The organism is Pseudomonas sp. UBA6562 (genome assembly GCF_002434265.1).
In the GTDB taxonomy this organism is placed as follows: Bacteria; Pseudomonadota; Gammaproteobacteria; order Pseudomonadales; family Pseudomonadaceae; genus Aquipseudomonas.
The window spans coordinates 55082-111317 of sequence record NZ_DJJS01000004.1; the positions used below are offsets into that span (position 1 = coordinate 55082).

The window sequence follows — 56236 nt, forward strand, 5'->3', positions numbered from 1 at the left end:
AGACCATGGTCAGCAAGCGCTACCGGCGCATCATCGCCACCCGCAGCGTGCAGGGCCTGGACCAGGAGATCGGCTTCCTGCCCGGCACCGAGGCCGAGAAGATGGAGCCCTGGCTGGGCGCCATCACCGACAACCTCGAAGCCCTGCACATGGACGACGAAAGCACCCATGGCAGCGTGGAGTACATCCTCGAACGGGTGCCGTTGCAGTTCAAATCCCTCAACTACATCCGCGGCCGCAGCTTCCAGCAGAGCCTGATCCTGATCGACGAATGCCAGAACCTCACCCCGCACCAGATGAAAACCATCATCACCCGGGCGGGCGCCGGTTCCAAAGTGGTCTGCCTGGGCAACCTGGCGCAGATCGACACTCCCTACCTGTCCGCCACCAGCTCGGGCCTGACCTACCTCACCGAGCGCTTCAAGGATTTCCCCCACGGTGTGCACATCACCCTGCAAGGGGTGCCGCGTTCGGTGCTGGCCGAATACGCCGAGTCGCATATGTAAGGTGAGGCATCGGGCGGTTCGCCGCCCGATTTTTCCCTGCGCAAGCGCGGTCCTGGGTTTACACTCGCAGCTCCCTTCACAGGAGCAGAGCAGTGCTGACACACCTTGATTCCCAGGGGCGGGCCAACATGGTCGACGTCACCGAGAAAGCCGTCACCGCCCGCGAGGCGGTGGCCGAGGCCCGCGTGCGCATGCTGCCGCAGACCCTGCGCATGATCGTCGACGGCGAGCACCCCAAGGGCGACGTGTTCGCCGTGGCGCGTATCGCCGGCATCCAGGCGGCGAAGAAGACCAGCGACCTGATTCCCCTCTGCCATCCACTGATGCTCACCAGCGTCAAGGTCGAGCTGCGCGCCGAAGGCGACGCCTGTGTGCTGATCCAGGCCCGTTGCAAGCTGGCCGGGCAGACCGGCGTGGAGATGGAGGCGCTGACAGCGGCCAGCGTGGCCGCGCTGACGATCTACGACATGTGCAAGGCGGTGGACAAAGGCATGGTCATCGAGCAGGTGCGCTTGCTGGAAAAGCGCGGCGGCAAGAGCGGCGACTTCATGGCGGGCGCCTCATGAACGTGCAGGTGGTGTATTTCGCCCGTTATCGAGAGCAGTTGGGCCTGGACGGCGAAGCCCTGGTGGGTGAGTTCGCGTGCGTCGACGATGTACGTCAAGCCCTGATCGCCCGCGGCGAGGCCTATGCCGTACTGGCCGAGCAGAACCTGATGTGCGCGCGCAACCAGGACCTGTGCCGGCTGGCCGAACCGCTCGAAGAAGGTGACGAAGTCGCATTCTTTCCGCCCGTGACAGGAGGGTGAACATGAGCGTACGCGTGCAGGAAGGCGCTTTCGATCCGGGCCAGGCGGTCAACGCCATGCAGGCGGCGAACGTCGGCGTGGGCGCGGTGGTGAGTTTCGTGGGCTACGTGCGCGACTTCAACGACGGTCGCGAGGTGGCGGGGATGTTCCTCGAACACTACCCCGGCATGACCGAAAAGGCCCTGGCCAAGATCGTGGCCGAAGCCGAACAGCGCTGGCCGCTGCTCAAGGTCGAGGTGTTGCACCGCATCGGCGCACTGGCGCCGGGCGAACCGATCGTCTTCGTCGGCGTGGCCAGCGCGCACCGCCAGGCGGCGTTCGCCGCCTGCGACTTCATCATGGATTACCTGAAGACCCGTGCTCCGTTCTGGAAGAAGGAAACCACGGGCGAGGGACCGCGTTGGGTCGAGGGCAGGCAGAGCGACCAGGACGCGGCGCAGCGCTGGTGACCTTGCGGGAGCGGGCAGCGCCCGCTCCGAAGGACTAGGCTTTGCGAGGTACAGGCTTGAGCAGCTCGTCAGGCGGCATTTCGCATTTGATCTTGCGCCCCAGCAGCTCTTCGATGCCCGGCAACTGGTACGAGTCGTCTTCCCCGGCAAAGCTGATCGACACGCCATTGGCCCCGGCACGTCCGGTACGGCCGATGCGGTGCACATAGTCGTCCGGGTCTTCGGGCAGGGTGAAGTTGATCACATGGCTGATGCCGTCGATGTGGATGCCACGGCCCGCCACATCGGTGGCCACCAGCACCGTCACGCGGCCTTCGCGGAAGTTTTCCAGGGTGCGGATGCGCTTGTGCTGCGGCACGTCGCCCGACAACTGCGCGGCGTTGATGCCGTCGCGCACCAGACGCTCTTCGATGCGCCGTACCTCGTCCTTGCGGTTGGCGAAGACCATGACCCGCGACCAGCCGTTCTGCGTCACCAGGTTGTACAGCAGCTTGTACTTGTCGCTGCTGGCTACGGCATAGACGTGCTGTTCGACGGTGTCGCTGGCCACGTTCTCCGGCTCGATCTCGACGATGGCCGGGTCGGTGGTCCACTGCTTGGCCAGGTTCATCACATCCTCGGTGAAGGTGGCCGAGAACAGCAGGGTCTGGCGTTCCACCTTGGGCGGGGTCTGGCGGATGATCTGCCGTACCTGGGGGATGAAGCCCATGTCGAGCATGCGGTCGGCTTCGTCCAGCACCATCACTTCGACCATGTCCAGGTGCACCTCACCGCGCTGATGGAAGTCCATCAAGCGACCCGGCGTCGCTACCAGGATGTCGCAGTGGCGGGCTTCGAGGGCCTTGAGCTGCTTATCGAAATCCATGCCGCCGACGAAGGTCATGACGTTCAGGCCGCTGTATTTGGTCAGCGCCGCCGCGTCCTTGGCGATCTGCACCACCAGCTCACGGGTGGGGGCGATGATCAGTGCGCGCGGCTCGCCCATGTAACGCTCCTTGGGCGGCGGCGTCTGTTGCAGCTGGGCGATGATCGAGATCAGGAAGGCCGCAGTCTTGCCGGTGCCGGTCTGCGCGCGGCCGATGGCGTCCTGACCGCGCAGGGTGTGCCCCAGCACTTGGGCCTGGATCGGCGTGCAGTAGGGGAAGCCCAGGTCGTGGATGGCGTGCATCAGTTCGGGCGACAGCTTGAAGTCGTGAAAGCGTGTCTTGCCCTCGGCCGGTTCGACGACGAAATCGTCCAGCTTCCACAACGAGGCCTGCGGCTTGGGCTTGCGCTCGCGACGGGGTTTGGCTTTGGCGGCGGGTTCGACAGGCTCGCTGGCAGCCGTAGGCATGGGCGGGGTGGCGTGGGTCGGCGCTGGAGATGGCGGGGAAGCCGGCGCAGTGGCGGCCGGCGGCGGTTGCATCGCGGGGGCAGCGGGCGCGGCGGCCTGGGGGGCGGCCTCGTCCTTGCCGAATAGTTTCTTGAGTGCCTTGAGCACGGTCGTCTCATCAACTGATTAAGGAATGTACGCCGGGCAGTGTAAAGCAACTTCCATGCGCGGCGTAGTACGGTTCGCAGGCAACTACAAGGTGGCGGCGCCGATCAGCGCAGGCGCGCGGCCAACCAGTCGAAGATGTCTTGAATCTCCGCCGGTAGCACCTGGTGCTCCATCGGGTATTCCTTCCACTCTGCCGCCACACCCCATTGCTTGAGGTATTCGAAGGCGGTGCGGCCCATCGAAGGGATCACCACTGGGTCGTGCACGCCATGCAGGCATAGCGCCGGCGTGCGCTGCTGGCAGGCGCTGAGCTGGTGTCCGTCACCGAAGGTCGGGGCGTAGGTCGACAATGCCAGCACGCCGCCCAAGGCTTCCTGCCAGGCGACATAGGCGGTGTGCAGCACCACTGCGCCACCTTGGGAGAAGCCGGCGAGGAAGATGCGCGACAGGTCGATGCCCTTGCTGCGCTCGGCCTCGATCAGTGCCACCACCTGCGCAGCCGATTCGTCCAGCTGCGCCTCGTCGATGGCCCGTGCCGGGCTCATCGCCTTGATGTCGTACCAGCTGGGCATGGCGTAGCCGCCGTTGATGGTCACCGCGCGGGTAGGCGCCTGGGGCATGATGAAGCGCGTGCTGAGCAGGCCTCCCTGCAACGCTTCGGCCACCGGCAGGAAGTCGTAGCGGTCGGCGCCCAGGCCGTGCAGCCAGATGACGCAGGCATCGGCGGTCTTTTGCGGTTCGAGAATCAACGGTTCGGTCATAGCGGCTCCATGAAGTGGGCGCTTTCCGGATCGAGTGCGGGAAACGCCAGCCAGTGGGTAGGTAGGGCCTGCATGAAAGCCTTGAAGGTTCGTCGGTGCTGCGTTGGAAACAGCTATGTCCGACCTTCACCCCAAGACTTTTCGCACAGGCCTCCAAGACGAAAGCATGGCGTCACCCTACAGGTTTTATCGCCGCCATGCGTGGCCACACCGGGCCGGTCGCCTCGACGGTCACTTCTCTTCCTGCTTGACCACCGGCGCCGGTGGCGGGCGCAGGCCGACCTCGGCGATCAGCTTGAGCTGCTTGCCGTTGCGCAGCACTTCGATGGCCACCTTGTTGTTGGGCTTGATCCGCGCCACCTGGTTCATCGACTTGCGGCCATCGCCGGCCGGCTCGCCATTGATGCTCAGGATCACGTCGCCGACCTGCAACCCGGCCCGCGCCGCCGGGCCTTCGCGGAAGATGCCAGCGACGACGATGCCCGGACGGCCTTTGAGGCCGAACGATTCGGCCAACTCCGGGCTCAGCGGTTGCACCTCGATGCCCAGCCAGCCACGAATCACCTGGCCATGCTCGATGATCGACTTCATCACCTCCAGCGCCAGCTTTACCGGAATGGCGAAGCCGATGCCCTGGGAGCCGCCGGACTTGGAGAAGATCGCGGTGTTGATGCCGGTGAGGTTGCCATTGGCGTCGACCAGCGCGCCACCGGAGTTGCCGGGGTTGATGGCCGCGTCGGTCTGGATGAAGTCTTCGTAGTTGTTCAGGCCCAACTGGTTGCGCCCGGTGGCGCTGATGATGCCCATGGTCACCGTCTGGCCGACGCCGAACGGGTTGCCGATGGCCAGCGACACGTCACCGATGCGCAGGGTGTCGGAGCGGCCGATGGTAATGGCCGGCAGGTCCTTGAGGTCTATCTTGAGCACCGCCAGGTCGGTTTCCGGGTCGCTGCCGATGACCCGCGCCAGGGTTTCGCGGCCGTCCTTGAGGGCCACCACGATCTGGTCGGCGCCGCTGGTGACGTGATTGTTGGTCAGCAGGTAGCCTTCGGGGCTCATGATCACCGCCGAGCCCAGGCTCGACTCCCAGCGCCGCTGCTTGGGCAGGTTGTCGCCGAAGAAACGGCGGAACTGCGGGTCTTCGAACAGGGGGTGGGCGGCGTTCTTGTTGACCACTTTGGTGGTGTACAGGTTGACCACCGCCGGCGCCGCGCGGGTGACCGCGTCGGCGTATGACACCGGCCCCTGGACCACTTGGCCGCTCTGCGGCGCCTGTTGCAGGTTGACGTCCTGGCTGGGCAGGCCCACCCATTGGGGAAAACGCTGGATCACCAACAGCGCGATCATGATCCCGGTCAGAAGGGGCCAGCCGACGTAACGCAAAGCCTTGAGCATCGAACGAATCCTGGGAGTGGGGCGGGGGCCGCAACGTCGGGGCACATGCCGATACGGCGCTGCGGCGAGCGGCGACCGCGCGCAGTGTTCGCGGGGCGGTCGGCGGCTCATAATGGCCGGCATTATACGGGCAGCGCGCCCGTCACCAAGGTCGATTTGAAGGAGTTTTTCCATGGCTGTCGCTCTCGATACGCTGGTCGCCGAAGCCGAACGCTACCTGGGTAGCAAAGGCTTTCAGGACTACTGCCCCAACGGCTTGCAGGTCGAAGGCCGGCCACAGGTGCGGCGCATCGTCAGCGGCGTCACTGCCAGCCAGGCATTGATCGACGCCGCGGTAGAGGCCGAGGCCGACCTGCTGCTGGTGCACCATGGCTATTTCTGGAAGGGCGAGAACCCCTGCATCACCGGCATGAAGCAGCGCCGGGTGAAGACCCTGCTGCAACACGACCTCAGCCTGCTGGCTTTCCACCTGCCGCTGGACGTGCACCCTGAGGTGGGCAACAACGTGCAGCTCGCCCGGCAATTGGGCATCACCGTCGAGGGCCCGCTGGACCCCGCCGACAAACGTGTGGTCGGCCTGCTCGGCGCGCTGCCCGAGCCGGTCTCGCCGCGCGACTTCGCCCGGCACGTGCAGGAGGTGCTGGGCCGCGAGCCGCTGCTGATCGACGGCGAGCAGATGATTCGCCGCGTGGGCTGGTGCACCGGCGGTGGCCAGGGCTACATCGACCAGGCCATCGCGGCGGGAGTCGACCTGTTCATCAGCGGCGAGGCCTCGGAGCAGACCTACCACAGCGCCCGCGAGCACGGCATCAGCTTCATCGCCGCCGGGCACCATGCCACCGAGCGTTATGGGGTGCAGGCCTTGGGCGATTACCTGGCGCGGCGCTTCGCCGTGGAGCATCTGTTCATCGATTGTCCGAATCCGATTTGAGGCAGGCCCCAGCCGAAAAAGCAACAACGGCTAGCCCAAACCCCCAGTCATATCGTTAGGCCTTTTCGATCTATCCGGCCTTCTAAATAGAAGCAACCCCTGTGATAAAGTGCCCTGCTCGAACACGGCCCGCAGGCCGTCCATAAGATCGTTTTACGTGAGTAGCCATGGTCGACAAACTGACGCACTTGAAACAGCTGGAGGCGGAAAGCATCCACATCATCCGCGAGGTGGCCGCCGAGTTCGACAACCCGGTCATGCTGTACTCGATCGGCAAGGATTCCGCCGTGATGCTGCACCTGGCGCGCAAGGCCTTCTTCCCAGGCAAGTTGCCCTTCCCGGTGATGCACGTCGACACCCAGTGGAAATTCCAGGAGATGTACCGCTTCCGCGACAAGATGGTCGAGGAAATGGGCCTGGAGCTGATCACCCACGTCAACCCCGAAGGCGTGGCCCAGGGCATCAACCCCTTCACCCACGGCAGCGCCAAGCACACCGACATCATGAAGACCCAGGGCCTCAAGCAGGCGCTGGACAAGCATGGTTTCGACGCGGCCTTCGGCGGTGCCCGTCGCGATGAAGAGAAGTCGCGCGCCAAAGAGCGCGTCTACTCGTTCCGCGACAGTAAGCACCGCTGGGACCCGAAGAACCAGCGCCCCGAGCTGTGGAACGTGTACAACGGCAAGGTCAACAAGGGCGAGTCGATCCGCGTCTTCCCGCTGTCGAACTGGACCGAGCTGGACATCTGGCAGTACATCTATCTCGAAGGCATCCCGATCGTGCCGCTGTACTTCGCCGCCGAGCGCGAAGTGATCGAGAAGAACGGCACCCTGATCATGATCGACGACGAGCGTATCCTCGAGCACCTGTCCGAGGAAGAGAAGGCCCGCATCGTCAAGAAGAAGGTGCGCTTCCGTACCCTGGGCTGCTACCCGTTGACGGGTGCCGTCGAGTCCGAGGCCGAATCGCTGACCGACATCATTCAGGAAATGCTGCTGACGCGGACGTCCGAGCGCCAGGGCAGGGTCATCGACCACGATGGCGCGGGCTCCATGGAAGACAAGAAACGCCAGGGCTACTTCTAATTTCAGGGTTACTCCATGTCGCACCAATCTGATCTGATCAGCGAGGACATCCTCGCCTACCTGGCCCAGCACGAGCGCAAGGAACTCCTGCGTTTCCTGACTTGCGGCAACGTCGACGACGGCAAGAGCACCCTGATCGGGCGCCTGCTGCACGATTCGAAGATGATCTACGAGGACCACCTCGAGGCCATCACCCGCGACTCGAAAAAATCCGGCACCACCGGTGAGGACATCGACCTGGCGCTGCTGGTCGACGGCCTGCAGGCCGAGCGCGAGCAGGGCATCACCATCGATGTCGCCTACCGCTACTTCTCCACCGCCAAGCGCAAGTTCATCATCGCCGACACCCCGGGCCACGAGCAGTACACCCGCAACATGGCCACCGGCGCCTCGACCTGCGACCTGGCGATCATCCTGGTCGACGCCCGCTACGGCGTGCAGACCCAGACCCGCCGCCACAGCTACATCGCCTCCCTGCTAGGCATCAAGCACATCGTGGTCGCGGTCAACAAGATGGACTTGAAGGGCTTCGACGAAGCCGTCTTCGAGTCAATCAAGAGCGACTACCTGGACTTCGCCGAGCGCATCGACCTGCAACCGTCGAGCCTGCACTTCGTACCCATGTCGGCGCTCAAGGGCGACAACGTGGTCAACCGCAGCGAGCGTTCGCCGTGGTACACCGGGCCTGCGCTGATGGAAATCCTGGAAACCGTGGAAGTGGCGGCCGACCGCAACTTCACCGACCTGCGTTTCCCAGTGCAGTACGTCAACCGGCCGAACCTGAACTTCCGTGGCTTCGCCGGCACCGTCGCCAGCGGCATCGTGCACAAGGGCGACGAAGTGGTGGTGCTGCCGTCGGGCAAGAGCAGCCGGGTCAAGTCCATCGTCACCTACGAAGGCGAACTGGAAAACGCAGGTCCCGGCCAGGCCATCACCCTGACCATGGAAGACGAGATCGACATCTCCCGTGGCGACCTGCTGGTGCATGCCGACAACGTTCCACCGGTAACCGACCAGTTCGACGCCATGCTGGTATGGATGGCCGAAGAGCCGATGCTGCCGGGCAAGAAATACGACATCAAGCGCGCCACCAGCTATGTGCCGGGCTCGATCGCCAGCATCACCCACAAGGTCGATGTGAACACCCTGGAGAAGGGCGCGGCCAGCGCGTTGCAGCTCAACGAGATCGGTCGGGTGAGCGTCAGCCTCGACTGGTCGGTGGCGCTGGACGGCTATGACAGCAACCGCACCACCGGCGCGTTCATCGTCATCGACCGCCTGACCAACGGCACCGTCGGCGCCGGCATGATCATCGCGCCGCCGGTTCTGCCCCATGGTGGCAACGGCCAGCATGGCAAAACCGCCCATGTCGCCACCGAAGAGCGTGCCCGGCGCTTCGGCCAGCAACCGGCCACCGTGCTGTTCAGCGGCCTGTCCGGCGCCGGCAAGAGCACCCTGGCCTATGCCGTGGAGCGCAAACTGTTCGACATGGGCCGAGCGGTCTACGTGCTCGACGGTCAGAACCTGCGCCACGACCTGAACAAAGGCTTGCCGCAGGACCGCGCCGGTCGTACCGAGAACTGGCGCCGTGCCGCCCACGTGGCACGCCAGTTCAACGAAGCCGGCCTGCTGACCTTGGCCGCTTTCGTCGCTCCGGACGCCGAAGGCCGCGAACAGGCCAAGGCGCTGATCGGCCAGGACCGCCTGCTGACCGTCTACGTCCAGGCCTCGCCCCTGGCCTGCCGCGCCCGCGATCCACAAGGGCTGTATGCGGCCGAAGGCGACAACATCCCGGGGGAAAGCTTCCCGTACGATGTGCCGCTGGACGCCGATGTGGTGATCGACACGCAGAACAGCAGCGTCGAGGAAGGCGTGAAGCAGGTGCTGGATGCGTTGCGTCGGCGTGGCGCGATCTAAGCGCTGAGGTTGTACGGAAAACCCCGCTTCGGCGGGGTTTTTTGTGGCTAACCAAAAGACCAAGCCTTGTTTAGAAACTTAAAACCGGAAGCGTCCTACACCATGCCCTGCGACAGAGTGAGGTAGAGTTGGTGCTGGATATTCATCCACTACACGCACAAGTATTGGCGTATACCATCCCAGCCCACGGAGAACGGAACGGATGAAACTTCGCACCGAGCTGATGCCCCCTGTCTTGGACAAAGCGCTGGTCAAGCGTCTGACTTATCTGGTGTCGACCATCGATGGCGGCGATCAGCATGCAGTGGCGCCGCTGCTGCAAGAGCTCAACCAGCTTGCTTCGGCCCAGTTCGATTTCTACGAGCTGCAAGGCATAGAGGGCGGCCAGGATCACATCACATGGGCGCGCACGGTATTGGCAACATCCTCGGTTCGCCTGCTGGCTGATGTCACACGGGAAGAGCTGGTCGAGCTGGTACGGCGCGTCATGGCAGCAGAAGGGCCTGAACATTCGCTCAATTTCTGGCTGGAGATGTTGGAAGCCAACCTTCCCAACTGTGCGATATCGGATTTGATCTTTTGGCCCAGTGTCTACTTCGAGGGTACAGCCGCCCCGCGCGATTTGTCTGCGGAGCGAGTGGTCGAGATCGCATTGGCTGACAGTGGGCGCAAGACCGCCGATGATCGAGTGGTATAGGGTCGGGCTCGTGCGCATCAACGCGTCGGAATCACGCGTTGGTGCTTCACGGCTTTGTAGGAAAAACTCGAATAGATTTCTTTGACGCCAGGCAGGCGCTGCAGTATTTCACGAGCGAACTCGCCAAACGACTCCAAGTCCCGCGCCAGCACTTCGAGCAAAAAATCGTAGCGCCCGGAAACATGATGACAGGCCACGATCTGCGGAATGTCCATCAGTCGCTGTTCGAACGCCTGCGCGGCGTCCTTGCCATGGGAGTCCATCATGATGCTGACGAACGCCGTGACGCCGAAGCCCAGCGCCTTGGGCGACAGCACGGCCTGGTAGCCAGTGATGTAGCCATGTTCCTCCAGCCGTTTGACGCGGCGCCAGCAGGGCGAGGTGGTGAGCGCGACCTGGTCGGCGAGCTCGGCGATGGTCAGGCGGGCGTTGCGCTGGAGCGCATCCAACAAAGCACGGTCGGTTCGGTCGAGGTCGATTGGCATGGGATGCCCTTGCATGTGCGGATTTATTGTTTTCGTTGCCGAGCATCGGTCCCGCATCGGGGCAAAACGGCAAAAAACCCGGCAGGTCCAGGCATAAGCTTAGAGCAACTCCCCGCAGGTGCCGGCCATGAACAACGCCAACAGAACGCCAGGCTTCTCCACCCGCGCCATCCACCATGGCTACGATCCGCTGTCCCATGGTGGCGCGCTGGTTCCCCCGATCTACCAGACGTCGACCTACGCTTTCGCCTCAGCCGAATACGGCGCCGCCTGTTTTGCCGGCGAGGCCGACGGGCACGTGTATAGCCGCATCTCCAACCCGACCCTGGCGCTGCTCGAGCAGCGCATGGCTTCGCTGGAAGGAGGGGAGGCCGGGCTGGCGCTGGCCTCGGGCATGGGCGCGATCACCGCTACACTGTGGACGTTGCTGCGGCCGGGCGATGAGCTGATCGTAGGTACCACCGTCTATGGTTGCACCTTCGCCTTCATGCACCACGGCATCGGTGAGTTCGGGGTCAAGGTGCGGCATGTCGACCTCGCTGACGTACACGCCTTGAAGGCAGCGATCACGCCGAACACGCGGATGATCTATTTCGAAACGCCGGCCAATCCGAACATGCGCTTGGTGGATATCGCTGCCGTGGCAGGGGTGGCGCGTGGGCATGATCTGGTCGTGGTGGTCGACAACACCTATTGCACGCCTTACTTGCAACAGCCTTTGGCGCTGGGTGCCGACCTAGTGGTGCATTCGGCGACCAAGTACTTGAGTGGCCATGGCGACCTCACTGCCGGGCTGGTGGTGGGGCGCAAGGCGCTGATCGAGCGGATTCGCCTGCAAGGGCTCAAGGACATGACGGGTGCGGTACTCTCGCCACACGATGCTACGTTGCTGATGCGTGGCATCAAGACCCTGTCGCTGCGCATGGAGCGCCATTGCAGCAACGCCCAGCAGGTCGCCGAACTGCTCGCAGGCCAGGCGAACGTGGCGTGGGTGCGCTATCCCGGTTTGCCGTCGTTCGATCAATACGCGCTGGCACAGCGGCAGATGCGCTTGCCGGGCGGCATGGTCGCTTTCGAACTCGGGGGCGGCGTCGAGGCGGGGCGGCGATTCATGAACGCGTTGCAGTTGTTCGCCCGCGCAGTGAGCCTGGGCGACGCCGAGTCACTGGCGCAGCATCCGGCGAGCATGACCCATTCCAGCTATACCGCGCAGGAGCGCGCGCACCATGGTATTTCCGATGGGCTGGTGCGCCTGTCGGTGGGGCTCGAAGACGTGGAGGATCTGCTGGCGGATGTGCGACAGGCACTCGAGGTCTGCGTTTGAAAGACGGTACACAGCGATATCCGTGCGAGCCAACACATCTTCAAACCGGCGTTCTTGTACGCGATATCAACACGTTTAGCCCTTTTGGGCAGGCTTTTCCGTTGCAGCCATCAAACCTGGCGGCGATGACCTGCGAATCGACCTGATCTCGCAGACTATCCGATTCCCTATCTGTAAGCGGCTGCCGTCAGCCCAGCACGGCCATCCCTGGATGGGCGAGAACAATAGCCGAAAAAGCCGTGAAGAACCTCTCATCAGCGAGTAGGCACGCAGCTAGCCGAAGCAAAGACGATCGTCCGCAAGGTTTCCATGGAAGGTAAAGATAGGTAAAAGCCGCAACGGCCAGGCCGGGCTTGATTCCATACTCGCGGCGGTGCCGATTCCGTGAGTGGACGAGGCACCTGTTTCCCAGGTTTCGGAGCGTCGTAATGAAATTGGAGCAAGTCTTGCGTGTGGTGGTAGCCGCGATGGTATCCAGTCTCTCGGGGTGCTGGTTGTTCATGCCGCCAGGCGGCGGCGGACATGGGGGTGGGGGCCCCGGCATGAGTGGTGGTCCGCGCTGAGCAGGCAGTGAAGGCGCCTGTCCATGCAGATTTGCAACGTTGCGCGGACTGGCTTGGGCAGTGTCCAGGTACGCAGCTAGTCGCCGGAAGGCTGAGTGACCGTGCCTTCGCTCGTGCGCCTTCCTTGTAAAACCCGCGCCCGAAAAAAAGGCCTCTTGCGAGGCCTTTCGTCATTCAGCGGTTCAGTGCTTCAAACCGTAGCTCTCATCGAGCATGCCCGGCGAGTTCGGCGCTTTCGGCGCGTAGTCGCGCGGGGCGTCGGCGCTGTCGCGTGGTGGGGTCAGGCGGTCGCGGTGGTGCTGCGGCGCTTCGGAGTGCAAGGCGGCGAGCAGACGCTGGCGGGTGAGGTCGTCGAGCGCCAGGCGGTCGGCGCCTTCGGCCAGGTGGTCCTGCACGTCCTGATAGCTCTGGGTCAGGCGCTTGACCAGGGTGGCGGTGCTGTTGAAGTGCGTCACCACTTCGTTCTGATAACTGTCGAAGCGTTGCTGGAGATCATCCAGCTGACGTTGCGAGCTATTGGGCGCGGCACGGGGCAGCAGACGGGCAGCGACAAAGCCGGCGACCACGCCGACCACCAATGCCAGGGTCGGCAACAACCAAACAAGGAGCGAGAGTTCCACGAGTCCTTCCTCTATAAACGGCTTTGCTTTACGTTAACGGCTCAGACCTGCGCTGTATACCGCGAGCGATCGCAACTATCTCAGAACAGAATTCAATCCGCTAGACGAATCGACCCCTCCCGAGGTCACGGAGTAGAGCCTTGCTTGTCCGCGAAACCCCTTGCGTCATCGACGGTCCGATCGGCCCCTTGGAAGGCCTGCACCTGGAAGTGGAGAACGCCCGTGGTGTGGTGCTGATCTGCCACCCCAACCCGGTGCAAGGCGGCACCATGCTCAACAAGGTGGTCTCGACCCTGCAACGCACCGCCCGCGACGCCGGCTACAGCACGCTGCGCTTCAACTACCGCGGTGTCGGCCAGAGCGCCGGCAGCTCCGACATGGGCGCGGGGGAGGTCGACGACGGCGAGGCCGCCGCCCAGTGGCTGCGCCAGCGTCATCCGCAGCTGCCGCTGGTGCTGATGGGGTTTTCTTTCGGTGGCTTTGTGGCCACGGCCTTGGCCGGGCGCCTCGAAAGCCAAGGCGTCGACATCGACCAGCTGTTCATGATCGCGCCGGCCGTGATGCGCCTGACCGAGCAGTTCGCGCTGCCGCAGCGTTGCCCCATCACCCTGATCCAGCCCGACGCCGACGAGGTCATCGATCCGCGCGTGGTTTACGAATGGTCTGACGCGCTGCCACGCCCCCATGCGTTGCTGAAAGTGGCAGAATGCGGGCACTTCTTCCATGGCAAGCTGACCGATCTGAAAGATCTGCTGTTGCCGCGCCTCTCGAACTGAGCCAAGCCTGACCAAGCGAACACCCATGACTACGCGCATCCTTACCGGCATCACCACCACCGGCACCCCGCATCTGGGCAACTTTGCTGGCGCCATCGGCCCGGCCATCCGCGCCAGCCAGCAGCCGGGCGTCGATTCCTTCTACTTTCTGGCCGACTACCACGCCCTGATCAAGTGCGACGACCCGCAGCGCATCCAGCGCTCGCGCCTGGAAATCGCCGCCACCTGGCTGGCCGGTGGCCTGGACCCTGACAAAGTCACCTTCTATCGCCAGTCGGACATTCCCGAAATCCCCGAGCTTACCTGGCTGCTGACTTGCGTCGCCGGCAAGGGCCTGCTCAACCGCGCCCACGCCTATAAAGCCTCGGTAGACAAGAATCTGGAAAACGGTGAAGACCCGGATGCCGGCGTCAGCATGGGGCTGTTCAGCTACCCGGTGCTGATGGCCGCCGACATCCTCATGTTCAACGCCCACCGCGTACCGGTCGGCCGCGACCAGGTGCAGCACGTGGAGATGGCCCGCGACATCGGCCAGCGCTTCAACCACCTGTTCGGTCAGGGCAAGGAGTTCTTCACTCTGCCCGAAGCGGTGATCGAGGAAAGCGTCGCCACGCTGCCGGGCCTCGACGGGCGCAAGATGTCCAAGAGCTACGACAACACCATCCCCCTGTTCGCCAGCGCCAAGGACATGAAGGACGCCATCTCGCGCATCGTCACCGACTCGCGCGCGCCCGGCGAGGCGAAAGATCCCGACACTTCGCACCTGTTCACCCTGTTCCAGGCCTTCGCCACCCCGGCCCAGGCGCAAACCCTGCGCGACGACCTGCTACAGGGCCTGGGCTGGGGCGAGGCCAAGCAGCGTTTGTTCCAACTGCTCGACGGCCAACTGGCCGCGCCACGCGAGCGTTACCACGAGCTGCTGGCCCGTCCGGCAGACCTCGAAGACATCCTGCTCGCCGGTGCCGCCAAGGCGCGCCGCACCGCCACGCCGTTCCTCGAGCAGCTGCGCGAAGCGGTAGGCCTGCGTTCGTTCCGCAACATCGTTCAGGCCGCGCCCGAAGTCGCCAAGAAGGCCGCCAAGAGTGCCCGCTTCGTCAGTTTCCGCGAACAGGACGGCAGCTTCCGCTTCCGCCTGCTGGCTGCCGATGGCGAGCAACTGCTGCTCTCGCGCACATTCGCCGACGGCAAGAGCGCTGGCGCGGTCAGCAAGCGATTGCAGCAGGGCGGTGAGGCGGACGTGCGCGTGGAAGGCCTGGGCTTCAGCCTCTGGCTGGAAGGCGAAGCGGTCGCCGAAGGCCCAACCTTCGCCGATGCGCAAGCGCGCGATGCAGCCATCGCCAGGCTGCGTGCGGCGCTGCAGCCGGTCGAGGCCTGAGGCAGATTGACGCAAGTCTGATTGCCATTACTCGGGGCCGTCGCTACAGTGACGGCCCGGTTTTGTTGCCTCGCTAGCGAATTATGACGCCTCTAGAACGATACCAAGCAGATCTCAAACGTCCCGACTTCTTCCACGACGCAGCGCAGGAAACGGCGGTCCGTCACCTGCAGCGGCTGTACGACGACCTGCTGGCGGCGCAGAACAACAAACCGGGCATGCTCGGCAAGCTGTTCGGCCGCAAGGAGCAAACCCCGGTCAAGGGCCTGTATTTCTGGGGTGGCGTCGGTCGCGGCAAGACCTACCTGGTCGACACCTTCTTCGAAGCCTTGCCGTTCCCGCAGAAGATGCGTACGCACTTCCACCGCTTCATGAAGCGCGTGCACGAGGAAATGAAAACCCTCAAGGGCGAGAAGAACCCCCTGACCGTCATCGCCAAGCGTTTCTCCAACGAGGCGCGGGTCATCTGCTTCGACGAGTTCTTCGTCTCCGACATCACCGACGCCATGATCCTCGGCACCTTGATGGAAGAGCTGTTCAAGAACGGCGTCACCCTGGTGGCCACTTCGAACATCGTGCCGGACGGCCTGTACAAGGATGGCCTGCAGCGCGCGCGCTTCCTGCCGGCCATCGCCATGATCAAGCAGTACACCGATGTGGTGAACGTCGACAGCGGCGTGGACTACCGTCTGCGCCATCTCGAACAGGCCGAGCTGTTCCACTACCCGCTCAACGACGCTGCCCACGAAAGCCTGCGCCAGAGCTTCAAGGCACTGACGCCCGACTGCACGCAGGCGGTGGAAAACGACGTGCTGATGATCGAAAACCGCGAAATCCACGCCTTGCGCACCTGCGACGATGTCGCCTGGTTCGATTTCCGCGCCCTGTGCGATGGCCCGCGTAGCCAGAACGACTACATCGAACTGGGCAAGATCTTCCACGCCGTGCTGCTCAGCAACGTCGAGCAGATGGGCGTCGCCTCCGACGACATCGCCCGTCGCTTCATCAACATGGTCGACGAGTTCTACGACCGTAACGTCAAGCTCATCATCTCGGCGGAAGTCGAACTCAAGGACCTCTATACCGGCGGCCGTCTGAGCTTCGAATTCCAACGCACCTTGAGCCGCCTGCTGGAAATGCAATCCCACGAGTTCCTGTCGCGCGCGCACAAGCCTTAAACGGTACGTCGCAGCCTCCAGCCACTACAAAAAAGCCGGCGCAGACCTGAGTCTGCCCGGCTTTTTTCGTTGCTGGTGGTGGCGCGCTCGGCTCACCTGCCGTTGGCCACGGCGGGTCGGTCGTTGTCCTGCATGAACTGCTGGCGATATTGGTTGGGCGAAAGGTCGGTGTGCTGGCGGAACAGCCGGGCGAAGAAGCTGGCGTCGTCGTAACCGACTTCGTAACTGATGGTCTTGATGCTCTTGCGTGTGCTCGACAGCAGGCCCTTGGCCGTTTCGATGCGCAAGCGTTGCAGGTAGTGCAAGGGCTTGTCGCCCGTGGCGCCCTGGAACCTGCGCATGAAATTGCGGATGCTCATGCCGTGGTTGCGGGCCACGTCCTCGAAGCGGAACTTGTCGGCGAAGTGGTCTTCCAGCCAGTGCTGGATCTGCAGGATGATCAGGTCCTGGTGCAACTTCTGGCCGCCGAAGCCCATGCGCCCTGGCGTGTAGTTGCGCTGCACCTCGTAGAGGATGTCGCGGGCGACCGCCTGCGCGACGTTGGCGCCGCAGAAGCGCTCGATCAAGTAGATGTACAGGTCGCACGCCGAGGTGGTGCCGCCTGCGCAATACAGGTTGTCGGCGTCGGTCAGGTGCTTGTCCTGATTCAACCTGACCTTCGGGAAACGTTCGGCGAAGCTGTTGAAGAAGCGCCAGTAGGTGGTCGCTTCCTTGCCGTCGAGCAGCCCGGCCTCGGCCAGCCAGAATACCCCGCTGGCTTCGCCGCAGAGTACCGCTCCGCGAGCATGCTGCGCGCGCAACCAAGGCAGCACCTGGGGCGATTTGGCCAGCAGGCGGTCGAAGTCGTCGGAGAAGGCCGGCAGGATGATCACGTCGGCATCGTCCAGGCCGCCGTCGACGGGTATGCGCACCTTGCTGAAGCTATCGACCGCTTGGCCGTCGGGGCTGACCAGGCAGATCTCGAACATCGGCTGTGGGCTCAGGCCAAGCTGGCGGCTGTAGCGCAGACTGGCCAGGTGAAAGAAATCCTTGGCCTGCATCAGGGTCGAGGCGAACACCTGATCGGTGGCCAGGATGCTGACGCGCTGCAAGTGAGCACGAGAGGAAATGGGCGTCATGGTCTTTGTTCTTATAGGGGTAAGTGGTCAATCCGTGGCTGGATCGTCTTACCTTTTTTCGTCGCTGTCTAGCGCGAAACGGCAGAGGAGAGCGCCGAAGCGCCCCGTCGTGGTCATGGCGCCGGGTTGGGCTGGTCCTGGTGGATGGCCTCGATGGCCGCGAGCAGTTCGTCGCTGAGGTTGAGGCGGCTGCTGTCGAGGTTGAGTTTGAGCTGTTCGAGGTTGGTCGCGCCGATGATGTTGCTGGTCACGAACGGCTGGCGAGTGACGAAGGCCAGGGCCATCTGCGCCGGGTCCAGGCCGTGTTCGCGGGCCAGCTGCACGTAGCGGCTGCAAGCGGCGACGGTCTGCGGGTTGGAGTAGCGGGCGAAGCGGCTGAACAGGGTCAGGCGCGCCCCTTCCGGTCGGGCACCTTGTTCGTACTTGCCCGACAGCATGCCGAAGGCCAGCGGGGAATAGGCCAGGAGGCCGCATTGCTCGCGGATCGCCACCTCCGCCAGGCCGACCTCGAAGCTGCGGTTGAGCAGGTTGTAAGGGTTCTGGACCGACACCGCCCGCGGCCAGCCACGGCTCTCGGCCAGTTGCAGGAACTTCATGGTGCCCCAAGGCGTTTCGTTGGACAGGCCGATATGGCGGATCTTGCCCGCGCGGACTTGTTCGTCCAGCGCCTCCAGGGTTTCCTCCAAGGGCGTGAAATGATCATGCGGCAGGTGCTGGTAGCCGAGCTTGCCGAAGAAATTGGTACTGCGTTCCGGCCAGTGCAGCTGGTAGAGGTCGAGGTAGTCGGTGCCCAGCCGTTGCAGGCTGGCGTCGAGCGCTTCGACGATGTGGCGGCGGTTGTGCCTGAGCTGGCCGTCGCGGATGTGGCTGATGCCGTTGCCGGGGCCCGCGATCTTGCTCGCCAGGATCCACTGGTCACGATCGCGGTGCTGGCGGAACCAGTTGCCGATGATGCGCTCGGTGGCCGCATAGGTTTCTGGACGAGGGGGAACCGGGTACATCTCGGCGGTATCGATGAAATTGACACCGTGGTCACGGGCCATGGCGATTTGCGCGAACGCTTCGGACTCGTCGTTCTGTTCGCCCCAGGTCATGGTGCCCAGGCACAGGGCGCTGACGTCGAGCTTGGTATCCCCCAACTTGCGTTGTTCCATGTGGGTCTGTCTCCTCTGATAGAAAATGATCGAAGCGGGTTGAAATTTCCCACGTAATCTGGATAATTATGCGCCTTCGTGCGCTGCGGAAGTGATGCACCGCGTTGTACGAGAAACCTTTGCCGAATCTGGACGCGCCGACCCGAGCCCCCTATAGCGTCCGCATGCGGCTGCGCGCTTGACTTGTCAAGTGATGCACTAACCAGTAAGATTCGCCGTCTTAATTTTCGCTGGGCGGCCTCTGAGGCTTTAGAGAATGAAAACTTTTACTGCTAAACCGGAAACAGTAACGCGCGACTGGTTCGTCGTCGACGCCGCTGGTAAGACCCTGGGTCGTCTTGCCACCGAAATCGCTCTTCGTCTGCGCGGCAAGCACAAGGCAGAATACACCCCTCACGTTGACACCGGCGACTACATCGTCGTCATCAACGCCGAGCAGGTACGTGTCACTGGTGCCAAAGCTACAGACAAAATGTACTACTCCCACTCCGGCTTCCCGGGCGGTATCAAGGAAATCAACTTCGAGAAGTTGCTTGCCAAGGCCCCCGAGCGCGTGATCGAGACCGCGGTCAAAGGCATGCTGCCTAAGAACCCGCTGGGCCGCGACATGTACCGCAAGCTGAAAGTGTACGCGGGTGCTGCTCACCCACACACTGCTCAGCAGCCTCAAGAACTGAAGATCTAACGGGATAGTTCATTATGTCGGCGACTCAAAATTACGGCACTGGCCGTCGCAAGACCGCAACCGCTCGCGTGTTCCTGCGTCCAGGTACTGGCAACATCTCCATCAACAACCGTCCTCTGGACACGTTCTTCGGCCGCGAAACCGCTCGCATGGTTGTTCGCCAGCCGCTGGAACTGACCGAGAACCTTGAGAAGTTCGACATCTACGTCACCGTTGCCGGTGGTGGTGTCAGCGGTCAAGCCGGCGCAATCCGCCACGGCATCACCCGCGCTCTGATGGAATACGACGAAGCCCTGCGCCCAGCACTGCGCCGCGCTGGCTACGTCACCCGCGATGCTCGTGAAGTCGAGCGTAAGAAAGTGGGTCTGCGTAAAGCGCGTAAGCGTCCTCAGTACTCCAAGCGTTAATCGCGCTTCGGCAGTCGAGAAAAACCCGATTCCTTGGAATCGGGTTTTTTTTTGCCTGCGCATTGGCCTCGTCCGTACCCGCTTCGTCTCGCCTTATAGACGTAGATCAAGCAATGCGAGAGTTGGCGCCGCCCTGCGGCTAATCACCTTGTCATTGTGTGGGCTTGTTTCTTACCATGGCGGCCAATTTTTGGTGCCACAGATATTGCCTGATGACAGGCCCGCAGAACGGGTCGTGAACGCGGATGGGGAGAGGACTGAATGAGTAATGACGGCGTCAATGCAGGGCGGCGCCGCTTCCTTGTAGCTGCCACTTCGGTGGTGGGTGCAGCGGGGGCAGTCGGCGCTGCGGTACCGTTCGTGGGGTCATGGTTTCCCAGTGCCAAGGCCAAGGCGGCGGGGGCACCGGTCAAGGTCAACATCGCCAAGATCGAGCCAGGTCAGCAGATGGTGGCCGAGTGGCGTGGCCAGCCCGTGTTCATCGTGCGACGCACGGCGGAGATCCTGGGTAACCTGCAAAAGATCGTCGACGATCTGTCCGATCCACAGTCCAAGGCCTCCGATCAACCCACTTACGTCGACGCGCAGACGCGTTCGATCAAGCCGGACATTCTCATCCTCGTAGGGCTGTGTACGCACCTGGGCTGCTCGCCCACGTTCCGTCCCGAAGTGGCGCCGGTCGACCTGGGCCCCAAATGGGTCGGCGGCTATTTCTGCCCCTGCCATGGCTCGCACTACGACATGGCGGGCCGCGTCTACAAATCGCAGCCAGCGCCGCTCAACCTGCCTGTGCCACCCCATGCCTATGAGTCGGACGACATCGTCGTCATCGGCGTCGATCAGGAGAACGTGTGATGAGCAAGTTCATGCAATGGATCGATGCGCGTTTCCCCGCGACCAAGATGTGGGAAGAGCACCTGAGCAAGTACTACGCCCCGAAGAACTTCAACTTTCTGTACTTCTTCGGCTCCCTGGCGTTGCTGGTGCTGGTCAATCAGATCGTCACCGGTGTGTGGCTGACCATGAGCTTTACGCCCTCGGCAGAAGAGGCGTTCGCATCGGTCGAATACATCATGCGCGATGTGGAATACGGCTGGATTCTGCGCTACTTGCACTCCACCGGGGCTTCGGCGTTCTTCATCGTGGTCTATCTGCACATGTTCCGCGGCCTGCTCTACGGTTCCTACCAAAAGCCCCGCGAGCTGGTATGGCTGTTCGGCATGCTCATCTATCTGGCGCTGATGGCCGAAGCGTTCATGGGCTATTTGTTGCCTTGGGGGCAGATGTCGTATTGGGGCGCGCAGGTGATCATTTCGCTGTTCGGCGCCATTCCCGTGATCGGTGACGACCTGACCCAATGGATTCGCGGTGACTACCTGATTTCCGGCATCACCCTGAACCGCTTCTTCGCCTTGCACGTGGTGGCGCTGCCCATCGTCATCCTCGGGCTTGTGGTGCTGCACATCCTGGCGCTGCACGAGGTGGGGTCGAACAACCCTGACGGCATCGACATCAAGAAGCACAAGGACGAAAACGGCATTCCCCTCGACGGCATTCCGTTCCACCCGTACTACACGGTCAAGGATATCGTCGGCGTCGTGGTGTTCCTGTTCGTGTTCTGCTCGGTGGTGTTCTTCTTCCCGGAAATGGGCGGGTACTTCCTGGAAAAACCCAACTTCGAGCAAGCCAACGCCTTCAAGACGCCTGAGCACATCGCGCCGGTCTGGTACTTCACACCCTTCTACGCAATCTTGCGCGCGGTGCCCGACAAGCTGATGGGAGTGATCGCCATGGGCGCGGCGATCGCGGTGCTGTTCGTACTGCCCTGGCTCGACCGCAGCCCGGTGCGCTCGATGCGTTACAAGGGGTGGCTGAGCAAAGTGTTCCTGCTGGTGTTCTGCGTGTCCTTCGTGATCCTGGGCGTACTGGGCGTGCTAGCGCCGACCCCTGGCCGGACCTTGCTCTCGCAAGTGTGCACCGCGCTGTATTTCGCCTACTTCCTGCTGATGCCGTTTTATACCCGGCTCGAACAGACCAAACCGGTTCCGGAAAGGGTGACTGGCTGATGAATAAGCTGATTGTTGTACTGTTGTTGGCTCTCTTCCCGCTGTCCGCCTGGGCGGCGGAGCATGGCGTGACGCTGGACAAGGTCGATGTCGACCTGTCCGACAAAGCCGCTCTGCAAGACGGCGCGCGCACCTTCGCCAACTACTGCATGGGTTGCCACAGCGCCAAATTCCAACGTTACGAGCGCGTGGCCGACGACTTGGACATTCCCCACGACGTGATGCTGGAAAACCTGGTGTTCACCGGCGCCAAGATCGGCGACCACATGAAGATCGGCATGCAGGCGCAGGATGCCAAGACCTGGTTCGGTGCCGCGCCGCCTGACTTGACCCTGGTGGCTCGCGTGCGCGGCGAAGATTGGTTGTACAGCTACCTGCGCAGCTTCTATGCCGACCCGTCGCGGCCCTACGGCGTCAACAACAAAGTGTTCCCCAACGTCGGCATGCCCAATGTGTTGGCAGGGTTGCAGGGCAACCAGGTCATCGGCTGCAAGCAGGTGCAGACCGTCGTCGAGGGCAAGAGGCAGTTCGATCCGTTGACCGGTACTCCATTGACCCATGAAGCCTGCGATCAGCTGACCGTGGAGCCGAATTCCGGTACCCTGGCGCCCGAACAGTTCGACGAGAAGGTCAAGAATCTAGTGACCTTCCTGGCCTATTCGGCCAACCCGGTAAAGCTGGAGAGCCAGCGTATCGGCACCTATGTGCTGTTGTATCTGGCCGTTTTCTTCGTATTCGCCTATTTCCTCAAGCGCGAGTACTGGAAGGACGTGCACTGATCGCGCAGCCATAGCGGGAAGTTGAACGCGCTCCGATGCGGCGTTGGCAGTCAGCCAGCGCCGTCTCGGGGCGCGTTTGCGTTTAGGGTATTGCACGCATGTTTATGCGAGGAGTCACGTGATGGACGTCATCAATGGGTTGGCTTGTTATTCCGACCCCGCTGACCATTATTCCCACCGGGTGCGTCTGGTGCTTGCCGAGAAGGGGATCAGTGTAAAGATCATCGACGTCGATGCCGCGCACCTGCCGCCGAAGCTGGTCGAGGTCAACCCCTATGGCAGTGTCCCGACCCTGGTGGACCGCGATCTGACGCTGTACGAACCCACCGTGGTCGTGGAGTACCTCGAAGAACGGTATCCGCATCCGCCGCTGATGCCGGTGTACCCAGTGGCGCGGGGCAACACACGGTTGTTGATGCATCGCATTCAGCGGGACTGGTGCACGCTGGCCGATGTCGTCCTGGATTTACGCAGTGCCAAGGCTGCGAGCCTTGAGGCGCGCAAGAACCTGCGCGAGAGCCTGATCGGGGTATCAGCATTGTTCGGCGAGTTCAACTGTTTCATGAGTGAGGAGCAAAGCCTGCTCGATTGTTGTCTACTGCCCATCCTATGGCGCCTGCCGAGCATGGGCATCGAATTGCCGCGGCAAGCCAAGCCGTTGTTGGATTACATGGAACGACAGTTCGCTCGCCCGTCATTCATGGCAAGCCTGTCGTCCGCCGAGCGCGAAATGCGCAACGTTTAAGGAGCCGGTGATGAATTCCAGTCGCCCCTATCTGGTTAAAGCCCTCTACGAGTGGATCGTCGATAACGATTGCACGCCCCATATGCTGGTGAATGCCGAATACCCGCAAGTTCAAGTGCCGGATGGTTTCGCCAGCGATGGTCAGATCGTCCTCAATGTATCGCCCAGCGCCGTGCGCAGCTTGCACATGGATAATCAAGCCGTGAGTTTCGAAGGGCGCTTCGGCGGCGTTCCACACAGCCTTTACGTGCCTACGGGCGCTATCCTGGGCATCTATGCGCGGGAAAACGGCCAAGGCATGGTCTTCGAGCTGGAGCCCTCTCTGGAGGAAGACGACCTGGCGCTCGACGAGGAAGGTTTCGGCGCGGACGACGATTCCCGGGACGGTGGCGGCCAGCCGCCTCGGCCAAGCGGGCGTCCTAGCCTGAAGGTGGTCAAGTAACGAAAAAGGCGATCCGCAGGGATCGCCTTTTTCATGGGGCAGCAGGAGTCAGTCGATGTATTCGAACAGCTTGACGATTTTCTGCACGCCGGACACGCCCTGGGTGACGTTGGTGGCCGCAGTGGCCTCGCCATTGGTCACCAGGCCCAGCAAGTAGACGATACCGTTTTCGGTGATCACCTTGATGCGCGAGCTAGGGACGTTGGTGTCAGCCAGCATCTGCGTCTTGATCTTGGTGGTGAGCCACGCATCGTTGTTGCGCGCCAGGATCGAAGAGGGCTGCATCACCTGCAGCTCGTTATGCACGCGCTTGACCCGTTGCACCTGGCTGGCGGTCTGCTCGGCCAGGGCCTTGAGGTCGGCGCGTGGGGTCTGTCCGGCCAGCAGGACCACGCCGTTGTAGCTGCTGACGACGATGTGCGAGCCCTTGTCGAGGTCTGGGCTGGCTTTGCCGACGTTCACCGAAACCTTGGTTTCGATCAGCGAGTCGTCGATCTTGCTGCCGATGGTTCGCGTGCCGCGGTCGTCGTCGATGGGGGAGTTGCGTGCCGACGACACGATGGAACTGCAGCCTGAAATACCCAGGCACAGGGTAAAGGCCATGAGGCCTAGACGCTTGGAAATCATTCTTCACTCCCGAACAGTTGGCTGTCGATCAGGTCGCACAGGCAATGGATTGCCAGCAGATGGACTTCCTGGATGCGTGCGGTGACGTTGGACGGTACGCGGATTTCCACGTCCTCGGGAAGCAACAGCGAAGCCATGCCGCCGCCGTCGCGCCCGGTCAGGGCGACGACCACCATCTCGCGGTCGTGCGCGGCCTGGATCGCTTGGATCACGTTGGCCGAGTTACCGCTGGTGGAGATAGCCAGCAGGATATCGCCGGGTTGCCCCAGGGCGCGGATCTGCTTGGAAAAGATTTCGTTGTAGCTGTAGTCGTTGGCGATGGAGGTGATCGTCGAGCTGTCGGTGGTCAGCGCAATGGCGGGCAGGCTCGGACGTTCACGCTCGAAGCGGTTGAGCAGTTCGGACGAAAAATGTTGGGCGTCGCCGGCCGAGCCGCCGTTGCCGCAGGCGAGCATCTTGCCCTCGTTGAGCAGGGCATTGACCATGACCAGGCTGGCATACTCGATATGCGGTGCCAGGACTTCCATAGCCTGTTGCTTGGTGTCGATGCTGGCTTGAAAGAGCCGGCAGATACGAGATTGCATGTCCATCGGGTGTGACCTTAAAAGGGGCGGTGGCCGGCGCGCGGCGCAACTAGGTACTGCCCGCGAAACATAGAGCTGAATAAGCGAATCGGGTTCAGCAGTCGAAGGCGTTTTTCACCCATTGCAGCGGCTGACCGGCATGGCCGCTGCCTTGCATCGCGACGACATCGAAGCGGCAAGGGTAGGTGGCCCAACAGGATTCTTGTTGCAGAAACAGATTTGCCGCCAATGCCAGCTTTCGCTGCTTGCGCGCGTCGATGCTGGCGAGGGCACCGCCATGGCTGGCATGCAACCGATAGCGGACTTCGACGAATACTACTGTATCGGCGTCGAGCATGACCAGATCAAGCTCACCGCCGCGACACCGCCAGTTGCGCGTTACCAGCTGCAAACCTTGCCCCTGCAGCCAGTGCAGGGCGTGATCTTCGGCGGCAAAGCCTGCGCTAACAGGCGGTGTCCTATCCATCAGCGTGGCGTGTCGGGCAAGCGCTTGACTTGGCCACCGGCGAACTCCGCCCATGGCAACTGGCGCTCGATGCGCTGGTTGTCGTTGACGCTCAGGCTACCCGACAGGCCCTGGATGCGGTTGTCCGGCAAGGCCTTGAGTTGGCCCAGGCGAGGCGCCAGCGCATAGGCGTCCACACCCATGGCGTACAGACGACCGAGGCTGCCTGCGGCTTGTGGCCACTGCTGCACGACCTGTTGGCGCAGCGCGTTGCTGGTGTCGAGCAGCCAGGGCGTTTCGCAGAAGCGCACGCCGGTCAGGTCGTTGTACTGGTTGACGTCACCGCTGGCGCTGTAGAGGTTCGAGGTGGCGTAGACCGGGATGTCGCCTGCGTACTGGAAGTTCAGGGTGGGCTTGATCTGCTGGGCTTGTTGCGGCGTGGCGGCCAGGAAGATGAAGTCGATGTCCTGGCGGCGCGAAGGCTGCGCGGCCACGTCACCGCCGACGGCCTTCTGCAGGTTCTGCGCACGGCCTTCGCTCTGGCGCAGTTGCAGCAGTTGAGCGATCTGCCCGGCCAATTCCACCGGTTGGCCGATGCGTTGGGCTGCCAGCAGTGTGCCGCCGTTGCTTTCCCAGTCCTGGCGGAAGGCCGCCAGAACACGGTCGCCCCATTCTCCGGTAGGGACCATGGCCACTGCGCGGGTCAGGCCGTCGGCGTGGGCACGGCGGGAGACTTCGCGCGCTTCGTCTTCGGCGGCCAGGCCGAACTGGAACAGTTGGGCGGGCGCTTTTTGACCGGCTTCGGCGTAGTTCAGGGCAAGGGTGGTGATCGGCAGGCTAGGGTAGGCGGCCATCTGCTTGACCAGGGGCTTTTCCAGCGGGCCGACCACCAGTTGTGCTCCGGCGGCTTGGGCTTGGCGGTAGAAGTCGTCGAGCGAGCTTAGACGCGAGCTGTCGAACACCTGGATCTCGGGTGCCTGCTGGCCGCTCTGTCGGGCCTGGGCTTGAGCTGCCATGAAGCCATCGCGCAGCGCTTTGGCTACGTTCGCCAATGGGCCTTCCTGGGGCAACAGCAGGGCGATCTTGGTCAGCGGTTGACTGGCTAGCTCCTTGAGCTTGAGCAGAGGCGTCGGCAGTTGTACGGCCGCCGGATGCTCGGGGTGCTGCTGGCGCCAGGATTCGATCGCGGCTTGCTGCTGCTCGAGGGTGCCGGCGGTTTTCACCGCCAGGGCCAGGCTGGTCCAGCCCGAGACCGTGGCGTTGGCGGCAGGTTGCAGCTGCTCGGCCGGCAGCGATGCGACCAGGTTCCAAATCGCGTCACGGTTGGCGTCGGCAGCCTGATCCTTGAGCAGTGGCGCCAGCAGCACACGCTGCTCGACGGCGGCAAGCGTTTGACCGTCTGCTTCGAATGCTGCGGCATGCACGCTGTAAGTGCGCACTTGCTGGGCCTGTGGCAATTCGCCCAAGTGTTGCAGGCTCGGATGAGCAAGCGCCTGGACCGCAGCTTTGGGTTGGTTGCGGCTCATCGCCAGTTCCGCTGCCAGGGTGCTGGCAAAAATCTGCTGGGCCGGTTTGAGCGAGTCCAGCGGCACCTGCGCCAGGATGCTTGCGGCGCGTGGATAGTCCTTCTGTTGATAGGCCAGGTCCGCAGCGCTCAGGCGCAGCAAGGCGGTATCCTTGGCAGACTTGCTGGCGCTGGCCTTGTCGAGCAACTGTTCGATGCTGGCATCCGGCGTGCGCGGTAATTCGCCCAGGTTGGATGAGGGCGAGCTGACGCAGGCTGCGAGCAGGGCAGCGAGGCATAAGGCTGAAAGCAGCCGCAGGCAAGCGATCATGGAAGGATCCTGTTACATGGTCTAGGTGGGCGGCAATTGTACCCAAGCGGTGGCCGGGGCGCGATGTCGCATAGGTGCACGCATCAATATAGGCGGCGTGTCAGAGGATGTAGACCAACTTCGTTGCGTATGATTGCGGGCGCTCGCGTTACAATGGCGGTTTTGTTCCAGACGAGTGGGTGAGTGCAGTGACCGATGCGGCAGAGGCGAAGAAATCCAAGGTAGGCACGCTGTACGTGGTCGCCACGCCCATAGGCAATCTCGACGACATGAGCGCGCGCGCCTTGAAGGTACTGGCCGATGTCGCGCTCATCGCTGCCGAAGACACCCGCCATTCCATCCGCCTGATGCAGCACTTCGGGATCGGCACACCCTTGGCGGCCTGTCATGAGCACAACGAGCGCAACGAAGGCGGGCGCTTTCTCGAGCGTCTATTGGCGGGCGACGATGTGGCCTTGGTGTCCGATGCCGGCACGCCACTGATCTCCGATCCGGGTTACCACCTGGTGCGCCAAGTACGTGCGGCAGGTCTTCCCGTCGTACCGGTGCCGGGCGCTTGCGCGCTGATCGCCGCGTTGTCCGCCGCCGGGCTGCCTTCGGACCGTTTCATTTTCGAAGGTTTCCTGCCGGCCAAGGCGGCAGGCCGGCGCACGCGTCTGGAGCACGTCAAGGAAGAGCCGCGCACTTTGATCTTCTATGAGGCCCCGCACCGTATTCTCGAATGCCTGGAAGACATGCAGGCGATCTTCGGCGACGAGCGGCCTGCGGTACTGGCGCGCGAGATCAGCAAAACCTTCGAAACCATCCGCAGCTTGCCGTTGGGCGAATTGCGGGCGTTCGTCGCGGGCGATTCCAACCAGCAGCGCGGGGAATGCGTGGTATTGGTCGGCGGCTGGAGCGCGCCGGAGGAAGGCGAGTTGGTCGACAAGCAAGCGCAGCGGGTGCTGGGTCTGTTGCTCGCCGAAATGCCGCTTAAGAAAGCAGCGGCGCTGGCGGCCGAAATTACCGGCGTGCGCAAGAACGTGCTGTATCAATTTGCCCTGTCGTTGCAGAAAGGCCAGTAGCGGCAAATCAACATCGAGCACGATGTCGCTTGTGATGAAAGCGCTCTGCCGTTACCCTTGGCGGCGGAGAGTCGGTTGGACAGTCGCTGCCTTCTTTTGTTCCGCAAAAGAGGGGGGAGGAAAGTCCGGGCTTCATAGGGCAGAGTGCCAGGTAACGCCTGGGAGGCGCGAGCCTACGGAAAGTGCCACAGAAAATAACCGCCTACGTACTTCGGTACCGGTAAGGGTGAAAAGGTGCGGTAAGAGCGCACCGCACGGCTGGCAACAGTTCGTGGCTAGGTAAACCCCACTCGAAGCAAGACCAAATAGGGTTCCTTATGGCGTGGCCCGCGTCGGAACCGGGTAGGTTGCTAAAGGCGTCCAGTGATGGCCGTCGTAGAGGAATGACTGTCCTCGACAGAACCCGGCTTACAGACCGACTCTCCGCCTCTTTTCCCTGCCATCGACCGACGGCAGAGTGCGCATCGGTAATGCCGAAAAAATCTTAATCTTCATAAAACACTTTAACTCGACGAGCTATCTGCTTGAGTTGAACGGGTTTTTGCCGCGCCCAGGCACCTCGGATTGTTTTTCCCTCTTCCTTTTGTACGCTAAATCGCCTTGCTCTAAGGGTTTTCCGTATGAACGCGCCTTGACGGTGCGGCGGGCGGATTCCTATAGTGTGCGCAAGTGGCGAAAAGTGGGGGGAAGTGGGTTTTTTGCCATCATCTAGCCAAGAATCAGAGGATTCTCACTCGTGTTTCGCGGAGCCAATGCCGTTAGCCTCGATGCCAAAGGCAGGCTCGCTATGCCGAGTCGGTACCGTGACGAGTTGAATTCGCGAAGTGACGGCCAACTGATCATCACCATCGACGCCGCCGATCCCTGCTTGTGCGTTTATCCCCTCGATGAATGGGAACAGATAGAAACCAAATTGCGCGCCTTACCTTCGTTGCGTGAAGAGAACCGCCGCCTTCAGCGTTTGCTGATCGGCAATGCGGTCGATCTGGAACTCGACGGCAGTGGGCGCTTTCTAGTGCCACCGCGTTTGCGCGAATACGCCCGGCTCGACAAGAAGACGATGCTGGTGGGGCAACTGAACAAATTCCAGTTGTGGGACGAACAAGCCTGGAACGACGTTTCAGCGGCCGATCTCGCAGCTATTCAACAACCTGGCGCCATGCCCGACGATTTGCGTGACCTGATCCTGTGACTAAAGAAAGCGGCTTCAACCACATCACCGTGCTGCTCGACGAAGCGGTCGAAGCATTGGACCTGCGCGACGACGGTTGCTATGTAGATGGCACTTTCGGCCGGGGTGGGCATAGCCGTTTGCTGCTCAGCAGGCTCGGACCGCAGGGGCGTCTACTCGGCTTCGACAAAGACCCTCAGGCAATTGCCACAGGACAAGCGCTGGCGGCCGAAGATGGCCGCTTCGTCATTGTGCAGCGCAGCTTTGCCGAGATGGCCGATGAAGTCGCCACCCAGGGCCTGGAAGGCAAGGTTGCCGGCGTGCTTCTGGACCTGGGCGTATCCTCGCCGCAGCTCGACGACCCGGCGCGCGGCTTCAGCTTCCTCAACGACGGCCCGCTGGACATGCGCATGAATCCCGACCAGGGCATGAGCGCCGCCCAGTTCATCGCCCAGGCCGCGGAAGAAGAAATCGCCCGCGTGTTCAAGGAATACGGCGAAGAGCGTTTCGCGCGCCGCATGGCCAGAGCCGTCGTGCAACGTCGCGAAGAACAGCCGTTCACCCGCACCGCAGACCTGGCCGAAGTGCTCAAGGTCGCCAACCCCGCCTGGGAGAAGGGCAAGAACCCCGCCACCCGGGCGTTCCAGGGGTTGCGCATCCACGTCAACAACGAGCTGGGCGACCTCGAAACCGGGCTGCAAGCCGCTTTCGATGCGCTGCAAGTCGGTGGACGCCTTGTGGTGATCAGCTTCCACTCGCTCGAAGACCGCATCGTCAAACTCTTCATGCGCAAGCTGGCCAAAGGCGAGGCGGACAACCTGCCGCGCAACCTGCCGGTGCAGCACAAGGTCTTCGAACCGCGCGTGCGGCTGATCGGTAAAGCGCAGTTCGCCTCCGAAACCGAACTCAAGGCCAATCCGCGTTCGCGCAGTGCCGTGATGCGCGTGGCGGAGAAGTTGCGGTGAGCAAGCTTTTCGCCAAACCGCTGCCTGGCGGCAGTTTCTTCATGCTCTTGCTGTTCATCGGCGTGCTGGTCTCGGCCATCGCAGTGTCTTACAGCGCGCATTGGAACCGCCAGCTGCTCAACACGCTGTACGGCGAGCTCAACGACCGCGACAAGGCCCAGGCCGAGTGGGGGCGCCTGATTCTCGAGCAAAGCACCTGGACCGCCCATAGCCGTATCGAGAACCTCGCCAGCGAGCAATTGAAGATGCGTGTGCCCGCCGCCGACGAAGTACGGATGATCGCGCCATGATGAAACTCGAAGGTGCGCTCTATCCCTGGCGTTTCCGCGTGGTGATCGCGCTGCTGGCCGTGATGGTGGGCGCCATCTGCTGGCGCATCATCGACCTGCAGGTCGTCGATCGCGACTTCCTCAAGGGCCAGGGCGATGCCCGTAGCCTGCGCCACATTCCCATTCCCGCGCACCGTGGTCTGATCACCGACCGCAACGGCGAGCCGCTGGCCGTCAGTACGCCGGTCACCACCTTGTGGGCCAATCCCAAGGAAATGCAGGTGGCCAAGGACCGCTGGCCGCAATTGGCCGCGGTGATGGGGCAGAACCCGCAGCAATTGATCGAGCGCCTCACCCAGCAGGCCAACAAGGAGTTCATCTACCTGGTCCGCGGCCTGACGCCCGAGCAGGGGCAGCAGGTGCTCGACCTCAAGGTGCCGGGCGTCTACGGCATGGAAGAGTTCCGCCGCTTCTATCCGGCAGGCGATGTGACCGCGCACATGGTCGGCTTCACCGACCTCGACGACCACGGCCGTGAAGGCGTGGAACTGGCCTATGACGAATGGCTGGCCGGCGTGCCGGGCAAGCGCCAGGTCATCAAGGACCGCCGCGGCCGGCTGATCAAGGACGTGCAGGTGACCAAGAACGCCAAGGCCGGCAAGACCCTGGCCTTGTCCATCGACCTGCGTCTGCAATACCTGGCTACCCGCGAGCTGCGCAACGCCATCGCCGAACAGGAAGCCAAGGCCGGCAGCCTGGTGATCATGGACGTCAAGACTGGCGAAGTGCTGGCGATGGTCAACCAGCCCACCTACAACCCCAACAACCGTCGCAGCATGTTCCCGTCGGCCATGCGCAACCGGGCGATCATCGACGTGTTCGAGCCAGGCTCCACGGTCAAGCCGCTGTCGATGAGCGCGGCCCTGGAAAGCGGTCGCTGGAAGCCCACCGACAAGGTCGAGGTCTACCCCGGCAGCCTGCAGATCGGCCGCTACACCATCAAGGACGTGTCGCGCAGCGAAGGGCCGATCCTCGACCTGACCGGCATCCTGATCAACTCCAGTAACGTCGGCATGAGCAAGGTCGCCTTCGACATCGGTGGCGAAGCGATCTACCGGGTCATGTCCCAGCTGGGCCTCGGTCAGTACACCGGCCTGGGCTTCCCGGGCGAGCGCGTCGGCAACCTGCCCAACCACCGCGAGTGGCGCAAGGCCGAAACCGCGACCCTGTCCTACGGCTATGGCCTGTCGGTAACGGCCCTGCAACTGGTGCACGCCTACGCGGCCCTGGCCAACGACGGCAAGATGGTGCCGCTGTCGATCCTCAAACTCGACAAGGAGCCCGAGGCCACCCAGGTGGTGCCCAAGGCCACCGCCGAGACCATCCAGGGCATGCTCCAGCAAGTGATCGAGGCGCCGCGCGGCGTCTACCGCGCTCAGGTGCCGTTCTATCACGTGGCCGGCAAGTCCGGGACCGCACGTAAGGCCACCGTCGGCTCCAAGGGCTACACCGAGAACGCCTACCGTTCCTTGTTCGCAGGCTTCGGTCCGATGAGCGACCCGCGTTACGCCATCGTCGTGGTCATCGACGAACCGAGCAAAGGCGGCTACTTCGGCGGCCTGGTCTCGGCGCCGGTGTTCAGCAAGGTCATGTCCGGCACGTTGCGCCTGCTGAACGTGCCGCCAGACAACTTGCCGCCACCGACCGATGCGCAGCAAGCCAGTTCAGTACCCGCCAAAGGAGGGCGTGGATAATGACGATGCCACTGAGCAAATTGTTCGCCCACGCCAGTCACGATCCGTTGATCCGCGAACTGACCCTCGACAGCCGCCAGGTACGCCCTGGCGATCTGTTTCTCGCCGTGCCGGGCGCCAAGCTCGACGGCCGTGCGCACATCGCCGATGCGCTGGCCCGCGGCGCGGCGGCGGTCGCCTATGAGGAGCAGGGTTCGGTAGTGCTGCCGCTCACCGACGTGCCGCTGATTCCGGTCAAGGGCCTGGTGGCGCAACTGTCGGAGATCGCCGGGCGTTTCTACGGCGAGCCCAGCCGCCAGTTGGACCTGATCGGCGTGACCGGCACCAACGGCAAGACCAGCGTCACCCAGTTGGTGGCTCAAGCGCTCGATCTGCTGGGGCAACGCTGTGGCCTTATCGGCACCTTGGGTACGGGCTTCCATGGCGAGTTGCAAAGCGGCCGCCTGACCACGCCCGACCCGATCGCAGTGCAATCCACGCTGTACGACTTGAAGAAAGCCGGCGCCCGCGCCGTGGCGATGGAAGTCTCGTCCCACGCGCTCGACCAGGGCCGGGTCGCCGCTCTTGCGTTCGACATCGCGGTGATGACCAACCTGTCGCGCGACCACCTCGACTACCACGGCAGCATGCAAGCCTACGAGGCCGCCAAGGCCAAGCTGTTCGCCTGGCCGGGGCTGCGCTGTCAGGTGGTCAACCTAGACGACGACTTCGGCCGTCGCCTAGCCGCCGATTTCGCCGCCATGCCGGGCCGCGAGCTCATCGAAACCCGGCTGATCAGCTACAGCCTGGAGCAGTCCGAAGCCTCGTTGTACTGCCGCGCCGCCACCTTCAGCGACGATGGCGTGCATGCCACCCTGGTCACCGCCCAAGGCGAGCGGACCCTGCGCAGCCAACTGCTGGGCCGCTTCAACTTGAGCAATACCCTGGCCGCTGTGGCTACCTTGCTGGCCCTGGATTATGCGCTGGACGAAATCCTTGCGGTCGTCCCGCAACTACAGGGCCCGGTAGGGCGCATGCAGCGCCTGGGCGGCGGCGACAAGCCGCTGGTGGTGGTCGACTACGCCCATACCCCGGATGCGTTGGACAAGGTGCTCACCGCCCTGCGCCCGCATGCCCGCGGCAAGCTGCTGTGCCTGTTCGGCTGCGGCGGCGACCGTGACCGCGGCAAGCGCCCGCTGATGGCCGAAGTGGCCGAGCGCCTGGCAGACCGCGTGGTGGTGACTGACGACAATCCACGCCACGAAGTGCCCGCGCGCATTTTCGACGACATCCGCCCAGGTTTCAGCCGTGTCGAGGCGGTCGAGTTCATCGACGGTCGTGGCTCGGCCATCGCCCGGTTGATCGCTTCTGCCGCCGTCGACGACGTCGTGGTGCTGGCAGGCAAGGGGCATGAGGACTACCAGGAGATCGCCGGCCAACGCCACGACTTCTCCGATCTGCAAGAAGCCGAACAGGCCCTGGCCCATTGGGGAGTGCAACATGCTTGAGGCCATGACCCTCAGCCAATTGGTCGAGCCGCTGCAAGCCTCGCGCCTGGGCGCCGACGCGCGCTTCGACGGTGTGAGCATCGACAGCCGTTCGGTCGTGCCTGGCCAGTTGTTCGTCGCCCTCGCCGGGCCGCGTTTCGACGGCCACGACTACCTGGCCGACGTCCAGGCCAAAGGCGCGGTCGCAGCACTGGTCGAACGTGAGGTACCCGGCATCGACCTGCCGCAACTGCGCGTGGCCGACTGCCGCCTGGCCCTCGGCCAGCTCGGCGCACTGAACCGCGCCGCCTTCACCCAGCCGGTGGTGGCCATCACCGGCTCCAGCGGCAAGACCACGGTCAAGGAAATGCTCGCCAGCATCCTGCGCACGCGCGGCGAAGTGTTGGCCACCCGCGGCAACCTCAACAACGACCTGGGCGCGCCGCTGACGCTGCTGGAGATCGCGCCGCAACACCGCGCCGCGGTCATCGAACTGGGCGCCTCGCGCCTGGGCGAGATTCGCTACACGGTGGGCCTGACCCGGCCGCACGTGGTGATCCTCAACAACGCCGGCACCGCCCATGTCGGCGAGTTCGGCGGCCCGGAAAAAATCGTCGAGGCCAAGGGCGAGATTCTCGAAGGCCTGGGCGAGGGCGGCATCGCCGTGCTCAACCTGGACGACAAGGCCTATCCCATCTGGCATGAACGTGCCGGTCGCCACCCGGTGCTCAGCTTCGCCCTGAGCAACGTCGCCGCCGATTTCCACGCCAGCGCCATCGAGCGCGATGCCCGTGGCTGCCCGGGTTTCACCCTGCACGCTGCTCAAGGCAGCGTGCCCGTACAACTGAACCTGCTCGGCGTGCACAACGTCGGCAATGCCTTGGCCGCCGCCGCCGCCGCACACGCCTTGGGCGTGAGCCTGGCGCACATCGCGCAGGGCCTGAACGCGGTGCAACCGGTCAAGGGCCGTACCGTGGCGCAACTGGCACCTGGCGGTGCATGCGTCATCGACGACACCTACAATGCAAATCCCACCTCGATGTGCGCGGCCATTGATATACTCGCCGGCTTTTCCGGTCGCACCGTCCTGGTGCTCGGGGATATCGGCGAGTTGGGGCAGTGGGCCGAGGAAGGCCACCGCCAGGTGGGCGCCTACGCCCGTGGCAAGGTCGACGCCTTGTACGCGGTGGGTAGCCACATGGCACATGCCGTCGATGCATATGGCCACAATGGCCGCCACTTCGCTTCTCAAGCCGAGCTGATCGAGGCCGTCCGCGGCCAGGCCACCGGCAACACCACCATTTTGATCAAGGGTTCGCGCAGCGCTGCGATGGAAAACGTCGTGGCGGCACTGTGCGGTTCCAGCGGGGAGAAACATTAATGCTGCTGCTGTTGGCCGAGTATCTGCAACAGTTCCACAAAGGCTTCGCGGTCTTCCAGTACCTGTCCCTGCGCGGCATTCTCGGGGTGCTGACCGCGTTGTCGCTGTCCTTGTGGCTCGGGCCCTGGATGATCCGCACCCTGCAAATGCGTCAGATCGGCCAGGCCGTGCGCAATGACGGGCCGCAGTCGCACCTGTCCAAATCCGGCACGCCGACCATGGGCGGTGCGTTGATCCTCTCGGCCATCGGCGTCAGTACCTTGCTCTGGGCCGACCTCTCCAACCGCTATGTGTGGGTGGTGCTGATCGTCACGCTGCTGTTCGGCGCCATCGGCTGGGTCGACGACTACCGCAAGGTCATCGAGAAGAACTCGCGCGGCCTGCCAAGCCGCTGGAAGTACTTCTGGCAATCGGTGTTCGGCCTGGGCGCGGCGATCTTCCTCTATCAAACCGCGCCGACCAGCGTCGAAACCACGCTGATCGTGCCGTTCCTCAAGGACGTGACGATCCCGCTAGGCATCGGCTTCGTGGTGCTGACCTACTTCGTCATCGTCGGCTCCAGCAACGCGGTCAACCTCACCGACGGCCTGGACGGGTTGGCGATCATGCCGACCGTGATGGTCGGCGGCGCGCTGGGCATCTTCTGCTACCTGTCGGGCAACGTGAAGTTCGCCGAATACCTGCTGATCCCGTATGTGCCGGGTTCGGGCGAGCTGATCGTGTTCTGCGGCGCGCTGATCGGCGCGGGCCTGGGCTTCCTCTGGTTCAACACCTATCCGGCGCAAGTGTTCATGGGTGACGTCGGCGCGCTGGCGCTGGGCGCGGCCCTGGGCACCATCGCGGTGATCGTGCGCCAGGAAATCGTGCTGTTCATCATGGGCGGGGTGTTCGTCATGGAAACCCTGTCGGTGGTCATCCAGGTCGCCAGTTTCAAGCTGACCGGCAAGCGCGTGTTCCGCATGGCGCCGATCCACCACCATTTCGAACTCAAAGGCTGGCCCGAGCCACGGGTGATCGTGCGCTTCTGGATCATCACCGTGATCCTGGTGCTGATCGGCCTCGCCACCCTGAAGTTGAGGTAGACGCGCGTGTCATTGATCGCTTCCGACCACTTCCGCATCGTTGTCGGCCTCGGCAAGAGCGGCATGTCCCTGGTTCGCTTCCTGGCGAGCCGGGGCATCGCCTTTGCGGTGGCCGACACCCGCGCGCAGCCTCCGGAGCTGGAAACGCTGCGCCGCGACTACCCGCAGGTCGAAGTGCGCTGTGGCGAACTGGACGTCGATTTCCTCTGCCGCGCCGACGAGCTGTATGTGAGCCCGGGCCTGGCCTTGGCCACGCCGGCGTTGCAACAGGCCGCCGCCCGTGGCGTGCGCCTGTCGGGCGACATCGAACTGTTCACCCGGCATGCCAAGGCGCCGCTGGTGGCCATCACCGGTTCCAACGCCAAGAGCACGGTCACGACCCTGGTCGGCGAAATGGCGAGCCAAGCGGGCAAGCGCGTGGCGGTGGGCGGCAACCTCGGCACCCCGGCACTCGACCTGCTGGACGATGCCGTGGAGCTGTACGTGCTGGAGCTGTCGAGCTTCCAGTTGGAAACCGTCGACCCGCTCAATGCGCAGGTGGCCACAGTGCTCAACATCAGCGAAGACCACATGGACCGCTATAGCGGCCTGCCGGCCTATCACCTGGCCAAGCACCGCATCTTCCGTGGCGCCCGACACGTGGTGGTCAACCGTGACGACGCCCTGAGCCGGCCGCTGCCGGTGGAAGGGCGCCCGTCGTCCAGCTTCGGCCTGAGCGTGCCCGACTTCAAAAGCTTCGGGCTGCGCGAACGCGACGGCGAAAAATACCTGGCCTACGAGTTCGAGTGCCTGATGCCGGTGCGCGAGTTGAAAGTGCGCGGCGCGCATAACCAGAGCAACGCCCTCGCGGCCCTCGCCTTGGGCCATGCCGCCGGCCTGCCGTTCGCGCCGATGCTCGACGCGCTGCGCACGTTCACCGGCTTGGCGCACCGCTGCCAGTGGGTGCGCGAACGCAACGGCGTGCAGTGGTACGACGATTCCAAGGCGACCAACGTGGGCGCGGCCCTGGCCGCCATCGAAGGCCTGGGCGCCGAAATCGACGGCAAGCTGGTGCTGATCGCCGGTGGCGACGGCAAGGGCGCCGACTTTTCCGCCCTGCGCGCGCCGGTCGCACGCCACTGCCGCGCCGTGGTGCTGCTGGGCCGCGATGCCGAGCGTCTGGCGCAGGCATTGGGCGAGCAAGTACCGTTGGTCCGTGTGGGCAGCCTCGACGAAGCGGTCGGGCAGTGCGCCGAGCGTGCCGAGCCAGGCGACGCCGTGCTGCTGTCGCCGGCCTGCGCCAGCCTCGACATGTTCAAGAATTTCGAAGAGCGGGGGCGTCTGTTCGCCCAGGCCGCAGAGAGGCTGGCATGATCTTTCGCGTCATCAAGCCATACCCGTCGCCGCTGATCAGCGGCCGTGGCATCGATCTGGATTTCGCTTTCCTCGCCGGTTGCCTGGCGCTGCTCGGCCTGGGCCTGGTGATGATCACCTCGGCTTCTTCGGAAGTGGCCGCCGTGCAGTCGGGCAATCCGCTGTACCACATGTTCCGCCACCTGATCTACGTGGCTCTGGGCCTGGTCGCCTGTGGCGTGACCATGCTGGTGCCGATTTCCACCTGGCAGCGCATGGGCTTCATGATGCTGGTCGGCGCTTTCGCCCTGCTGGTGCTGGTGCTGGTGCCGGGCATCGGCCGTGAGGTGAACGGTTCGATGCGCTGGATCGGCTTCAGCTTCTTCAACGTGCAGCCTTCGGAAATCGCCAAGGTCTTCGTGGTGATCTACCTCGCCGGTTACCTGGTGCGTCGGCAGCAGGAAGTGCGCGAAAGCTGGATGGGCTTCTTCAAGCCGTTCATCGTGCTGCTGCCGATGGCCGGCCTGCTGCTGATGGAACCGGACTTCGGCGCTACCGTGGTGATGATGGGCGCGGCGGCCGCCATGCTGTTCCTCGGCGGGGTGGGGCTGTTCCGCTTCAGTCTGATGGTGGTGCTGGCGGTGGTCGCGGTGTTCGTGCTGGTGCAGGCGCAGCCGTACCGGATGGCGCGCCTGATCACCTTCACCGACCCCTGGTCGGACCAGTTCGGCTCCGGCTACCAGCTGACCCAGGCGCTGATCGCCTTCGGTCGCGGCGAATGGTTGGGCGTGGGCCTGGGCAACAGCGTGCAGAAACAGTTCTACCTGCCCGAAGCGCACACCGACTTCGTGTTCTCGGTACTGGCCGAAGAGCTGGGCGTGGTCGGCACCCTGTGCACCGTGGCGCTGTTCGTGTTCGTCACCGTGCGTGCGCTGTACATCGGCTTGTGGGCGGAAAAGGCCAAGCAGTATTTCGCGGCCTACATGGCCTTCGGCCTGGCGTTCCTGTGGATCGGCCAGTTCCTGATCAACATCGGCGTGAACGTCGGCCTGCTGCCGACCAAGGGCCTGACTTTGCCGTTCCTCAGCTATGGGGGCAGTTCGCTGGTGATCTGCTGCGCCTGCGTGGGGCTGTTGCTGCGCATCGAGTGGGAAAGCCGAACCCATTTGGGCAGCGAAGAGCACGAATTCAGCGAGAAGGATTTTGCCGAGGAGCCCGCCCATGGCCGCTGACGGCAAGAACGTACTGATCATGGCCGGCGGCACCGGCGGCCATGTGTTCCCGGCCTTGGCCTGCGCGCGCGAGTTCCAGGCCCGCGGCTACACCGTGCACTGGCTCGGCACGCCCCGTGGCATCGAGAACGAGTTGGTGCCCCAGGCCGGTATCGCCCTGCACCTGATCCAGGTCAGCGGGCTACGCGGCAAGGGCAAACTGTCACTGCTCAAGGCGCCGTTGACGCTGGTCAAGGCCGTGCTGCAGGCCCGGCGCATCATGCGCGAACTGCGGCCGGTGTGCGTCCTGGGTTTTGGCGGCTATGTCACCGGCCCTGGCGGCGTCGCCGCCAAATGGTGCGGGGTGCCCTTGATCATCCATGAACAGAACGCCCGGGCCGGTACCGCCAATCGCTTGCTGGTGCCCATGGCGGCGCGGGTCTGCGAGGCCTTCCCCGATACCTTCCCGACCAGCGACAAACGTCGCACCACCGGCAACCCGGTGCGTCCCGAACTGTTCCTGCAGGCACCACGCGAGCCATTGGGCGCGCGTCGCGCGCGTCTGCTGGTGCTCGGCGGTAGCCTGGGTGCGGAACCATTGAATAAATTGCTGCCTAAGGCCCTGTCCGAAGTGCCCGCGAGCGTCCGCCCGGAAGTCTTCCACCAGGCCGGCAAGCAGCACGCCGAGATCACCGACCAGCGCTACCGCGAGGTCGGGGTGCAGGCGCACGTCGAACCCTTCATCAAGGACATGGCCCATGCCTATGGCTGGGCCGACCTGGTGGTCTGCCGCGCAGGCGCACTGACCGTGAGCGAACTGGCCGCCGCCGGCTTGCCGGCGCTGTTGGTGCCCTTGCCCCATGCGATTGACGACCACCAGACCCACAACGCCCATTACCTGGCGCAGGACGGCGCGGCCTTCCTGATGCCACAAGCGACCACTGGCGCAGCCCAGCTCGCTGAACGTCTGAACGAGGTGCTGATGCAACCCGAGAAGCTCCACACCATGGCCGGCACCGCGCGTCGGCTGGCCAAACCTGCGGCAACCAGCACCGTAGTCGATATCTGCCTGGAGGTGGCCCATGGTTGAACACCAGAAAGCCATGCCCCACCCGAAAATGGGCCGCATCCGGCGCATCCACTTCGTCGGTATCGGCGGCGTGGGCATGTGCGGGATCGCCGAAGTCCTGCTGAACCTGGGCTACCAGGTGTCCGGCTCCGACCTGAAGGCTTCGACGGTGACCGAGCGCTTGCAGTCGTTCGGTGCCGAAATCTTCGTCGGCCACCGCGCCGAAAACGCCGCCAGCGCCGATGTGCTGGTGGTGTCGAGCGCCATCAACCCGGCCAACCCGGAAGTGGCGACCGCCCTGGAGCGGCGCATCCCCGTGGTGCCGCGGGCCGAAATGCTCGCCGAGCTGATGCGCTACCGCCATGGCATCGCCGTGGCCGGCACCCACGGCAAGACCACCACCACCAGCCTGCTGGCCTCGGTGTTCGCCGCAGGCGGCCTGGACCCGACCTTCGTCATCGGCGGCCGCCTGACCGCCGCCGGTACCAATGCCCAGCTCGGCACCAGCCGCTACCTCATCGCCGAAGCCGACGAGAGCGACGCCAGCTTCCTGCACCTGCAACCGATGGTCGCCGTGGTCACCAACATCGACGCCGACCACATGGCGACCTACGAAGGCGACTTCAACAAGCTGAAGAAGACCTTCGTCGAATTCCTGCACAACCTGCCGTTCTACGGCTTGGCGGTGATGTGCCTGGACGACCCTGTCGTGCGCGAGATCCTGCCCCAGGTCAAACGCCCGACGGTCACCTACGGCTTCAGCGAAGAGGCCGACATCCGCGCCATCAACGTGCGCCAGCAGGGCATGCAGACCCACTTCACCGTGCTGCGCCGTGACCTCGCCCCGCTGGAAGTCTCGGTCAACATGCCGGGCAACCACAACGTGCTCAATGCCCTGGCGACCATCGCCATCGCCACCGACGAGGGCATCAGCGACGAAGCCATCGTGCAAGGGCTGTCGGGCTTCCAGGGCGTTGGGCGACGCTTCCAGGTGTATGGCGAGCTGCCGGTCGAAGGCGGCAGCGTGATGCTGGTCGACGACTATGGCCATCACCCCACCGAAGTCGCCGCGGTGATCAAGGCCGTACGCGGCGGCTGGCCGAGCCGCCGTCTGGTGATCGTCTACCAGCCGCACCGCTACAGCCGTACCCGCGACCTGTACGACGATTTCGTGCAGGTGCTGGGCGATGCCAACGTACTGCTGCTGATGGAAGTCTATCCAGCGGGCGAAGAGCCCATTCCCGGCGCCGACAGCCGTCAGCTGTGCCACAGCATCCGCCAGCGCGGCAAGCTCGACCCCATCTACATCGAGCGTGGCGCCGAGCTCGCGCCCCTGGTCAAGCCGCTGCTGCGCGCCGATGACATCCTGATCTGCCAAGGCGCCGGCGACGTCGGCGGTCTGGCGCCACAACTGATGAAAAGCCCGCTGTTCGCGGGTGCCAAGACTGCCCAGGAGACGTTGAAATGAGCAGCGCCTACGACCGACTGCACGCCACCCTCGACGTCAAGGCCTACGGCCGCGTCGCGGTCCTGTACGGCGGCAAGAGCGCCGAGCGCGAAGTGTCGCTCAAGTCAGGCAACGCCGTGCTCGGCGCCTTGCGTGACGCCGGCGTCGACGTGGTCGGCATCGATGTCGGCGACGACCTGCTGCAACGTCTGCTGGACGAGCACATCGACCGCGCCTTCATCATCCTGCATGGCCGCGGCGGCGAAGACGGCAGCATGCAGGGCCTGCTCGAATGCCTGGGCATCCCCTACACCGGCAGCGGCATCCTGGCCTCGGCCCTGGCGATGGACAAGCTGCGCACCAAGCAGGTGTGGCAGAGCCTGGGCATTCCGACCCCGCGCCACGCCGTGCTGGCCAGCGAAAACGACTGTATTCGCGCCGCCACGGAACTGGGCTTCCCGCTTATCGTCAAACCCGCCCATGAAGGTTCAAGTATCGGCATGGCCAAGGTGAACAGCGCGCAAGAGCTGGTCGCCGCTTGGCAGGATGCCGCCCACTACGATTCCCAGGTCCTTGTCGAGCAATGGATTCATGGTCCCGAGTTCACTGTCGCGGTATTGCGCGGCCAGGTGCTGCCGCCGATCGCCCTTGGCACGCCCCATGTGTTCTACGACTACGACGCCAAATACGTCGCCAATGACACCCAATACCGAATTCCCTGCGGGCTCGATGCCGCGCGGGAGCAAGAACTGATCGACCTGACCGCGCGCGCCTGCGATGCCATCGGCATCGAAGGCTGGGGGCGGCTGGACGTGATGCAGGACGAGCAAGGCCGCTTCTGGCTGCTCGAAGTCAACACCGCACCAGGCATGACCGATCATAGCCTGGTACCCATGGCGGCCCGCGCGGCCGGTCTGGACTTCCAGCAGTTGGTGCTGGCGATCCTGGCCGCCAGCGTCGAGACGCGAGGTTAACGATCCATGCAAGGCGCGATGGTACGTCATCAGCAACCCGCCCCCGGCCGCAGCAAGCCGGTGCCGCGTGGTGCCAGCCGACTGGAGGCCACCGAGCCGATGTCGGCGCGCCTGCCCAAAGCCAACTTCTCGGTGCTCAAGCGTCTGCTGTGGCCCGTGTTGTTGGTCGCGGCCGGGTTCGGTGCGTACGAAGGGGCGATCCGCCTCATGCCCTATGCCGATCGCCCGATCAGCAAGATCGCCGTGCAGGGCGACCTCAGCTACATCAGCCAGCAGGCGGTGCAGCAGCGGATCGCGCCCTTCGTGGCGGCAAGCTTCTTCAGCGTCGATCTGGCAGCGATGCGCAGCGAGCTCGAAACCATGCCGTGGATCGCCCACGCCGAAGTGCGTCGGGTCTGGCCCGACGAGGTGGTGGTGCGCCTGGAAGAGCAACTGCCGGTGGCCCGTTGGGGCGACGCGGCGCTGCTCAACAACCAGGGCCAGGCCTTCACGCCGCGCGAGCTGTCCAACTACAACCACTTGCCGCAGCTTGCCGGGCCGCAACGCGCCCAGCAGCAAGTGATGCAGCAGTACCAGGTCTTGAGCCAGATGCTGCGCCCCCTCGGCTTCTCCATTGCGCGTTTGGAATTGCGCGAGCGGGGCAGCTGGTTCCTGACCACCGGCGGCGGCAGCTCGGGCGCCGGTATCGAACTGCTGCTGGGGCGTGACCATTTGCTCGAGAAGATGCGCCGTTTCATTGCCATATACGACAAGACGCTCAAAGAGCAGATCAACAATATCGCCCGCATTGATCTGCGTTACGCCAACGGCCTGGCCGTGGGCTGGCGGGAACCGATTGCACCGACGACGGCCGACCCCGCCGTCGCGAAGAATTAGAGAGAGGCAGGACCATGGCAAACGCGCATAGCGGCAAAATGATCGTCGGGCTGGACATCGGTACGTCCAAGGTGGTGGCGCTGGTGGGTGAAGTCGCCGCCGACGGCACCCTGGAAATCGTGGGCATCGGCACCCATCCGTCACGCGGCTTGAAAAAAGGCGTGGTGGTCAACATCGAGTCGACGGTGCAGTCGATCCAGCGCGCCGTGGAAGAAGCGCAGCTAATGGCCGGCTGCCGCATCCACTCGGCCTTCGTCGGGGTGGCCGGCAACCACATCCGCAGCCTCAACTCCCACGGCATCGTCGCCATCCGCGACCGCGAGGTCAGCACCGCCGACCTGGAACGGGTGCTGGACGCGGCCCAGGCCGTCGCCATCCCGGCCGACCAGCGCGTGCTGCATACGCTGCCCCAGGACTACGTGATCGACAATCAAGAAGGCGTGCGCGAGCCCTTGGGCATGTCGGGCGTGCGTCTGGAAGCCAAGGTCCACGTGGTGACCTGCGCGGTGAACGCGGCGCAGAACATCGAGAAGTGCGTGCGCCGCTGCGGCCTGGAAATCGACGATATCATCCTCGAGCAACTGGCCTCGGCCTACGCCGTGCTGACCGATGACGAGAAAGAGCTGGGCGTGTGCATCGTCGACATCGGCGGCGGCACTACCGACATCGCCATCTTCACCGAAGGCGCCATTCGCCACACCGCGGTGATTCCGATCGCCGGCGACCAGGTCACCAACGACATCGCCATGGCGCTGCGCACGCCGACCCAGTACGCCGAAGAAATCAAGATCCGTTACGCCTGCGCCCTGGCCAAACTGGCCGGTGCCGGTGAAACCATCAAGGTGCCGAGCGTGGGCGACCGTCCGCCGCGCGAGCTGTCGCGCCAGGCGTTGGCCGAAGTGGTGGAGCCGCGTTACGACGAGCTGTTCACCCTGATCCAGGCGGAACTGCGTCGCAGTGGCTACGAAGACCTCATCCCCGCGGGCATCGTCCTCACCGGCGGCACCGCGAAGATGGAAGGCGCCGTAGAGTTGGCCGAAGAAATCTTCCACATGCCGGTACGCCTGGGCGTACCGCACAGCGTCCGGGGTCTGAGCGACGTCGTGCGCAACCCAATCTATTCCACCGGCGTAGGCTTGCTCAGCTACGGTTTGCATAAGCAGACCGATGAGCTGCCGTTGTCCGGTAACAGCAACAACAACAGCTATGGCGATGAACCTAAGGCTCCAGTGCTCGAACGCTTCAAGCGCTGGGTGCAGGGCAATTTCTAAGTTTCAAAGCAGTAGTGGTAGGCGCAACAACTAGAGAACTGTAAGGAGAGGGAAAATGTTCGAGCTCGTAGACAACGTCCCGCAAAGTCCGGTCATCAAGGTGATCGGCGTCGGTGGCGGCGGTGGCAACGCCGTCAACCACATGGTCAAAAGCAGCATCGAAGGCGTCGAATTCATCTGCGCCAACACCGATGCCCAGGCGCTCAAGAGCATCGGTGCGCGTACTATCCTGCAACTGGGTACCGGGGTCACCAAAGGCCTGGGCGCAGGTGCCAACCCGGAAGTCGGCCGTCAGGCCGCACTGGAGGACCGCGAGCGCATCGCCGAGGTGCTGCAGGGCACCAACATGGTCTTCATCACCACCGGCATGGGTGGCGGTACCGGTACCGGTGCAGCGCCGATCATCGCCGAAGTGGCCAAGGAAATGGGCATCCTCACCGTTGCGGTGGTGACCCGTCCGTTCCCCTTCGAGGGTCGCAAGCGCATGCAGATCGCCGACGAAGGCATCCGCATGCTGGCTGAAAGCGTCGACTCGCTGATCACCATTCCCAACGAAAAACTCCTGACCATCCTGGGCAAGGACGCCAGCCTGCTGTCCGCCTTCGCCAAGGCCGACGACGTGCTGGCCGGTGCCGTTCGCGGTATCTCCGACATCATCAAGCGTCCGGGCATGATCAACGTCGACTTCGCCGACGTGCGCACCGTGATGGGCGAAATGGGCATGGCGATGATGGGCACCGGCTGCGCCAGCGGTCCGAACCGTGCTCGCGAAGCCACCGAGGCGGCCATCCGCAACCCGCTGCTCGAAGACGTCAACCTGCAGGGCGCCCGCGGCATCCTGGTCAACATCACCGCCGGTCCCGACCTGTCGCTGGGCGAGTACTCCGACGTGGGTAGCATCATCGAGGCCTTCGCCTCCGACCATGCCATGGTCAAGGTCGGCACCGTGATCGACCCGGACATGCGCGACGAACTGCACGTGACCGTCGTGGCCACCGGCCTCGGTGCGCGCATCGAGAAGCCGGTCAAGGTGGTCGACAACACCCTGCAAACCGCCCAGGCGGTGTACGAGTCGTCCAACCCGGCCGCCGCCAGCCGCCCGACCGAGAAAGCGGAAGTCAACTACCGCGATCTGGAGCGTCCGACCGTCATGCGCAACCAGGCGCACGCCGGCACGTCCGCTGCGGCCAAGCTGAACCCTCAGGACGATCTGGATTACCTGGACATTCCAGCCTTCCTGCGTCGTCAGGCCGATTGATGGAATTTATCAGGACTATAGGGGTGATTGGTATTCATCAAAGGTTGGCTCTGGTATTATTTCCAGCCTTTGTTGATACCTGTTCGCAATTAGCGATGAAGCGGCCAATGCCATGATTAGACAACGCACCCTGAAGAACACCATTCGCGCTACCGGCATCGGCCTGCATTCCGGTGAGAAGGTCTACCTGACCCTCAAGCCGGCGCCCGTCGATACCGGCATCGTCTTCCGCCGTGCCGATCTCGACCCTGTGGTCGAAATCGCCGCACGTGCGGCCAATGTCGGTGAGACCACCATGTCCACCACACTGGTCAACGGTGACGTCAAAGTCGATACGGTCGAGCACTTGCTGTCCGCCATGGCGGGTCTGGGCATCGATAACGCCTACGTCGAGCTCTCCGCCTCGGAAGTGCCGATCATGGACGGCAGCGCCGGTCCGTTCGTATTCCTGATTCAATCCGCCGGTCTCGAAGAACAGGACGCACCCAAGAAGTTCATCCGCATCCTGCGTGAGGTAACCGTGGAGGAGGGCGACAAGCGCGCCACCTTCCTGCCTTTCGAAGGGTTCAAGGTGAGTTTCGAGATTGATTTCGATCACCCGGTTCTACGTAACCGCACGCAGAGCGCCAGCGTCGATTTCTCGAGCACCTCGTTCGTGAAGGAAGTCAGCCGCGCACGTACTTTCGGTTTCATGCGTGACATCGAATACCTGCGCAAGCACAACCTCGCACTCGGCGGCAGCGTCGACAACGCCATCGTGGTGGATGAGGAAGGCGTGCTCAACGAAGACGGTCTTCGTTACGAAGACGAATTCGTCAAGCACAAGATTCTCGACGCGATTGGCGATCTCTACCTGCTGGGCAACAGCCTGATCGGCGAATTCAAGGGCTACAAGTCCGGCCATTCGCTGAACAACCAGCTGTTGCGCAAATTGATCGCCGAAACGGATGCTTGGGAAGTGGTCGTTTTCGAAGACGCCAGTACGGCGCCTATCTCCTACATGCGCCCTGTTGCAGCGGTGTAAGTTCGAACACTCTCTAGTCGTTCTTGAGGCCACCTTCGGGTGGCCTTTTTATTGGGCCCCGATAAGCCGACGACGCGCGAAGGAGTCGATCAATCCTTGCGTGGTCCATGTGCGGCCAAGCGTTCGAGCGCTGCCCGCAGCTTGGGGTCGGTGATGCCTTCGGCCGAACCGCGAATACTGTCGGCCGCATCGCTGGACAGCTCCGGGCCCTGGCCCTGGCGCCTGGCCGGCACCAGCGGCGGCTGCACCTTGAACAGTATGCGGTTCAGGTTCGCGAACGCTTCCAACGCCTGTAACTGGCGCTGCAAGCGCTTCTGCTGATAGCGCAGGCGCGTCGCCCAATGGCCATCGGTGACGATCAGCAACAGCACGCCGTCGCGCCACGAGGCGATGTGGCAGTGGGCCCGTGCGGCCGGCTGCAGTTGGCTTTCCAGCAGGCGCTGCAAATGCGCGATGCGTTCGGCCTGGCTGAGCAGACGGCGCAACGGGCGGGCCTGGCGCAATAGCACGGCAGGAGGAAGGGCGGGGGAGGGCTTGTAGGCCATGGGCGCATGCCAAAACTGACGAAGGCGGCAGTCTAACAGAGGTGCGCGCAAGTGCTGGGGGGCGCTACGTTTGCCTTAATTAAACGAATGTGTCCCGGGTATGCAGAAACATGGCCCTAATCAGTGTCCATAGCTTTCATGATTCGTTGCCTTGAACTTGGCAATAATGACCTTATGTTACAAACGCCCCTGCCAAAGCGCTGTGCCAGCATCGTGGACATCGACCACTTTCCTCACCATCGTTTCCGGGTAGAATGCTCGTTCGCATGCGGCCCTCGGCTGCACGGGCGACTCATGGGGCCGCCCTCCATCCCCACGTGTGGAAGATCCTGCCTATATGTTTGCGCCTTTGTTAAAGAAACTTTTTGGAAGCAAGAACGAGCGTGAAGTCAAACGCATGCTCAAGACGGTCAGCACCGTCAATGCCTTCGAAGAGAAAATGGTCGCCCTCTCCGACGAGCAGCTGCGCGCCAAGACCGCAGAGTTCAAAGAGCGCCTGGCCAAAGGCGAGACGCTTGATCAACTGCTGCCCGAAGCCTTCGCCGTAGCCCGTGAAGCCGGCAAGCGGGTCATGGGCATGCGCCACTTCGACGTCCAGCTGATCGGCGGCATGACCTTGCACGAAGGCATGATCGCGGAAATGCGCACCGGCGAAGGCAAGACCCTGGTCGGTACCCTGGCCGTGTACCTCAATGCCCTGTCGGGCAAAGGCGTGCACGTGGTCACGGTCAACGACTACCTGGCTACCCGGGACGCCAACTGGATGCGCCCGCTGTACGAATTCCTTGGCCTGTCCGTGGGTATCGTTTCGGCGTTCCAGCCACCCGAGATGAAGCGCGCCGCCTATGCCGCCGACATCACCTACGGCACCAACAACGAATTCGGTTTCGATTACCTGCGCGACAACATGGCGTTCAGCCAGGACGAGAAATTCCAGCGCGAACTCAACTTCGCCGTGATCGACGAAGTCGACTCGATCCTCATCGACGAAGCGCGTACCCCGTTGATCATCTCCGGCCAGGCCGAAGACAGCTCCAAGCTGTACATCGAGATCAACCGCCTGATCCCGACCCTGACCCAGCACATCGAAGAAGTCGAAGGCCAGGTCACCCAGGAAGGCCATTACAGCATCGACGAGAAGACCCGCCAGGTCGAACTCAACGAAGCCGGCCACCAGTTCATCGAAGAGATGCTCACCCAGGCAGGCCTGCTGGCCGAAGGCGAGAGCCTCTACTCGGCGCACAACCTGGGCCTGCTGACCCACGTCTACGCCGGCCTGCGCGCACACAAGCTGTTCCACCGCAACGTGGAATACATCGTGCAAGACGGCCAGGTGCTGCTGATCGACGAGCACACCGGCCGCACCATGCCGGGCCGCCGCCTCTCCGAGGGCCTGCACCAGGCCATCGAGGCCAAGGAAAACCTGAACATCCAGGCCGAAAGCCAGACCCTGGCCTCGACCACCTTCCAGAACTACTTCCGCCTCTACAACAAGCTGTCCGGCATGACCGGCACCGCCGACACCGAAGCGTTCGAGTTCGCCCAGATCTACTCGCTCAACGTGATGGTGATCCCGCCGAACAAGCCGCTGGCGCGCAAGGACTTCAACGACCTGGTCTATCTGACCTCCGAAGAGAAGTACCAGGCGATCATCGCCGACATCCGCGAGAGCATGGCCCAGGGCCGTCCGGTACTGGTCGGTACGGCCACCATCGAAACCTCCGAGCACATGTCGCGCCTGCTCACCCAGGAAGGCATCGAGCACAAGGTGCTCAACGCCAAGTACCACGAGAAGGAAGCCGAGATCATTGCCCAGGCCGGTCGCCCGGGCGCGCTGACCATCGCCACCAACATGGCCGGTCGCGGTACCGACATCCTGCTGGGCGGCAACTGGGAAGCCGAGGTCGCGGCCTTGGAAGACCCTTCCGCCGAGCAGATCGCGCAGATCAAGGCCGACTGGCAGAAGCGCCACCAGCAAGTCATCGAAACCGGCGGCCTGCACGTCATCGCCTCCGAGCGCCATGAATCGCGCCGTATCGACAACCAGCTGCGTGGCCGTTCCGGCCGTCAGGGCGATCCGGGTTCGAGCCGCTTCTACCTGTCGCTCGAAGACAGCCTGATGCGCATCTTCGCCTCCGACCGCGTGAAGAACTTCATGAAGGCGCTGGGCATGCAGTCCGGCGAGGCCATCGAGCACCGCATGGTCACCAATGCCATCGAGAAGGCCCAGCGCAAGGTCGAAGGCCGCAACTTCGACATCCGCAAGCAGTTGCTCGAATACGACGACGTGGCCAACGAGCAGCGCAAGGTCATCTACCACATGCGCAACAGCCTGCTGGCGGCCGAGAACATCGGCGAGACCATCGTCGCCTTCCGCCAGGAAGTGCTCGACACCACCATCAGCCAGCACATCCCGCCGCAATCGCTGCCTGAGCAGTGGGACGTGGCCGGTCTGGAAGCTGCGTTGTCCAGCGACTTCGGCATGAAACTGCCGATCCAGCAGTGGCTCGACGAAGACGACCACCTCTACGAAGAGACCCTGCGCGAGCGACTGCTCAGCGAGATCACCACCGCTTACACCGAGAAGGAAGACCAGGCGGGCGAAGAGGCGCTGCGCAGCTTCGAGAAACAGATTCTGCTGCGCGTGCTGGACGACCTGTGGAAAGACCACCTGTCGACCATGGACCACCTGCGCCACGGTATCCACCTGCGCGGCTATGCGCAGAAGAACCCCAAGCAGGAGTACAAGCGCGAGTCGTTCACCCTGTTCCAGGAGCTGCTGGAGTCGATCAAACGCGACGCCATCCGCGTGCTGTCCCATGTGCAGGTACGCCGCGAAGATCCGGAAGAGGAAGAGGCGCGTCTGCGTCGCGACGCCGAGGAGTTGGCCAGCCGCATGCAGTTCGAGCACGCGCCGGCGCCAGGTCTGGACGTCGACCCCGAAGCGGTGGAAGAGCCGACCGCGGTGGTCGCAGCCGCAGAGCCCGTGCGCAACGACCAGAAGCTGGGTCGCAACGAGCTGTGCTGGTGTGGTTCGGGCAAGAAGTTCAAGCACTGTCACGGCCAGATCGAGTGACACGGGCCGCATGGCCCATCCAGGCCAGGTGACACACCTGGCCTGACGATCGCAACACCCGGGGCCGCTCAGCGGCCCCGGTCATTTTTCAAGCGGCTGCGCCAGTGAAGGCGTGCCGATACCCCCACTGTTTTGTCTAGGAGCGCTTACATGGCTGTCGGTCTTGGTCCTCTGCCCACCTTGCACCCGGTTCCGGGTTTTGAACTCGGCATCGCCTCGGCGGGCATCAAGCGTCCCGGACGCAAGGATGTGGTGGTGATGCGCTGCGCCGAAGGCTCCAGCGTGGCGGGCGTGTTCACCCTCAATGCGTTCTGCGCGGCGCCGGTGATCCTCTGCCGTCAGCGCGTGCAAGGCCCGGTCCGCTACCTGCTGACCAACACCGGCAATGCCAACGCCGGCACCGGCGCGCCGGGCCTGGCAGCAGCCGAGCGCACCTGTGCCAAGCTCGCCGAACTGACCGGCGTCGAAGCCAGCGCCGTGCTGCCGTTCTCCACCGGGGTGATCGGCGAGCCGCTGCCCGTGGAGAAGATCGAAGGCGCCCTGCAAGCGGCCCTCGACGACCTGCGCGAAGACAACTGGGCCATGGCCGCGACCGGCATCATGACTACCGACACCCTGCCCAAGGGCGCCAGCCGGCAGTTCCAGTTCGACGGCCAGACCGTCACCGTCACCGGCATCAGCAAAGGCGCGGGGATGATCCGCCCGAACATGGCGACCATGCTCGGCTACATCGCCACCGACGCCAAGGTCGCCCCGGCGGTGCTCAAGGACCTGATCCTCGACGGCGCCAACAAGTCGTTCAACCGCATCACCATCGACGGCGACACCTCGACCAACGACTGCTGCATGCTGATCGCCACCGGCCAGGCCGACGTGCCGGAAGTCACCCAGGCCTCGGGCGAGCTGTTCGAAGCGCTCAAGGCGGCGGTGTTCGAAGTGTGCATGGAAGTGGCCCAGGCCATCGTGCGCGACGGTGAAGGCGCCACCAAGTTCGTCACGGTGCAGGTCAACGGCGGCGGCAACCCGCAGGAGTGCCTGGACGTCGGTTACGCCGTGGCGCATTCGCCGCTGATCAAGACCGCGCTGTTCGCCTCCGACCCGAACTGGGGGCGCATCCTCGCCGCCGTAGGCCGTGCCGGGGTGCCGGATCTGGACGTGAGCCTGATCGACGTGTACCTGGGCGACGTGTGCATCGCCAGCCAGGGCGGGCGCAGCGCCAGCTACACCGAGGAGCAGGGTTCGGCGGTGATGGCCCAGGCCGAAATCACCATCCGCATCGAGTTGGGCCGTGGCGCGTGCAGCGAGACCATCTGGACCACCGATCTGTCCCACGAATACGTCAAGATCAACGCCGAATACCGTACCTGATCCCCCCCGCCCGGCGCCGGCCTAGCCCCGGCGGCCGCGGCCCCATGCGCCGTCGACGGCACTCCAGTGCGCGTCGATGGCGACCTCGTACCGCCTGGAGTCCACCATGAGCTATCACCTGATCATCGGCGACAAGCGCTACTCCTCCTGGTCGCTGCGCGCCGCCTTGGCGCTGGACCTGACCGGGGCTCCCTACCAGCAGACCTTGGTCAAGCTCAAGCAGCCCGACACCCGCGCGCACCTGCTGCAGCACTCGACCACTGGCAAAGTGCCGGTGCTCAAGAGCGAGCACGGCTCCATCGCCGATTCCCTGGCCATCGCCGAGTACCTTGCCGAGCGGCATCCGGACGCGCAGCTGTGGCCGCAGGACATCGCCGCGCGCGCCAAAGCCCGGGCCGCCTGCGCCGAGATGCATAGCGGCTTCGCCGAGCTGCGCACCGCCATGCCTTTCGATGTCACGCGCGATCAGGCGCTGGAACCGATGCCCGCGCAGGTACAAGCCGACATCGACCGCATCGTCGCCCTCTGGGCCGAATGCCGGACGGCCTGCACCACGCCCGGGCCGTTCCTGTTCGGCGCGCCGGGCATCGTCGATGCCTTCTTCGCACCGGTCGCCGTGCGCCTGCGCACCTACCGCGTCGAGGTGCCGGCGCAGGCGGCGGCCTACATCGAAGCCATCTATGCCTGGCCGGCGTTCCAAACCTGGCGGCAGGCCGGCTTGGCCGAGGCCCAGGCATGAGCCGGGTGCATGTGGTGGCTGCCGTGATCCGGCGGGCCGATGGTCAGGTCCTGTTGGCCCAGCGCAGCGCCAGCCAGCATCAGGGCGGGCTGTGGGAGTTTCCGGGGGGTAAGGTCGAAGCGGGGGAGGCGGTCGAGGCGGCACTGGCGCGCGAGCTGCGCGAGGAGTTGGGTATCGAGGTCAGCGCCTCGCGGCCCTTGATCACCGTCAGCCACGACTACCCCGACAAGCGAGTGCTGCTGGAGGTGCGCGAAGTCAGCGCGTTCACCGGCGAACCCCACGGTGCCGAAGGTCAGCCACTGGCCTGGGTCGCCCCGCGGGATCTGCCCAGCTACGAATTTCCCCAAGCCAACCGGCCGATCGTGGCGGCGGCGCGCTTGCCGGACCAGTACCTGATCACCCCAGACGACCAGGACCCTGGGCAACTGCTGCGCGGCATCCGCCAGGCCGTCGCCAATGGCATCGGCCTGATCCAGCTGCGCGCGCCCGATGGCTACGACCCCAAGTACCGCGACATCGCCGTGGATGCCGTGGGTCTCTGCGCCGGCAAAGCGCAACTGATGCTCAAAGGGCCACTGGAGTGGTTGGGCGACTTCCCGGCAGCGGGCTGGCACCTGACCGCCGCGCAGTTGCGCAAATACGCGGCCAAGGGCCGGCCGTTCCCGACGTCACGTTGGCTAGCGGCCTCCTGCCACGATGCCGAAGAGTTGGCATTGGCCGAACAGATGGGCGTGGATTTCGTCACCTTGTCGCCAGTGCAGGCCACCCAGACCCACCCCGAGGCGACGCCTCTGGGTTGGGAGCAGGTACAGAGGTTGATCGCCGGGTTCAACCAGCCGGTGTTCGTGTTGGGCGGGGTCGGGCCGCAGCAGCGCGAGCAGGCCTGGCAGGCGGGCGCGCAAGGTGTAGCGGGGATTCGAGCGTTCTGGCCGAACGTCGAGTGATGGGAGGGTGAAGAGGCGGCCGACGCCAAAGCGCCGGCCTGCCGTGCTTACACAGGCCGCTTGGCCGCTTCCCAGAGTACTTCGGCCACCCCCTGACGGCGGCCGATGATGCGCGAGGCGACGAACAGCAGGTCCGAGAGCCGGTTCAGGTAGGCCAGGCCTACGGCGCCCAGTGGTTCCACCGCGTTCAACTGCTGGCAACGGCGCTCGGCCGTACGGGCCTGGCTGCGGCAGACATGAGCTTGGGCGACCAACGCCGAACCGCTGGGCAGAATGAAGTTCTCCAACGGCCCCAATTCTTCGTTCCACACATCGATGGCCGCTTCCAGACGCTCCACCTCTTGGAGGGTGAGCCCCTGGTAGCTGGGCATCGCCAGCTCGCCTCCCAGGTCGAACAACCGATGCTGACACGGGGCCAGCACGTCGCTCACCTCCGTCAGCCCGTGTTCGGCGAGCCCTGCCAACAACAGCCCCAGGTGGCTGTTGAGCGTGTCCACTTCGCCGATGGCCTCGACCCGCGGATGGTCCTTGGCAACCCGGCGCCCGTCGCCCAAGCCGGTTTCGCCTCGGTCACCGGTGCGTGTGTAGATCTTCGAAAGGCGATAGCCCATGGTCATGGCTCCATAGCGGGTGACGGGCTGGCCGTCGGGGTCAAGGGCAGGCGCAAGGTAAAGCAGGTGCCGTGGCCGAGGCTCGACTGCACCTCCATCTGGCCCTTGTGGTTATTGGTGATGATGAAGTACGACACCGACAGCCCGAGGCCGGTGCCCTGGCCGATGTCCTTGGTGGTGAAGAAGGGTTCGAAGATGCGCTTGCGCACGTTTTCGGACATGCCCATGCCGTTGTCCTCGACCTGGATTTCCGCCCAGGGCGGGCTCATCCGCGTGCGGATGGCGATGCGTCCCGGCTCGCTGGGTTGGGGGCGCTGGTGGATGGATTGCGCAGCGTTCTTCAGCAGGTTCAGCAGCACCTGCTCCAGTTCGTTGGCGATGACCGGCACCGGCCCCAGCGCAGGGTCGAATTCGCGCAGGATGGCCTGGCCCTTGAAGTCGAAACCCACGCTCAGGTCGAAGTCGTTGCCGGCGATGTCCACGGCCTGGTCGATCAACGCCGGCAGTTCGCACGGCACCAGCTGGCGGTTGCTCAGGCGGCTGAAGCTGAGCATGTGGGTGACGATCTTCGCCGCCCGGGTACCGGCCTGCTGGATGCCGTCGAGCAAGTGCGGCACCTGGCGCTCGTGCAGGTAACGGTCGACCGCGGCCAGGTCCACAGCCAACGCCTGGGCGGTTTCCTGGTTGCGCGGCAGGTCCGCCGACAAGCGCCTGCGCAGGTTCTGCACGTTATGCAGGATGGCGCCCAGGGGGTTGTTGATTTCATGGGCCATGCCGGCGGCCAGACCGCCCACCGAGAGCATCTTCTCGGACTGCACCATCATTTCTTCCAGCGACAGGCGCTGGGTGATGTCGTCGATGCGGATCACCACACCGCGGCCGCCTCCGCCGGTCAGGGGGTAGAAGGTCAGGGCGTAGTGCCGGGGGCTGTCGCCGTGGTTCCAGGTCACCCGCTCCACCTCGGCGACACGATGGTGCTCGACGCTGTCCTTGAGCTGCGGCAGGAACGGCTTGAGCGGCTCGAAGGCGAGGAAGATCGGCTGGTTCAGCGCCTCGCTCAAGGGCGTGCCGGAGAGCGCCGTGGCGGCCTGGTTCCATTGTGTGACGTACAGTTGTTCGTCCAGGGCGATCAGCGCCGAGGGCATGGAGTCGATGATGCTGTTGAGGTAGTTCTGAAAGCCGGTGAGCTTTTTCTCGATCTTGCCGCGCACCTGGACTTCCAGCTCCAGCTTGCGGTTGGTGTGGCGGGTTTCCTCGGCCAGGCCCTGGGCCTGGTCGAAGGCCGACTGGAACTCGTCGCGGGCGCGCTTGAGCTGCTGCTCACGCGCCTCGATGCGCGACAGCATGGTGTTGAAGGCGTCGGCCAGGCTGCCGATCTCGTCGTCGTTGCCGCGTTGGGCGCGCAGCGCGTAGCTCTCTTCGCGGGTCACCTGGCGGCTGAGCTCTTCGAGCTGGTTGATCGGGCGGGTAATCAGGCGCTTGATCTGCCGCGCCACCACCAACCACAGCAGGCAACCCAGTACCAGAATCGCCAGGCTGGCGGTAAGGGTGCCGGTGTAGAAGGCACCGGGCAATTCGCTGCTGGCCACCAGCAGCAAATGCGCGGGCGGGCTGCCGGGGCGTGGCAGGGTGATCACCTGGGTGCTGCGAAACTCGCGCAGGCGCCAGGCGTCGATGTTGCGAAAGCGGTGGGGCAGGGCCAGCGGCTCGTCGCGCTGCAACTGCGCCAATTGCCGGCCGTCGCTGCCGTACACGGCCGCCGCATGCAGCGGTGAGTAGCTCTCCAGAGCGTTGAGCAATTGCTCGGCCTGCTCGCTGGAATCGCCGGCGCGGGCCGCCAGTGCCGGATTGTTCGCCAGCCGGCCGATGGTCTGCAGGGCCTGGGGGGCCATGCTTTCCTGGGTGATCCAGTACGCGGCGCTGATGAAGGTGAGGTTGGCGACCACCAGAATGGTGACCAGCAGCACCAGCAGGGCGGCGAAGAGTTTCTGCCCGACCGGCAGGTTGTCCAGGCGATGGCGCAGGTTCATGGGCGCACGTGTTCCCTGTCGGTTGGAGGAGCGCGGTCAGACGCTGGGCAGGCCGCGCGCTTGCAGGCTATC

General features: G+C 63.8%; 55 protein-coding genes and 1 other RNA gene (2 of these 56 cut by a window edge). 41 read left to right on the forward strand and 15 right to left on the reverse strand.

Annotated features, from left to right (window positions below; translation table 11 throughout):
* The 4 genes from B4M43_RS04440 to moaE form a co-directional block, all read left to right on the forward strand.
* Positions 1-506, forward strand: partial view of a PhoH family protein gene (locus tag B4M43_RS04440; RefSeq protein ID WP_296264572.1) — the end only. Its footprint begins 889 nt before the window's first position; only the last 506 of its 1395 coding nucleotides appear in the window; its start codon lies beyond the left edge, outside the window; the stop codon is at positions 504-506.
* A 92-nt stretch (positions 507-598) separates the two neighbouring features.
* Positions 599-1072 carry a cyclic pyranopterin monophosphate synthase MoaC gene (gene moaC, locus B4M43_RS04445; protein WP_296264573.1) on the forward strand — a complete coding sequence of 158 codons (474 nt, stop codon included), beginning with the start codon at positions 599-601 and terminating at the stop codon, positions 1070-1072.
* Positions 1069-1314 carry a MoaD/ThiS family protein gene (locus B4M43_RS04450; protein WP_296264574.1) on the forward strand — a complete coding sequence of 82 codons (246 nt, stop codon included), beginning with the start codon at positions 1069-1071 and terminating at the stop codon, positions 1312-1314. The genes moaC and B4M43_RS04450 overlap by 4 nt, the downstream gene beginning before the upstream one ends.
* A 2-nt stretch (positions 1315-1316) precedes the next feature.
* Positions 1317-1763 (forward strand): molybdopterin synthase catalytic subunit MoaE, encoded by a 447-nt coding sequence (gene moaE, locus B4M43_RS04455; RefSeq protein ID WP_296264575.1) that lies wholly within the window; start codon positions 1317-1319, stop codon positions 1761-1763.
* 34 nt (positions 1764-1797) lie between these two features.
* On the opposite strand, the gene rhlB is transcribed toward moaE, so the two are convergent.
* The 3 genes from rhlB to algW form a co-directional block, all read right to left on the reverse strand.
* Positions 1798-3243 (reverse strand): ATP-dependent RNA helicase RhlB, encoded by a 1446-nt coding sequence (rhlB, locus tag B4M43_RS04460; RefSeq protein WP_296264576.1) that lies wholly within the window; start codon positions 3241-3243, stop codon positions 1798-1800.
* A 104-nt stretch (positions 3244-3347) separates the two neighbouring features.
* On the reverse strand, positions 3348-4004 hold the full coding sequence (locus B4M43_RS04465) for an alpha/beta hydrolase (protein ID WP_296264577.1): 657 nt from the start codon (positions 4002-4004) through the stop codon (positions 3348-3350).
* A gap of 231 nt (positions 4005-4235) precedes the next feature.
* Positions 4236-5399: a Do family serine endopeptidase AlgW gene (algW, locus tag B4M43_RS04470; RefSeq protein WP_296264579.1), complete on the reverse strand. Its 1164-nt coding sequence runs from the start codon at positions 5397-5399 to the stop codon at positions 4236-4238.
* A gap of 172 nt (positions 5400-5571) precedes the next feature.
* Between algW and B4M43_RS04475 the strand changes: the two genes are divergently transcribed.
* From B4M43_RS04475 to B4M43_RS04490, 4 genes are all read left to right on the forward strand, one after another.
* The gene (locus tag B4M43_RS04475) at positions 5572-6330 is read left to right on the forward strand and encodes a Nif3-like dinuclear metal center hexameric protein (protein WP_296264580.1); all 759 of its coding nucleotides are present in this window, start codon (positions 5572-5574) and stop codon (positions 6328-6330) included.
* A gap of 167 nt (positions 6331-6497) precedes the next feature.
* Positions 6498-7415 (forward strand): sulfate adenylyltransferase subunit CysD, encoded by a 918-nt coding sequence (cysD, locus tag B4M43_RS04480; RefSeq protein ID WP_296264582.1) that lies wholly within the window; start codon positions 6498-6500, stop codon positions 7413-7415.
* Positions 7416-7430: 15 nt separating this feature from the next.
* Positions 7431-9332, forward strand: coding sequence for a sulfate adenylyltransferase subunit CysN (gene cysN, locus B4M43_RS04485; protein ID WP_296264584.1), 1902 nt, complete (start codon positions 7431-7433; stop codon positions 9330-9332).
* Positions 9333-9534: 202 nt separating this feature from the next.
* On the forward strand, positions 9535-10029 hold the full coding sequence (locus B4M43_RS04490; protein WP_296264586.1) for a hypothetical protein: 495 nt from the start codon (positions 9535-9537) through the stop codon (positions 10027-10029).
* Positions 10030-10046: 17 nt separating this feature from the next.
* Here the strand turns inward: B4M43_RS04490 and B4M43_RS04495 are convergent, their stop codons facing one another.
* A complete protein-coding gene (locus B4M43_RS04495; RefSeq protein WP_296264588.1) occupies positions 10047-10514 on the reverse strand; it encodes an Lrp/AsnC family transcriptional regulator in 468 nt (155 codons plus the stop codon).
* A gap of 127 nt (positions 10515-10641) precedes the next feature.
* On the opposite strand from B4M43_RS04495, the gene B4M43_RS04500 reads away from it, so the two are divergent.
* The gene (locus tag B4M43_RS04500; protein ID WP_296264591.1) at positions 10642-11838 is read left to right on the forward strand and encodes a methionine gamma-lyase; all 1197 of its coding nucleotides are present in this window, start codon (positions 10642-10644) and stop codon (positions 11836-11838) included.
* 745 nt (positions 11839-12583) lie between these two features.
* Here the strand turns inward: B4M43_RS04500 and B4M43_RS04505 are convergent.
* Positions 12584-13021, reverse strand: a complete 438-nt coding sequence (locus B4M43_RS04505; protein ID WP_296264594.1) for a YhcB family protein — start codon at positions 13019-13021, stop codon at positions 12584-12586.
* A 140-nt stretch (positions 13022-13161) separates the two neighbouring features.
* On the opposite strand from B4M43_RS04505, the gene B4M43_RS04510 reads away from it, so the two are divergent.
* The 3 genes from B4M43_RS04510 to zapE all read left to right on the forward strand — a co-directional run bounded on the left by B4M43_RS04510 (position 13162) and on the right by zapE (position 16350).
* Complete coding sequence (locus B4M43_RS04510; protein ID WP_296264595.1) at positions 13162-13797, forward strand: alpha/beta hydrolase; 636 nt, start codon at positions 13162-13164, stop codon at positions 13795-13797.
* 25 nt (positions 13798-13822) lie between these two features.
* Positions 13823-15172 carry a tryptophan--tRNA ligase gene (locus B4M43_RS04515; RefSeq protein WP_296264598.1) on the forward strand — a complete coding sequence of 450 codons (1350 nt, stop codon included), beginning with the start codon at positions 13823-13825 and terminating at the stop codon, positions 15170-15172.
* Between the two features lie 83 nt (positions 15173-15255).
* Positions 15256-16350: a cell division protein ZapE gene (gene zapE / locus B4M43_RS04520; protein ID WP_296264600.1), complete on the forward strand. Its 1095-nt coding sequence runs from the start codon at positions 15256-15258 to the stop codon at positions 16348-16350.
* Between the two features lie 92 nt (positions 16351-16442).
* On the opposite strand, the gene B4M43_RS04525 is transcribed toward zapE, so the two are convergent.
* The gene (locus B4M43_RS04525) at positions 16443-17366 is read right to left on the reverse strand and encodes a GlxA family transcriptional regulator (RefSeq protein ID WP_296265319.1); all 924 of its coding nucleotides are present in this window, start codon (positions 17364-17366) and stop codon (positions 16443-16445) included.
* 215 nt (positions 17367-17581) lie between these two features.
* The gene (locus tag B4M43_RS04530; RefSeq protein ID WP_296264602.1) at positions 17582-18622 is read right to left on the reverse strand and encodes an NADP(H)-dependent aldo-keto reductase; all 1041 of its coding nucleotides are present in this window, start codon (positions 18620-18622) and stop codon (positions 17582-17584) included.
* A 256-nt stretch (positions 18623-18878) separates the two neighbouring features.
* Here B4M43_RS04530 and rplM point away from each other — a divergent pair, with 256 nt between their 5' ends.
* From rplM to B4M43_RS04565, 7 genes are all read left to right on the forward strand, one after another.
* On the forward strand, positions 18879-19307 hold the full coding sequence (gene rplM, locus B4M43_RS04535) for a 50S ribosomal protein L13 (RefSeq protein ID WP_296264604.1): 429 nt from the start codon (positions 18879-18881) through the stop codon (positions 19305-19307).
* A 14-nt stretch (positions 19308-19321) separates the two neighbouring features.
* Positions 19322-19714, forward strand: a complete 393-nt coding sequence (gene rpsI / locus B4M43_RS04540; RefSeq protein WP_028696599.1) for a 30S ribosomal protein S9 — start codon at positions 19322-19324, stop codon at positions 19712-19714.
* Between the two features lie 261 nt (positions 19715-19975).
* Positions 19976-20569 carry a ubiquinol-cytochrome c reductase iron-sulfur subunit gene (gene petA / locus B4M43_RS04545; protein WP_296264607.1) on the forward strand — a complete coding sequence of 198 codons (594 nt, stop codon included), beginning with the start codon at positions 19976-19978 and terminating at the stop codon, positions 20567-20569.
* Positions 20569-21780 (forward strand): cytochrome b, encoded by a 1212-nt coding sequence (locus tag B4M43_RS04550; RefSeq protein ID WP_296264609.1) that lies wholly within the window; start codon positions 20569-20571, stop codon positions 21778-21780. The genes petA and B4M43_RS04550 overlap by 1 nt, the downstream gene beginning before the upstream one ends.
* The gene (locus tag B4M43_RS04555; protein WP_296264610.1) at positions 21780-22559 is read left to right on the forward strand and encodes a cytochrome c1; all 780 of its coding nucleotides are present in this window, start codon (positions 21780-21782) and stop codon (positions 22557-22559) included. Before B4M43_RS04550 ends, B4M43_RS04555 begins: the two co-directional genes overlap by 1 nt.
* Before the next feature lie 121 nt (positions 22560-22680).
* On the forward strand, positions 22681-23304 hold the full coding sequence (locus B4M43_RS04560; protein WP_296264613.1) for a glutathione S-transferase N-terminal domain-containing protein: 624 nt from the start codon (positions 22681-22683) through the stop codon (positions 23302-23304).
* A 10-nt stretch (positions 23305-23314) separates the two neighbouring features.
* On the forward strand, positions 23315-23746 hold the full coding sequence (locus B4M43_RS04565; RefSeq protein ID WP_296264615.1) for a ClpXP protease specificity-enhancing factor: 432 nt from the start codon (positions 23315-23317) through the stop codon (positions 23744-23746).
* 48 nt (positions 23747-23794) lie between these two features.
* Here B4M43_RS04565 and B4M43_RS04570 read toward each other — a convergent pair whose 3' ends face one another.
* The 4 genes from B4M43_RS04570 to B4M43_RS04585 all read right to left on the reverse strand — a co-directional run bounded on the left by B4M43_RS04570 (position 23795) and on the right by B4M43_RS04585 (position 27237).
* Positions 23795-24373 (reverse strand): BON domain-containing protein, encoded by a 579-nt coding sequence (locus B4M43_RS04570; RefSeq protein ID WP_296264616.1) that lies wholly within the window; start codon positions 24371-24373, stop codon positions 23795-23797.
* A complete protein-coding gene (locus B4M43_RS04575; protein WP_296264619.1) occupies positions 24370-24963 on the reverse strand; it encodes a phosphoheptose isomerase in 594 nt (197 codons plus the stop codon). The genes B4M43_RS04570 and B4M43_RS04575 overlap by 4 nt, the downstream gene beginning before the upstream one ends.
* Before the next feature lie 88 nt (positions 24964-25051).
* On the reverse strand, positions 25052-25423 hold the full coding sequence (locus B4M43_RS04580; protein WP_296265322.1) for a YraN family protein: 372 nt from the start codon (positions 25421-25423) through the stop codon (positions 25052-25054).
* On the reverse strand, positions 25423-27237 hold the full coding sequence (locus tag B4M43_RS04585) for a penicillin-binding protein activator (protein WP_296264621.1): 1815 nt from the start codon (positions 27235-27237) through the stop codon (positions 25423-25425). Before B4M43_RS04585 ends, B4M43_RS04580 begins: the two co-directional genes overlap by 1 nt.
* A 188-nt stretch (positions 27238-27425) precedes the next feature.
* Here B4M43_RS04585 and rsmI point away from each other — a divergent pair, with 188 nt between their 5' ends.
* From rsmI to lpxC, 18 genes are all read left to right on the forward strand, one after another.
* Positions 27426-28301: a 16S rRNA (cytidine(1402)-2'-O)-methyltransferase gene (rsmI, locus tag B4M43_RS04590; RefSeq protein WP_296265323.1), complete on the forward strand. Its 876-nt coding sequence runs from the start codon at positions 27426-27428 to the stop codon at positions 28299-28301.
* A 67-nt stretch (positions 28302-28368) separates the two neighbouring features.
* An RNA gene (rnpB, locus tag B4M43_RS04595) (RNase P RNA component class A) lies at positions 28369-28728 on the forward strand.
* A 309-nt stretch (positions 28729-29037) separates the two neighbouring features.
* Complete coding sequence (gene mraZ, locus B4M43_RS04600) at positions 29038-29493, forward strand: division/cell wall cluster transcriptional repressor MraZ (protein ID WP_296264623.1); 456 nt, start codon at positions 29038-29040, stop codon at positions 29491-29493.
* The gene (gene rsmH / locus B4M43_RS04605) at positions 29490-30437 is read left to right on the forward strand and encodes a 16S rRNA (cytosine(1402)-N(4))-methyltransferase RsmH (RefSeq protein ID WP_296264625.1); all 948 of its coding nucleotides are present in this window, start codon (positions 29490-29492) and stop codon (positions 30435-30437) included. Before mraZ ends, rsmH begins: the two co-directional genes overlap by 4 nt.
* Positions 30434-30727, forward strand: coding sequence for a cell division protein FtsL (gene ftsL / locus B4M43_RS04610; protein WP_296264627.1), 294 nt, complete (start codon positions 30434-30436; stop codon positions 30725-30727). Before rsmH ends, ftsL begins: the two co-directional genes overlap by 4 nt.
* Positions 30727-32460 (forward strand): peptidoglycan D,D-transpeptidase FtsI family protein, encoded by a 1734-nt coding sequence (locus B4M43_RS04615; RefSeq protein WP_296265325.1) that lies wholly within the window; start codon positions 30727-30729, stop codon positions 32458-32460. Before ftsL ends, B4M43_RS04615 begins: the two co-directional genes overlap by 1 nt.
* Positions 32460-33947 (forward strand): UDP-N-acetylmuramoyl-L-alanyl-D-glutamate--2,6-diaminopimelate ligase, encoded by a 1488-nt coding sequence (locus B4M43_RS04620; protein ID WP_296264629.1) that lies wholly within the window; start codon positions 32460-32462, stop codon positions 33945-33947. The genes B4M43_RS04615 and B4M43_RS04620 overlap by 1 nt, the downstream gene beginning before the upstream one ends.
* The gene (locus B4M43_RS04625) at positions 33940-35307 is read left to right on the forward strand and encodes a UDP-N-acetylmuramoyl-tripeptide--D-alanyl-D-alanine ligase (protein WP_296264630.1); all 1368 of its coding nucleotides are present in this window, start codon (positions 33940-33942) and stop codon (positions 35305-35307) included. Before B4M43_RS04620 ends, B4M43_RS04625 begins: the two co-directional genes overlap by 8 nt.
* Positions 35307-36389, forward strand: a complete 1083-nt coding sequence (mraY, locus tag B4M43_RS04630) for a phospho-N-acetylmuramoyl-pentapeptide-transferase (RefSeq protein ID WP_296264632.1) — start codon at positions 35307-35309, stop codon at positions 36387-36389. Before B4M43_RS04625 ends, mraY begins: the two co-directional genes overlap by 1 nt.
* A gap of 6 nt (positions 36390-36395) precedes the next feature.
* On the forward strand, positions 36396-37742 hold the full coding sequence (murD, locus tag B4M43_RS04635) for a UDP-N-acetylmuramoyl-L-alanine--D-glutamate ligase (RefSeq protein ID WP_296264634.1): 1347 nt from the start codon (positions 36396-36398) through the stop codon (positions 37740-37742).
* The gene (gene ftsW / locus B4M43_RS04640) at positions 37739-38953 is read left to right on the forward strand and encodes a putative lipid II flippase FtsW (protein ID WP_414707811.1); all 1215 of its coding nucleotides are present in this window, start codon (positions 37739-37741) and stop codon (positions 38951-38953) included. The genes murD and ftsW overlap by 4 nt, the downstream gene beginning before the upstream one ends.
* Positions 38943-40022 (forward strand): undecaprenyldiphospho-muramoylpentapeptide beta-N-acetylglucosaminyltransferase, encoded by a 1080-nt coding sequence (murG, locus tag B4M43_RS04645; protein WP_296264636.1) that lies wholly within the window; start codon positions 38943-38945, stop codon positions 40020-40022. The genes ftsW and murG overlap by 11 nt, the downstream gene beginning before the upstream one ends.
* Positions 40015-41469, forward strand: coding sequence for a UDP-N-acetylmuramate--L-alanine ligase (gene murC, locus B4M43_RS04650; RefSeq protein ID WP_296264638.1), 1455 nt, complete (start codon positions 40015-40017; stop codon positions 41467-41469). The genes murG and murC overlap by 8 nt, the downstream gene beginning before the upstream one ends.
* Positions 41466-42422 carry a D-alanine--D-alanine ligase gene (locus B4M43_RS04655; protein WP_296264640.1) on the forward strand — a complete coding sequence of 319 codons (957 nt, stop codon included), beginning with the start codon at positions 41466-41468 and terminating at the stop codon, positions 42420-42422. The genes murC and B4M43_RS04655 overlap by 4 nt, the downstream gene beginning before the upstream one ends.
* Positions 42423-42428: 6 nt before the next feature.
* A complete protein-coding gene (locus B4M43_RS04660) occupies positions 42429-43298 on the forward strand; it encodes a cell division protein FtsQ/DivIB (protein ID WP_296264642.1) in 870 nt (289 codons plus the stop codon).
* Between the two features lie 14 nt (positions 43299-43312).
* On the forward strand, positions 43313-44569 hold the full coding sequence (gene ftsA, locus B4M43_RS04665) for a cell division protein FtsA (RefSeq protein ID WP_296264644.1): 1257 nt from the start codon (positions 43313-43315) through the stop codon (positions 44567-44569).
* A 55-nt stretch (positions 44570-44624) separates the two neighbouring features.
* Entirely contained in the window at positions 44625-45827 is a 1203-nt protein-coding gene (gene ftsZ / locus B4M43_RS04670) for a cell division protein FtsZ (protein WP_296264646.1), read from the forward strand.
* Positions 45828-45939: 112 nt separating this feature from the next.
* Positions 45940-46851, forward strand: coding sequence for a UDP-3-O-acyl-N-acetylglucosamine deacetylase (gene lpxC / locus B4M43_RS04675; protein WP_296264647.1), 912 nt, complete (start codon positions 45940-45942; stop codon positions 46849-46851).
* A gap of 89 nt (positions 46852-46940) precedes the next feature.
* On the opposite strand, the gene B4M43_RS04680 is transcribed toward lpxC, so the two are convergent.
* On the reverse strand, positions 46941-47396 hold the full coding sequence (locus B4M43_RS04680) for a DUF721 domain-containing protein (protein ID WP_296264649.1): 456 nt from the start codon (positions 47394-47396) through the stop codon (positions 46941-46943).
* Positions 47397-47733: 337 nt separating this feature from the next.
* Here B4M43_RS04680 and secA point away from each other — a divergent pair, with 337 nt between their 5' ends.
* The 4 genes from secA (at position 47734) to B4M43_RS04700 (ending at position 53523) form a co-directional block, all read left to right on the forward strand.
* Positions 47734-50472, forward strand: a complete 2739-nt coding sequence (gene secA / locus B4M43_RS04685) for a preprotein translocase subunit SecA (protein WP_296264651.1) — start codon at positions 47734-47736, stop codon at positions 50470-50472.
* 150 nt (positions 50473-50622) lie between these two features.
* Positions 50623-51840: a bifunctional glutamate N-acetyltransferase/amino-acid acetyltransferase ArgJ gene (argJ, locus tag B4M43_RS04690; protein ID WP_296264653.1), complete on the forward strand. Its 1218-nt coding sequence runs from the start codon at positions 50623-50625 to the stop codon at positions 51838-51840.
* 106 nt (positions 51841-51946) lie between these two features.
* Positions 51947-52579, forward strand: a complete 633-nt coding sequence (locus B4M43_RS04695) for a glutathione S-transferase family protein (RefSeq protein ID WP_296264654.1) — start codon at positions 51947-51949, stop codon at positions 52577-52579.
* The gene (locus tag B4M43_RS04700) at positions 52576-53523 is read left to right on the forward strand and encodes a Nudix family hydrolase (RefSeq protein ID WP_296264656.1); all 948 of its coding nucleotides are present in this window, start codon (positions 52576-52578) and stop codon (positions 53521-53523) included. The genes B4M43_RS04695 and B4M43_RS04700 overlap by 4 nt, the downstream gene beginning before the upstream one ends.
* Positions 53524-53570: 47 nt before the next feature.
* Here B4M43_RS04700 and B4M43_RS04705 read toward each other — a convergent pair whose 3' ends face one another.
* The 3 genes in view from B4M43_RS04705 to B4M43_RS04715 are tightly spaced (at most 36 nt apart) and all read right to left on the reverse strand, a layout consistent with a single transcriptional unit that may run on beyond the window.
* Complete coding sequence (locus tag B4M43_RS04705) at positions 53571-54134, reverse strand: cob(I)yrinic acid a,c-diamide adenosyltransferase (protein WP_296264658.1); 564 nt, start codon at positions 54132-54134, stop codon at positions 53571-53573.
* A 2-nt stretch (positions 54135-54136) separates the two neighbouring features.
* Complete coding sequence (locus B4M43_RS04710; protein ID WP_296264660.1) at positions 54137-56164, reverse strand: ATP-binding protein; 2028 nt, start codon at positions 56162-56164, stop codon at positions 54137-54139.
* 36 nt (positions 56165-56200) lie between these two features.
* Positions 56201-56236, reverse strand: the final stretch of a protein-coding gene (locus B4M43_RS04715) for a putative 2-dehydropantoate 2-reductase (protein ID WP_296264662.1). The gene runs 882 nt beyond the window's last position; 36 of the gene's 918 nt are visible here — the last part of the coding sequence; the start codon falls outside the window, past its right edge — the gene reads right to left on this strand; its stop codon occupies positions 56201-56203.

Excerpts from the sequence above, each read along its gene's own strand:
- B4M43_RS04450 (WP_296264574.1), top strand. The coding sequence starts at position 1,069 with ATGAACGTGCAGGTGGTGTATTTCGCCCGTTATCGAGAGCAGTTGGGC.
- moaE (WP_296264575.1), top strand. The coding sequence starts at position 1,317 with ATGAGCGTACGCGTGCAGGAAGGCGCTTTCGATCCGGGCCAGGCGGTC.
- B4M43_RS04465 (WP_296264577.1), bottom strand. The coding sequence starts at position 4,004 with ATGACCGAACCGTTGATTCTCGAACCGCAAAAGACCGCCGATGCCTGC.
- algW (WP_296264579.1), bottom strand. The coding sequence starts at position 5,399 with ATGCTCAAGGCTTTGCGTTACGTCGGCTGGCCCCTTCTGACCGGGATC.
- B4M43_RS04475 (WP_296264580.1), top strand. The coding sequence starts at position 5,572 with ATGGCTGTCGCTCTCGATACGCTGGTCGCCGAAGCCGAACGCTACCTG.
- cysD (WP_296264582.1), top strand. The coding sequence starts at position 6,498 with ATGGTCGACAAACTGACGCACTTGAAACAGCTGGAGGCGGAAAGCATC.
- cysN (WP_296264584.1), top strand. The coding sequence starts at position 7,431 with ATGTCGCACCAATCTGATCTGATCAGCGAGGACATCCTCGCCTACCTG.
- B4M43_RS04490 (WP_296264586.1), top strand. The coding sequence starts at position 9,535 with ATGAAACTTCGCACCGAGCTGATGCCCCCTGTCTTGGACAAAGCGCTG.
- B4M43_RS04495 (WP_296264588.1), bottom strand. The coding sequence starts at position 10,514 with ATGCCAATCGACCTCGACCGAACCGACCGTGCTTTGTTGGATGCGCTC.
- B4M43_RS04500 (WP_296264591.1), top strand. The coding sequence starts at position 10,642 with ATGAACAACGCCAACAGAACGCCAGGCTTCTCCACCCGCGCCATCCAC.
- B4M43_RS04515 (WP_296264598.1), top strand. The coding sequence starts at position 13,823 with ATGACTACGCGCATCCTTACCGGCATCACCACCACCGGCACCCCGCAT.
- zapE (WP_296264600.1), top strand. The coding sequence starts at position 15,256 with ATGACGCCTCTAGAACGATACCAAGCAGATCTCAAACGTCCCGACTTC.
- B4M43_RS04530 (WP_296264602.1), bottom strand. The coding sequence starts at position 18,622 with ATGGAACAACGCAAGTTGGGGGATACCAAGCTCGACGTCAGCGCCCTG.
- rplM (WP_296264604.1), top strand. The coding sequence starts at position 18,879 with ATGAAAACTTTTACTGCTAAACCGGAAACAGTAACGCGCGACTGGTTC.
- rpsI (WP_028696599.1), top strand. The coding sequence starts at position 19,322 with ATGTCGGCGACTCAAAATTACGGCACTGGCCGTCGCAAGACCGCAACC.
- petA (WP_296264607.1), top strand. The coding sequence starts at position 19,976 with ATGAGTAATGACGGCGTCAATGCAGGGCGGCGCCGCTTCCTTGTAGCT.
- B4M43_RS04550 (WP_296264609.1), top strand. The coding sequence starts at position 20,569 with ATGAGCAAGTTCATGCAATGGATCGATGCGCGTTTCCCCGCGACCAAG.
- B4M43_RS04555 (WP_296264610.1), top strand. The coding sequence starts at position 21,780 with ATGAATAAGCTGATTGTTGTACTGTTGTTGGCTCTCTTCCCGCTGTCC.
- B4M43_RS04560 (WP_296264613.1), top strand. The coding sequence starts at position 22,681 with ATGGACGTCATCAATGGGTTGGCTTGTTATTCCGACCCCGCTGACCAT.
- B4M43_RS04565 (WP_296264615.1), top strand. The coding sequence starts at position 23,315 with ATGAATTCCAGTCGCCCCTATCTGGTTAAAGCCCTCTACGAGTGGATC.
- B4M43_RS04570 (WP_296264616.1), bottom strand. The coding sequence starts at position 24,373 with ATGATTTCCAAGCGTCTAGGCCTCATGGCCTTTACCCTGTGCCTGGGT.
- B4M43_RS04575 (WP_296264619.1), bottom strand. The coding sequence starts at position 24,963 with ATGGACATGCAATCTCGTATCTGCCGGCTCTTTCAAGCCAGCATCGAC.
- B4M43_RS04580 (WP_296265322.1), bottom strand. The coding sequence starts at position 25,423 with ATGGATAGGACACCGCCTGTTAGCGCAGGCTTTGCCGCCGAAGATCAC.
- B4M43_RS04585 (WP_296264621.1), bottom strand. The coding sequence starts at position 27,237 with ATGATCGCTTGCCTGCGGCTGCTTTCAGCCTTATGCCTCGCTGCCCTG.
- B4M43_RS04615 (WP_296265325.1), top strand. The coding sequence starts at position 30,727 with ATGAAACTCGAAGGTGCGCTCTATCCCTGGCGTTTCCGCGTGGTGATC.
- B4M43_RS04620 (WP_296264629.1), top strand. The coding sequence starts at position 32,460 with ATGACGATGCCACTGAGCAAATTGTTCGCCCACGCCAGTCACGATCCG.
- B4M43_RS04625 (WP_296264630.1), top strand. The coding sequence starts at position 33,940 with ATGCTTGAGGCCATGACCCTCAGCCAATTGGTCGAGCCGCTGCAAGCC.
- mraY (WP_296264632.1), top strand. The coding sequence starts at position 35,307 with ATGCTGCTGCTGTTGGCCGAGTATCTGCAACAGTTCCACAAAGGCTTC.
- ftsW (WP_414707811.1), top strand. The coding sequence starts at position 37,739 with ATGATCTTTCGCGTCATCAAGCCATACCCGTCGCCGCTGATCAGCGGC.
- murG (WP_296264636.1), top strand. The coding sequence starts at position 38,943 with ATGGCCGCTGACGGCAAGAACGTACTGATCATGGCCGGCGGCACCGGC.
- murC (WP_296264638.1), top strand. The coding sequence starts at position 40,015 with ATGGTTGAACACCAGAAAGCCATGCCCCACCCGAAAATGGGCCGCATC.
- B4M43_RS04655 (WP_296264640.1), top strand. The coding sequence starts at position 41,466 with ATGAGCAGCGCCTACGACCGACTGCACGCCACCCTCGACGTCAAGGCC.
- B4M43_RS04660 (WP_296264642.1), top strand. The coding sequence starts at position 42,429 with ATGCAAGGCGCGATGGTACGTCATCAGCAACCCGCCCCCGGCCGCAGC.
- ftsA (WP_296264644.1), top strand. The coding sequence starts at position 43,313 with ATGGCAAACGCGCATAGCGGCAAAATGATCGTCGGGCTGGACATCGGT.
- ftsZ (WP_296264646.1), top strand. The coding sequence starts at position 44,625 with ATGTTCGAGCTCGTAGACAACGTCCCGCAAAGTCCGGTCATCAAGGTG.
- lpxC (WP_296264647.1), top strand. The coding sequence starts at position 45,940 with ATGATTAGACAACGCACCCTGAAGAACACCATTCGCGCTACCGGCATC.
- B4M43_RS04680 (WP_296264649.1), bottom strand. The coding sequence starts at position 47,396 with ATGGCCTACAAGCCCTCCCCCGCCCTTCCTCCTGCCGTGCTATTGCGC.
- secA (WP_296264651.1), top strand. The coding sequence starts at position 47,734 with ATGTTTGCGCCTTTGTTAAAGAAACTTTTTGGAAGCAAGAACGAGCGT.
- argJ (WP_296264653.1), top strand. The coding sequence starts at position 50,623 with ATGGCTGTCGGTCTTGGTCCTCTGCCCACCTTGCACCCGGTTCCGGGT.
- B4M43_RS04695 (WP_296264654.1), top strand. The coding sequence starts at position 51,947 with ATGAGCTATCACCTGATCATCGGCGACAAGCGCTACTCCTCCTGGTCG.
- B4M43_RS04700 (WP_296264656.1), top strand. The coding sequence starts at position 52,576 with ATGAGCCGGGTGCATGTGGTGGCTGCCGTGATCCGGCGGGCCGATGGT.
- B4M43_RS04705 (WP_296264658.1), bottom strand. The coding sequence starts at position 54,134 with ATGGGCTATCGCCTTTCGAAGATCTACACACGCACCGGTGACCGAGGC.
- B4M43_RS04710 (WP_296264660.1), bottom strand. The coding sequence starts at position 56,164 with ATGAACCTGCGCCATCGCCTGGACAACCTGCCGGTCGGGCAGAAACTC.